General features: G+C 70.4%; 39 protein-coding genes and 2 pseudogenes. 26 read left to right on the top strand and 15 right to left on the bottom strand.

Annotated features, from left to right (window positions below; genetic code table 11):
* Positions 1 to 1,205: 1,205 nt before the first annotated feature.
* A complete protein-coding gene (locus tag ABZ470_RS40830) occupies positions 1,206 to 1,553 on the top strand; it encodes a peptidase inhibitor family I36 protein (RefSeq protein ID WP_352012422.1) in 348 nt (115 codons plus the stop codon).
* A gap of 228 nt (positions 1,554 to 1,781) precedes the next feature.
* Here the strand turns inward: ABZ470_RS40830 and ABZ470_RS40825 are convergent.
* Positions 1,782 to 1,895: pseudogene (locus tag ABZ470_RS40825) on the bottom strand (IS5/IS1182 family transposase); the annotation flags it as partial.
* Between the two features lie 401 nt (positions 1,896 to 2,296).
* Positions 2,297 to 3,205: a LysR family transcriptional regulator gene (locus ABZ470_RS40820; RefSeq protein WP_362918512.1), complete on the bottom strand. Its 909-nt coding sequence runs from the start codon at positions 3,203 to 3,205 to the stop codon at positions 2,297 to 2,299.
* 136 nt (positions 3,206 to 3,341) lie between these two features.
* On the opposite strand from ABZ470_RS40820, the gene ABZ470_RS40815 reads away from it, so the two are divergent.
* The 16 genes from ABZ470_RS40815 (at position 3,342) to ABZ470_RS40740 (ending at position 24,057) form a co-directional block, all read left to right on the top strand.
* Positions 3,342 to 6,245 (top strand): FAD-linked oxidase C-terminal domain-containing protein, encoded by a 2,904-nt coding sequence (locus ABZ470_RS40815; RefSeq protein WP_362918510.1) that lies wholly within the window; start codon positions 3,342 to 3,344, stop codon positions 6,243 to 6,245.
* Positions 6,242 to 7,396 carry a Glu/Leu/Phe/Val dehydrogenase dimerization domain-containing protein gene (locus ABZ470_RS40810; RefSeq protein WP_362918508.1) on the top strand — a complete coding sequence of 385 codons (1,155 nt, stop codon included), beginning with the start codon at positions 6,242 to 6,244 and terminating at the stop codon, positions 7,394 to 7,396. Before ABZ470_RS40815 ends, ABZ470_RS40810 begins: the two co-directional genes overlap by 4 nt.
* A gap of 111 nt (positions 7,397 to 7,507) precedes the next feature.
* The gene (locus tag ABZ470_RS40805) at positions 7,508 to 8,398 is read left to right on the top strand and encodes a MurR/RpiR family transcriptional regulator (RefSeq protein WP_362918506.1); all 891 of its coding nucleotides are present in this window, start codon (positions 7,508 to 7,510) and stop codon (positions 8,396 to 8,398) included.
* Positions 8,399 to 8,783: 385 nt separating this feature from the next.
* Entirely contained in the window at positions 8,784 to 9,836 is a 1,053-nt protein-coding gene (locus ABZ470_RS40800) for an amidohydrolase family protein (RefSeq protein ID WP_362918505.1), read from the top strand.
* Positions 9,833 to 11,209 (top strand): glutamine synthetase family protein, encoded by a 1,377-nt coding sequence (locus ABZ470_RS40795; RefSeq protein ID WP_362918503.1) that lies wholly within the window; start codon positions 9,833 to 9,835, stop codon positions 11,207 to 11,209. The genes ABZ470_RS40800 and ABZ470_RS40795 overlap by 4 nt, the downstream gene beginning before the upstream one ends.
* Before the next feature lie 58 nt (positions 11,210 to 11,267).
* Complete coding sequence (locus tag ABZ470_RS40790) at positions 11,268 to 12,446, top strand: FAD-binding oxidoreductase (RefSeq protein WP_362918501.1); 1,179 nt, start codon at positions 11,268 to 11,270, stop codon at positions 12,444 to 12,446.
* Positions 12,447 to 12,589: 143 nt separating this feature from the next.
* Positions 12,590 to 13,750 carry a M20 family metallopeptidase gene (locus tag ABZ470_RS40785; protein ID WP_362918499.1) on the top strand — a complete coding sequence of 387 codons (1,161 nt, stop codon included), beginning with the start codon at positions 12,590 to 12,592 and terminating at the stop codon, positions 13,748 to 13,750.
* Between the two features lie 51 nt (positions 13,751 to 13,801).
* On the top strand, positions 13,802 to 15,223 hold the full coding sequence (locus ABZ470_RS40780; protein WP_362918497.1) for an APC family permease: 1,422 nt from the start codon (positions 13,802 to 13,804) through the stop codon (positions 15,221 to 15,223).
* A 15-nt stretch (positions 15,224 to 15,238) separates the two neighbouring features.
* Positions 15,239 to 16,534, top strand: coding sequence for an ABC transporter substrate-binding protein (locus tag ABZ470_RS40775; RefSeq protein WP_362918495.1), 1,296 nt, complete (start codon positions 15,239 to 15,241; stop codon positions 16,532 to 16,534).
* 9 nt (positions 16,535 to 16,543) lie between these two features.
* Positions 16,544 to 17,284, top strand: coding sequence for an ABC transporter ATP-binding protein (locus ABZ470_RS40770; RefSeq protein ID WP_362918493.1), 741 nt, complete (start codon positions 16,544 to 16,546; stop codon positions 17,282 to 17,284).
* Positions 17,281 to 18,030 (top strand): ABC transporter ATP-binding protein, encoded by a 750-nt coding sequence (locus ABZ470_RS40765; protein ID WP_362918491.1) that lies wholly within the window; start codon positions 17,281 to 17,283, stop codon positions 18,028 to 18,030. Before ABZ470_RS40770 ends, ABZ470_RS40765 begins: the two co-directional genes overlap by 4 nt.
* Positions 18,023 to 18,892, top strand: coding sequence for a branched-chain amino acid ABC transporter permease (locus ABZ470_RS40760; RefSeq protein ID WP_362918489.1), 870 nt, complete (start codon positions 18,023 to 18,025; stop codon positions 18,890 to 18,892). Before ABZ470_RS40765 ends, ABZ470_RS40760 begins: the two co-directional genes overlap by 8 nt.
* Positions 18,889 to 19,914, top strand: a complete 1,026-nt coding sequence (locus ABZ470_RS40755; protein ID WP_362918487.1) for a branched-chain amino acid ABC transporter permease — start codon at positions 18,889 to 18,891, stop codon at positions 19,912 to 19,914. The genes ABZ470_RS40760 and ABZ470_RS40755 overlap by 4 nt, the downstream gene beginning before the upstream one ends.
* Complete coding sequence (locus tag ABZ470_RS40750) at positions 19,907 to 21,253, top strand: M20/M25/M40 family metallo-hydrolase (RefSeq protein WP_362918485.1); 1,347 nt, start codon at positions 19,907 to 19,909, stop codon at positions 21,251 to 21,253. Before ABZ470_RS40755 ends, ABZ470_RS40750 begins: the two co-directional genes overlap by 8 nt.
* Positions 21,254 to 21,283: 30 nt before the next feature.
* Entirely contained in the window at positions 21,284 to 22,810 is a 1,527-nt protein-coding gene (locus ABZ470_RS40745) for an aldehyde dehydrogenase family protein (protein WP_362918483.1), read from the top strand.
* Between the two features lie 14 nt (positions 22,811 to 22,824).
* Entirely contained in the window at positions 22,825 to 24,057 is a 1,233-nt protein-coding gene (locus tag ABZ470_RS40740; RefSeq protein ID WP_362918481.1) for a VOC family protein, read from the top strand.
* Positions 24,058 to 24,120: 63 nt separating this feature from the next.
* On the opposite strand, the gene ABZ470_RS40735 is transcribed toward ABZ470_RS40740, so the two are convergent.
* From ABZ470_RS40735 to ABZ470_RS40725, 3 genes are all read right to left on the bottom strand, one after another.
* Positions 24,121 to 25,203 (bottom strand): protein kinase family protein, encoded by a 1,083-nt coding sequence (locus tag ABZ470_RS40735; protein ID WP_362918479.1) that lies wholly within the window; start codon positions 25,201 to 25,203, stop codon positions 24,121 to 24,123.
* A gap of 864 nt (positions 25,204 to 26,067) precedes the next feature.
* Positions 26,068 to 26,352 carry a hypothetical protein gene (locus ABZ470_RS40730; RefSeq protein ID WP_362918478.1) on the bottom strand — a complete coding sequence of 95 codons (285 nt, stop codon included), beginning with the start codon at positions 26,350 to 26,352 and terminating at the stop codon, positions 26,068 to 26,070.
* A 10-nt stretch (positions 26,353 to 26,362) separates the two neighbouring features.
* Entirely contained in the window at positions 26,363 to 26,929 is a 567-nt protein-coding gene (locus ABZ470_RS40725; protein ID WP_352012107.1) for a TetR/AcrR family transcriptional regulator, read from the bottom strand.
* 209 nt (positions 26,930 to 27,138) lie between these two features.
* Here ABZ470_RS40725 and ABZ470_RS40720 point away from each other — a divergent pair, with 209 nt between their 5' ends.
* Entirely contained in the window at positions 27,139 to 28,215 is a 1,077-nt protein-coding gene (locus ABZ470_RS40720; RefSeq protein ID WP_362918475.1) for an alkene reductase, read from the top strand.
* A 125-nt stretch (positions 28,216 to 28,340) separates the two neighbouring features.
* Here ABZ470_RS40720 and ABZ470_RS40715 read toward each other — a convergent pair whose 3' ends face one another.
* Positions 28,341 to 29,126 (bottom strand): sulfite exporter TauE/SafE family protein, encoded by a 786-nt coding sequence (locus ABZ470_RS40715; RefSeq protein ID WP_362918473.1) that lies wholly within the window; start codon positions 29,124 to 29,126, stop codon positions 28,341 to 28,343.
* Between the two features lie 395 nt (positions 29,127 to 29,521).
* Here ABZ470_RS40715 and ABZ470_RS40710 point away from each other — a divergent pair, with 395 nt between their 5' ends.
* From ABZ470_RS40710 to ABZ470_RS40700, 3 genes are all read left to right on the top strand, one after another.
* Entirely contained in the window at positions 29,522 to 29,683 is a 162-nt protein-coding gene (locus ABZ470_RS40710) for a hypothetical protein (protein WP_362918471.1), read from the top strand.
* Positions 29,680 to 30,633 (top strand): methyltransferase domain-containing protein, encoded by a 954-nt coding sequence (locus ABZ470_RS40705; RefSeq protein ID WP_362918469.1) that lies wholly within the window; start codon positions 29,680 to 29,682, stop codon positions 30,631 to 30,633. The genes ABZ470_RS40710 and ABZ470_RS40705 overlap by 4 nt, the downstream gene beginning before the upstream one ends.
* A 389-nt stretch (positions 30,634 to 31,022) precedes the next feature.
* Entirely contained in the window at positions 31,023 to 32,750 is a 1,728-nt protein-coding gene (locus ABZ470_RS40700) for an amidase family protein (RefSeq protein WP_362918467.1), read from the top strand.
* 9 nt (positions 32,751 to 32,759) lie between these two features.
* Here ABZ470_RS40700 and ABZ470_RS40695 read toward each other — a convergent pair whose 3' ends face one another.
* Positions 32,760 to 32,930 (bottom strand): hypothetical protein, encoded by a 171-nt coding sequence (locus tag ABZ470_RS40695; protein WP_362918465.1) that lies wholly within the window; start codon positions 32,928 to 32,930, stop codon positions 32,760 to 32,762.
* 205 nt (positions 32,931 to 33,135) lie between these two features.
* Positions 33,136 to 33,375, bottom strand: coding sequence for a hypothetical protein (locus ABZ470_RS40690; RefSeq protein WP_362918463.1), 240 nt, complete (start codon positions 33,373 to 33,375; stop codon positions 33,136 to 33,138).
* Positions 33,376 to 33,519: 144 nt separating this feature from the next.
* Between ABZ470_RS40690 and ABZ470_RS40685 the strand changes: the two genes are divergently transcribed.
* Positions 33,520 to 34,035: a hypothetical protein gene (locus ABZ470_RS40685; RefSeq protein WP_362918514.1), complete on the top strand. Its 516-nt coding sequence runs from the start codon at positions 33,520 to 33,522 to the stop codon at positions 34,033 to 34,035.
* Positions 34,036 to 34,083: 48 nt separating this feature from the next.
* On the opposite strand, the pseudogene ABZ470_RS40680 reads toward ABZ470_RS40685, so the two are convergent.
* Positions 34,084 to 34,654 (bottom strand): annotated as a pseudogene (locus ABZ470_RS40680) (IS5/IS1182 family transposase); the annotation flags it as partial.
* Positions 34,655 to 34,933: 279 nt separating this feature from the next.
* On the opposite strand from ABZ470_RS40680, the gene ABZ470_RS40675 reads away from it, so the two are divergent.
* Positions 34,934 to 35,245, top strand: a complete 312-nt coding sequence (locus ABZ470_RS40675) for a hypothetical protein (RefSeq protein ID WP_362918461.1) — start codon at positions 34,934 to 34,936, stop codon at positions 35,243 to 35,245.
* Between the two features lie 293 nt (positions 35,246 to 35,538).
* Here the strand turns inward: ABZ470_RS40675 and ABZ470_RS40670 are convergent, their stop codons facing one another.
* From ABZ470_RS40670 to ABZ470_RS40660, 3 genes are all read right to left on the bottom strand, one after another.
* The gene (locus ABZ470_RS40670) at positions 35,539 to 36,120 is read right to left on the bottom strand and encodes a dihydrofolate reductase family protein (protein ID WP_362918459.1); all 582 of its coding nucleotides are present in this window, start codon (positions 36,118 to 36,120) and stop codon (positions 35,539 to 35,541) included.
* A gap of 65 nt (positions 36,121 to 36,185) precedes the next feature.
* Positions 36,186 to 37,025 carry a helix-turn-helix domain-containing protein gene (locus ABZ470_RS40665; protein ID WP_362918457.1) on the bottom strand — a complete coding sequence of 280 codons (840 nt, stop codon included), beginning with the start codon at positions 37,023 to 37,025 and terminating at the stop codon, positions 36,186 to 36,188.
* A gap of 61 nt (positions 37,026 to 37,086) precedes the next feature.
* A complete protein-coding gene (locus ABZ470_RS40660; protein ID WP_362785106.1) occupies positions 37,087 to 37,545 on the bottom strand; it encodes a MarR family transcriptional regulator in 459 nt (152 codons plus the stop codon).
* Between the two features lie 762 nt (positions 37,546 to 38,307).
* Between ABZ470_RS40660 and ABZ470_RS40655 the strand changes: the two genes are divergently transcribed.
* The 3 genes from ABZ470_RS40655 to ABZ470_RS40645 all read left to right on the top strand — a co-directional run bounded on the left by ABZ470_RS40655 (position 38,308) and on the right by ABZ470_RS40645 (position 41,277).
* A complete protein-coding gene (locus ABZ470_RS40655; RefSeq protein WP_362918455.1) occupies positions 38,308 to 39,312 on the top strand; it encodes an NAD-dependent epimerase/dehydratase family protein in 1,005 nt (334 codons plus the stop codon).
* 15 nt (positions 39,313 to 39,327) lie between these two features.
* The gene (locus tag ABZ470_RS40650) at positions 39,328 to 40,473 is read left to right on the top strand and encodes an FAD-dependent oxidoreductase (protein ID WP_362918453.1); all 1,146 of its coding nucleotides are present in this window, start codon (positions 39,328 to 39,330) and stop codon (positions 40,471 to 40,473) included.
* A 150-nt stretch (positions 40,474 to 40,623) separates the two neighbouring features.
* Entirely contained in the window at positions 40,624 to 41,277 is a 654-nt protein-coding gene (locus ABZ470_RS40645; RefSeq protein ID WP_362918451.1) for a DUF998 domain-containing protein, read from the top strand.
* Positions 41,278 to 41,476: 199 nt separating this feature from the next.
* On the opposite strand, the gene ABZ470_RS40640 is transcribed toward ABZ470_RS40645, so the two are convergent.
* The 3 genes from ABZ470_RS40640 to ABZ470_RS40630 all read right to left on the bottom strand — a co-directional run bounded on the left by ABZ470_RS40640 (position 41,477) and on the right by ABZ470_RS40630 (position 45,090).
* Positions 41,477 to 42,430, bottom strand: coding sequence for a hypothetical protein (locus ABZ470_RS40640; protein ID WP_362918449.1), 954 nt, complete (start codon positions 42,428 to 42,430; stop codon positions 41,477 to 41,479).
* A gap of 168 nt (positions 42,431 to 42,598) precedes the next feature.
* A complete protein-coding gene (locus tag ABZ470_RS40635) occupies positions 42,599 to 44,197 on the bottom strand; it encodes an ABC transporter permease (protein WP_362918447.1) in 1,599 nt (532 codons plus the stop codon).
* The gene (locus ABZ470_RS40630; protein WP_362918445.1) at positions 44,194 to 45,090 is read right to left on the bottom strand and encodes an ABC transporter ATP-binding protein; all 897 of its coding nucleotides are present in this window, start codon (positions 45,088 to 45,090) and stop codon (positions 44,194 to 44,196) included. Before ABZ470_RS40630 ends, ABZ470_RS40635 begins: the two co-directional genes overlap by 4 nt.
* Positions 45,091 to 45,306 lie beyond the last annotated feature (216 nt).

Here is a 45,306-nt window from a genome sequence, read left to right as displayed (position 1 = left end):
TACGTGTGAGCTGTTCGGGGGTCACATCCGGAGCGAACCATCACACGGTGGCATTGACCAGTCACAACAGGCTGACCTAACAAAGCACTACTAGGCCCTCCGCTCCCGAAGCCGGCTGTATGAGTGATCACGATTGCGGAGCTTCTGCTTGATCGTGTTCGTGTCGCAGAGGGTCAGGTGGAGGGCGGTTTCGGGTGTGTCGGGAAGCGTCCATGACGGCCGGCCCCGACGGACCGCTCCCCCGCTGCTCTTATCTGTTGGGTCCCACCCCGGCTTCCCGGCTGCCGTAGTGACGTTATCCGCCGAGATCGGAGTGGATCTCAGCGGATAACGGGAGCCGTGCACCGGGTTTCGGAAGGGCGATCCCGCGCAGAGATCGACAGCCTGACGCCGCAGGACGTCGTGGCCGACCCCGAGGGGCTGACACCGCCGTTCTGGCAGCACGTCCGGCTCTGCGGCGAAGTACGGCTGGACGTGGTCAAGTGTCTGCCGCCCGGCGGCGCCGTGCGGGCTCCGCGACAGGGTGGCCCGTGGTGGGCCATCGGGATGAAGAACACGAACGGGGTGTTCTCAAGCTCACCCGGGGCGGCGATGGTCATGACGAGCGGTGCCGACATGACGGTCGGCCCGTCCTCGGTGTTGCGTAGCGGTCCTCCGCCGGGGCGCGTGCGATCAGACGCAAGGTAGCCATGAGCGCCCCGGGGTTTCCGGACGACATGAAAGCCGTTGGCGAGCAGTATGACCTGCGGCGACGTCCCGGCCGTCGTTATCGCGACGGCGAGCACCGGACTCGTCCCCGAACGCCAGGACCGAAACTCACGGTCGAGCGCCGCTGTGGCCTGCGGCAACGCTCTGCTCTGGAATTTGTCCATTCATCTCATAGGACGCCCCGGACGGCCCGTCTGACCTGACGCCGTAAGACTCCGGCCAGCCGGGAAGCGCGCGGCGCCGACGTCTCCCGCCTGCCGCGCGGCGGTGCAGAAATAGTCAATAAAAGGTACAGAAGCCATCAATGACATCCTGAGTACGGGTTGAAAAAGTGGCTTATAGCTCACCCGGCAAAGGAGGGAAACGCGTAAGGAGAAATGGATTCACGGAGAGTCATCGGCTCGTCCGGCAGTCGGCGTGAGCGGGAAGTCAACAGTGAAACCGAGACCGACGAGGGAGTGAGGCGAGTGGGAAAGCGAAGGAGTCTGGTGGCCGCCATGCTGGCGGCGTGCGCGACGGCCACCTTGGTCACCGCGGCACCGGCTCAGGCGAAGGCGATGGACTGGGACGCGTGTCCCGCGGGCTATGTATGCCTCTACGGCGACACTTACGGCAGGGGACGTTACAGCAACGCGCCGGGAACCGAGCGTGCCAACGTCGGCTCCCATATCAACGACCTGACGAGTTCCATCTGGAACCGCACCGATACGTATGTGTGTTTCTACGAGCATTCGGACTATGGGGGTAGGCGCCTGATAGGCGTCAACCCGAATTCCTGGGTGGACAACGTCGGGTCGTCCGCCAACGACAAGATCTCCTCATACACCCAGGACTGCCACCTCTGACGATGGGCGGGTAGGCGTCACGGGTTGGTAGAACCGACCGGTCAGAGTGTCATCCCAGGTCAAGGAGGTACGCGGGGCGCGGTGGCCGCAGTCGCCGGTGGCGAGTTCGGCGAGTTGCGCCTCGACGTCGGCGGTCAGGTGGTGCTTGCTGCCTGACCGCCGCGGTCGACCGGGGACGGCCCGGTCTGCGCCCTTTTGGGGCGCTGAGGTGGGAGGAATCCGCCGAGGCCGGGAGAGGTCGACGGCGTTGGCCGCTCGGAGCCCGGCCAGGAACACCTCGTGCAGGACCTGCCGGACGCCTGCCCTGTGCCACTCGTTCAGCCGCCTCCAGCAGGTCATGCCCGGGCCGTACCCCTGGGCCGTTACGATCCTCGGAAAATCCGGATCCCGGTAACGGACGCCCGTTGTTGAACGGCGCCGATCCTCCAATTTATGACGCAGGAAATCATAGAGTGTTTGATTAATTTTTATGGCAAGCGGGAAGGCTTATCCGATCGGCGGGCCGCCATGTCAGGGACGCGTCACCGGATACGCATAATTCCGTGACCGGATCGCGGGCGGCCCTTCCGGAAATCCCGATTCCCAACCGGGCGCAGGGTGACTAAATTCCCTCAGCAGAAGCCCCAGTCCGCAGAAAGCCACTGATTCACTGCGGTCATCTTCTGTACGGGCGATCCCACGGATCCACAGACAGCGCCGGTTCCCGCTGACCGTCGCCCGGCTCGGCGGTCTCCCGGCCGGGGTCACAGCGCGAGCAGGTGGTCGGCGTCCTGGGGAACCGCCTGGCGCAGGGCCGTCAGGAAGTCGCCGAGCACCGGGTTCGCGTTGCCCTCCCGGTGAATCGCCAGCACGGTTCGGTGGGCGGCGGTGTAGGTCCGCAGCGGCACGGCGGATATGCGCTCGTCGGGCACGTGGCCGAGGGCGGGCACGACCGCGACACCGCCCATGTGGGCGACCAGTTCGCGGACGACGTCGTAGTCGTTGCTGCGGAAGGCGATCGCCGGAGTGAAACCGGCGAACGCGCACAGCCGGGCCAGCGATAGGTCCCCGGCCGTGCCCTCCCGGCTGGTGATCCACAGGCGGTCGGCCAGCCGCGCCAGGCTGGAGGGCCCCGCCTCACCGGACGGGCGCAGCAACAGCAGGTCCTCCCTGACCAGGGCGAGCGTCCTGACCCCGGGGGGCCACTGCCGGGGGCTCAGCCCGTACTCGTAGACCAGCGCGACGTCGAGGTCGCCGTCGACGAGTGCGTCGAGCAGCGTGTCCGGCTCGCCGTCGTCCAGGGTGATCTCGACGCCGGGGCGACGGCGCCGGAGGTCGGACAGCGCGGCGGGCACCAGGCGGACGCTCGCCGTGGTGAAACTGCCCACCCTGAGCCGCCCGCTCAGCCCTGTGGCGAGCCGCCGTACCTGGTAGTCGAACTCGTCGACGTCGGCGAGCATCCCCCGGCTCAACTCGGCGAGGCGGTGCGCGACCGTGGTCGCCCTGACGCCGTGTGCCTCACGCTCGAAGAGCGTCAGGCCGGTCTCCTTCTCCAGGGCGGCGATCTGCTGCGACACCGCCGACGTGGTGTATCCGAGCTCCCGCGCGGCCGTCGCGAACGAGCCCGTCCGGTGGACGGTCTGGAAGGTCAGCAGGTGGTGCAGCTTGTACACGTCCCTCCCCTGGGCCCGAGAACAAGAAAAACTATACCTAAGGTTAAAAAACTAGCATTCTACTTACTCTTGGCACGACAACACCGGACCCCGCATGGTTGGCTCTGCACCCCCAGCCAGGCGAAGGAGACCGGACGTGACCATCTCGCAGGAGCCGGCCGAACTCGCCCGTTCGCTGCGCCGGGCGGACTGCGGCGAGGTCGCCGTCGACGCCGGTCGGCTGGCGCAGTATTCGGCGGACGCGTCCAACTACCGGCAGGTACCGCGCGCCGTCGTCTTCCCCCGCACCCGGCAGCAGGTGATCAACGCGGTGGCCGCCTGCCGCGAACTCGGGCTCCCGGTCACCTGCCGTGGCGCGGGCACCAGCACCTCCGGGCAGGCGGTGGGCTCCGGCGTCGTGCTGGACCTCTCCCGCTTCTACAACCGGCTTCTGGAACTGGACCCGTCGGCCGGTGTGGCCACCGTCGAGCCGGGCATCGTCTTGGACGACCTGCAGGCCGCGGCCGCCCCGCACGGACTCCTCTTCGGCCCCGATCCCTCGACGCACAGCCGTTGCACGATCGGCGGGATGATCGGCAACAACGCCTGCGGCTCCCACTCGCTCGCCTGGGGCCGCACGGCGGAGAACGTCGTGGAGCTTGAGGTCCTCACCTACCGCGGCACCGTGCTGACCGTCGGCGAGATGACCCAGGAGGAGATCGACCGGGCCGTCGCCGAGGGGGGCGAACGCGGCGCGCTCATCGGGCGGCTGCATGAGCTCGCCCGAGCCAACCTGGAGACGCTGCGCACCCGGCTCGGCCGCTTCCCGCGACAGGTCTCGGGGTACGCGCTTGAACAGTTGTTGCCGGAGAACCGCTTCAACCTGGCCCGCGCCCTGGTCGGCTCCGAGGGCACCTGCGTGGTCGTGCTGTCGGCGAAACTCCGGCTGGTCCACGCGCCGCAGGACCGTTCGCTGGTGGTCCTCGGCTTCACCGACGCCTGCGACGCGGCCGACGCTGTCCCCGAGCTGCTCCGGCAGCGGGGCCTGGTCGCGCTGGAGTGCGTGGACCAGGCGCTCACCGACATCGTGACCCGGCAGGAGACCCGGGCGACGATCGAGACCCTGCCGGACGGGCGGGCCTGGCTGTTCGCCGAACTCGCCGGGGCCACGGACGATCTGCCCGGCGCCGGGGCCGCGCTGGTCGCCGCCGCCCGCTCGGCCACGGGTTTCACCGGCGCCGAGGTCGTCGCGGAGCCGGGACGGGCCAGGAGCCTGTGGCGGATCCGGGAGGACGGCGTCGGGCTCGCCACCCGGCTGCCCGACGGATCGGAGGCGTGGCCGGGGTGGGAGGACGCCGCCGTCCCGCCCGACCGGCTCGGCTCCTACCTGCGCGGGCTGCGGGCGCTGTTCGAGCGGTACGGCCTCTCCGGCGCCGTCTACGGACACTTCGGCGAGGGCTGCCTGCACACCCGGATCAACTTCGACTTCACCACCCGCACCGGGGTGAGGGCCTTCCGCGCGTTCCTCACCGACGCGGCCAAGCTCGTCACCGCCCACGGCGGCTCACTCTCGGGTGAGCACGGCGACGGCCAGGCCCGCTCCGAACTGCTGCCGGTGATGTACGGGCCCGAGGTCATGCGACTGTTCGAGCACTTCAAGCACGCGTGGGACCCGGACAACGGGCTCAACCCGGGCATGATCGTGCATCCGCTGTCCCTGGACGGGAACCTGCGGGTCAGCCCGGACCGTCCGGCGCTTCCCCTGGTCACCAGGCTTCCCTTCCACGCCGACGGCGGGGACTTCGCCAAGGCGACCCGCCGCTGCGTCGGCGTCGGCAGATGCCGGTCGACCACCCCGCAGGGTGGGGTGATGTGCCCCAGCTACCGGGTCACCCGGGACGAGAAGGACTCCACCCGGGGCCGGGCCCGGGTGCTCTACGAGATGACCCAGGGAGAGGTCATCACCGACGGATGGCGCTCAACCGAGGTGCGCGACGTCCTCGACCTCTGCCTGTCGTGCAAGGGGTGCGGCGTCGACTGCCCGGTCGGCGTCGACGTCGCGAGTTACAAGTCGGAGTTCCTGTACCACCACTACCGGCGCAGGGTACGGCCCGCCTCGCACTACTCGATGGGCTGGCTTCCGCTGCTCTCCCGGATCGCCGCCCTGATGCCCGGGGCGGTCAACGCCGTCACCTCCTCCCGGCTGGCCCCGCTGATCAAACGGGCCGGTGGCATCGCGGCGGAGCGGGAGCTTCCCCGGTTCGCCGGCCGGACGTTCCTGTCCTGGTTCCGCTCCCGCTCCCCCGCCGGGACCGGCGAACGCGGTCCGGTGACGCTCTGGGTCGACTCGTTCAACAACCACTTCAGCCCGCGGGTGTTGCGGGCCGGGGTCCGGGTTCTCGAAGAGGCCGGATACCGCGTGCGGGTGCCCTCGGGAACCCAGTGCTGCGGCCTGACCTGGATCAGCACCGGCCAGTTGGGCGTCGCCCGCCGGGTGGCCCGCCGTACGGCCCGCGCGCTGCGGGCGGGCGTGGCCGAGGGCGTGCCGATCGTCGGGCTTGAGCCCAGCTGTACGGCGGCCCTGAGACAGGACCTGCCCGAGCTGCTGGACGGAGCCCCCCTCGCCCGCGACCTGTCGGCGCTGACCGTGACGTTCGCCGAGCTGCTCATGGAGAGGACGCCGGGCTGGGCCCCTCCGAGGGTCGAGGTTCCCGCCATCTCCCAGACCCACTGCCACCAGCACGCCACCTCCGGGTTCGGCGCGGACGCCGCGCTGCTGTCCGCGCTGGGGGTGGACAACCGGGTCCTCGACTCCGGATGTTGCGGGCTGGCCGGGAACTTCGGCTTCGAGAGGGGCCACTACCGGGTGTCGCGGGAGGTCGGCGAGCAGGTGCTGCTGCCCGCCGTCCGCCGGGCGTCACCGGAGACCGTCATCCTCGCCGACGGCTTCAGCTGTCGCACCCAGATCGGCCAGGCAACCGACAGGACCGGCGTCCACCTGGCCGAACTCGTCGCCCGGGCGCTGCCCGGCCATCCACAAGCGGAGGAGAACACGCCATGACCGACGCCCTTGAGATCGTCGACGACTGGGGCCCCGAGAAGATCGTTGTCGTCTCCCACCGCCGCACGGGCATGAAGGGCGTGCTGGTCGTCGACAACACCGCCCGTGGGATGGGCAAGGGCGGCACCCGGATGGCGCCCACCGTCACCGTGGCGGAGGTCGCCAGGCTCGCCAGGAACATGACGTGGAAGTGGGCCGGCGCCGACCTCTTCTACGGCGGTGCCAAGGCCGGGATCGCGGCCGATCCCGCCTCGCCGGACAAGGAGGCGATCCTGCGGGCGTTCGTCCGCGCGCTGTACAACGAGGTTCCCCGCGAGTACGTGCTCGGCCTCGACATGGGTCTCACCGAGGACGACGCGGCCGTCGTCCAGGACGAGCTCGGTGACCGGGGGGCGGCGGTCGGAACCCCCGCCCACCTCGGCGGAATCGCCTACGACCAGCTCGGCGTCACCGGTTTCGGCGTCGCCGAGGCCGCCGACGCCGCCGCCGCGCACCTCGGGCGGCCCCTCGGCGGTGCCCGCGTCGCCATCCAGGGGTACGGCGCCGTCGGCCGGGCCGCCGCCCGGAGGTTCAGCGCCCTCGGTGCCGCCGTCGTCGCCGTCTCCACCGCGTACGGCGCCGTATACGACCCCGTCGGCCTCGACGTCGCCGCGCTGGAGAGCGCCCGTGACGAGTACGGCGACGCCTTCGTGACGCGGTTCGACGGCGGCGGGTTCCTCCCCGCCGGGCGGGAACTCCTCGTCGACTGCGACGTCCTCGTCCCGGCGGCGGTGCAGGACGTGATCGACGAGGACACCGCCCAGCGGGTCAAGGCGAGCCTCATCGTGGAGGGGGCCAACCTGCCCACCTCGGCGGCGGCCCAGGAGGTCCTCTCCGGACGCGGAGTCACCGTCGTCCCCGACTTCATCGCCAACGCCGGCGGGGTGATCGCGGCCGCGTTCGCGATGGACGCACGTTACTCGGGGTTCCTGCCGGACTCCGGCGCCGTCTTCACCGCGATCTCCGGCAGGCTCCGCGCCAACACCGTCGGTGTGCTGGAGGAGGCCCACCGGCTGGCCCTCACCCCGCACGCCGCCGGGCGCAAGATCTCTCAGGATCGTGTCGCCGCGGCGATGCGGAGCAAGGGCCGGATCCCGGCGAGGGGACGATGAAGGGCTCTGCCGCGGTGGCCCGGCTGTCCCGGGTGGAGGGCCGTCTCCGGCGAACGGGGCGCCGAACGCGCCGCACTAGAATCCGGGTGAGGCACACGAATCGAGGTCCTGGTGGAAGTCCACGAACTGGATGGCTCATCATCACCCGGCGACGCGGCACGGTCCGTCGCAGAGGTGATCCATCGGACCATGAGCGAGGTGTCCGCCGCCGAGCGGCGGGTGGCGCGGACCATCCTGAGCGACTACCCGATGGCGGGGATGGAGCCCGCGGTGAAGCTCGCCGAACGCGCCGGGGTCAGCGCCCCGACCGTGACCCGCTACGTGTCGCGCCTCGGTTTCGGCGGATACAAGGAGTTCCAGCAGATCCTCCGCGACGAGATCAACGCCCGCGGGGCCAACCCGATGACGTTGCCCTCCGTCTACACGGCCGACACCCCGGCGTCGCGGGTGCTCAGCAAGGTCTCGCAGGCCGGTCAGCGGCTTCTCGACGAGGGGTTCGCGGCGCTTCCTTCGAGTGAGTTCGGCCTGGCGATCGACCTGACCGCCGACCCGAGGCTGCGGATCAACGCGATCGGAGGGCGCTGGTCCCGGCTGGTCGCCGAATATCTCATCCTGCACCTGCGGACGATGCGGCCGGACACCCAGCTGCTGAGCGCCCAGCGGGACGAGGCCGGGGTGGCCCTCGTCGAGCTCGGACGTCGTGACGTGGTCTTCGTGCTCGATTTCCGGCGCTACCAGGACGACGTCATCGACCTGGCACGGAAGGCCCACCGGCGGGGCGCGAAGATCGTCCTGATCACCGACGTGTGGCTGTCACCCGTCGCCGAGTTCGCCGACGTCGTCCTTCCGCTGAGCACGGACATCGGGTCTCCGTACGACAGCCTGGTGCCCGCGATCGCGCTGGTCGAGGCGCTGGCGGCGGCGGTCCTCGCCCGTATCGGCGAGGACGCCCAGGCCCGTATGCGGCTGATCGAGCAGGAGTCGACGGAGCCCGCGACGTAGGCCGGCGCGCTGGATCCGTATGCCCTGGTCACGGCGGTCGAAGGGCCGCGTAAGAATTATTTCGTTCTTTCTTGACCCTAGAGCCCTCTAGTGAAATTATTCGTTCACACCTAGACGGTCGCGCACAGTCTGCGAACACGACCGGTCAGAACCATGCGGGGCGTGAATCAACCGCCGAACAATCACCGCGTAGACACCCCGTCGGCCACCAAAGCCCATCGGATCGCGCCGGATCGGACACAAGCGCGACCAGTCTTCAAAGGATGTGCACGTGACGCTGTTGGATGAAGCACGAGTGGTCGATGTCCACTGTCATGGCTTCCGTATGGAAGACATACGTCAACGTGATCAGAACGGTTTCCTAGATCGTATCACGATGCTGGGCATGTGCCTGACGAGCTCGGGCCTGAACCACAGCTCCTTTCCCGACCTCCTGCGGCGGACGACCGACACCTCGCCGATCGCCGTCGCCATGGCACTGCGGCTGAGCAGGGTCCTGAACTGCGACCCCTCACGCGCCGCGCTGGCCGAGGCCCGCTCCGCGGCCCTGAACGACCCCTCCTACCTGCGCGGACTGTGGGAGGAGGCGGGTGTGGAACGCCTGCTCGTCGAGGACGGTTACCCGCAGCCGATGGTCGACCAGGCCGTCATGTCCCAGGAGACGGGCCTGCGGATCAGCCGGGTCGCGCGCCTCGAACCCTGGATCGTCGAACTGCGCGACCAGGTGAACGGCTTCGCCGAACTTGAGGACGCGTTCGCCGCCCGGGCCGAACAGGCGATCGCGGAGGGGGCCGTGGCCTTCAAGTCGATCATCGCGTACCGGAGCGGACTGGACGTCTCGACGTGGAGCGGCTCCGACGTGGAGAGCGCGTTCCAGGCCTGGCGCGCCGCCGGCTGGAGCGAGTCACGGGAACACTCCAAACCGGTGCGGGACATGCTGCTGCGCCGCGCGCTGGCGATCGCCGCGGCGGCCGGGGGCGTCCCCGTCCACGTGCACTGCGGTGGGGGCGACCCGGCGATCGTCCTGTCACACGCGCGCCCTTCCGACATCTTCCCGCTGCTCAGCCAGCATCTGGGGCAGCCGATCGTCCTGATCCACTCGGGGTGGCCGTGGATCGAGGAGGCGGCCTACATCGCCTCGATCCTCCCGCACGTCTACCTGGACACGTCCCTGTCCACGCCGTGGTCCTCGATCGCCGTGGACAACCGCCTGGAGTTGATGCTGGGCATCGCGCCCCCGGCCAAGGTGATGTACGGCTCGGACGAGGCCAGCGAACCGGAGGTGATCTGGTTGTCGTCGATCCTGGCGCGGGAGTCCCTCGAACGCGTGCTACGACGGGCGATCGACCACGGATACCTGGACGAGGCGCACGCCACGCGCATCGGCCTGGACGTCCTCGGCGGGAACGCCAGGCGGCTGCACGGGATCGCGTCGTGAACCCGGCGGACGCGGCACGCGTGTTCGACCCGCGGGACGTGGCCGACGCGTACGCGCGGTTGAAGGACGCGGGAACCCGCCTCATCGTGATGACCATGGTGGACAACGCCGGTGTCACCCGGGTGAAGGTCATCCCCCTGCGACGACTTGAGAGCGCCGCGACGGGCGGTGTCGGCATGTCCACGCTGTGGGCCGTCGCCGGTGGTGACGACCGGTTCGCGGCCGTCCCGCCGTACGACTCGCCCAGCGGCGACCTGCGGCTGTTCCCCGACCTCGCCGCCGCGCGTCCGCTGCCGTCCTCCCCCGGGTACGCCTGGGTGCCCGCCGTCCAGTACGAGCAGAGCCTGGAGATCAGCGCCGGGTGCCAGCGCAGCGTCCTGCGGTCGGTCGTGGAGAACGCCAGGAGCGCGGGCCTGGAGTTCCGCACCGTGTTCGAGTCGGAGATGACGCTGCTGAACCCGGACGGGACCCCGGCACACTCGGGTCCCGCGCACAGTGCGCGGGCGTTGCTCCCGCTGGAGGACTTCACACTCGCGCTCGTCGAGGCGCTCGACGGCGCGGGGATCGACGTCGAGCAGGTGCACCCCGAGTACTCGCCGGGCCAGTTCGAGGTCGCCATCTCGCCGCGTGACCCGCTGACGGCCGCCGACGACGTGGTGCTGCTCCGGTACGTCGCCAGGCAGGTGGCCCGCCGTCACGGACTCGACGTCAGTTTCGCCCCGGTGGTGACCCCGGGCGCCGCCGGGAACGGCGCGCACACTCACGTGAGCGTCTGGCGGGACGGCGAGAACCTCATGCAGGACGAAAGCGCCACCGAACCCGGCATGCGCGCGGACGGTGCCGCGTTCACCGCGGGCATCCTCGACGAACTGCCCCGCCTGCTGGCCGTACTCGCGCCGACCGTCCCCAGCTACGAGCGCCTGAAGCCGAACCACTGGTCGGGGGCCTTCGCCTGCTGGGGCGTGGAGAACCGTGAGGCCGCCCTACGGTTCATCCCGGGGACCGTCAGCGTCCGGAAATCCTCGGCGAACCTGGAGGTCAAGACCGTCGACGGGGCGGCCAACCCCTACCTCGCCACCGCGCTGCTCCTCGCCGCGGGGATGCGGGGCGTCGAACGGCGGCTTGAGCTTCCCGCGCCCGTCCAGGCCGACCCCGCGGGCCTGAGCGAGGTCGAGCGCGACAAGCACCGGGTCGTCAGGCTCCCCGAGGACCTGGCGCGTGCGACCGAGCTGTTCGCAGGCAGCGAGCTGGCGAGGTCCGTGCTGGGCGAGACCCTGCACGACGCGCTGGTCGCCGTCCGGGAGCAGGCCGCCGCGGCGGCGGCCACCCGGGACGTTCACGAGCTGGCCGTCGAGGATCGCTTCCGGTACTGACCGGACCGGTACGGACGAAACGGGCCACGAGGGACTACGACGGAAGGGTACGGACGACATGGCGGTTGGCTGGGACACGGCCGTGGCCGGATGGGAAGGGTTCGCTCCCCTGGCGGGCGACGTCGTCGCCGACGCCTGCGTGGTGGGCCTGGGCGCCTCCGGGCTGGCCGCGATCGAGGCGTTCCTCGACCGTGGGCTCTCGGTCGTCGGGGTCGACGCGGGCCGGGTGGCGGCCGGAGCGGCCGGACGTAACGGGGGTTTCCTGCTGGGCGGACCGGCACTGGCCCTGCACCGGGCCGTCGAGCGCTGGGGCCCGGCCGCCACCGACCTCTACCGTGACACGCTGGAGGAACTCGACCGGCTGTCCGCGCTGCTCGGTCCGTCCGTGATCCGCCGGGTGGGCTCCATCCGGCTGGCCGGACTGCCGGGCGGCCCCGAGGACGAGGCCGAGGAGGCCGACCGGGACGCAGAGGTGGCCGACTGCGCGGCCCAGGCCACGGTGATGCGTGAGCACGGGATCGCGGTCGAGGAGTACGACGGGCCCCTCGGCGTCGGCCTCTACCTCCCCGACGACGCGGCCATGAACCCGGCGGTGCGGGCCACCCGGCTGGCCGAGGGCCTCGGCCGTCGAGCGCCGCTGCACGAGCACACCCCGGTGACGTCCGTCGGCGGCGGCGCGGTGGTGACCGAGCGGGGTGTGATCAGGGCGCGGTTCGTCGTGGTGGCCGTCGACGGGCGGCTGGAGAGGATCGTGCCCGCGCTCCGTCCCCACGTGCGGACGGCCCGGCTCCAGATGCTGAGCTCCGCCCCGGTCCCCTCGCACCGGCTGCCCTGCCCGGTCTACGCCCGCTGGGGTTACGACTACGCGCAGCAACTGCTCGACGGACGGCTCTACGTCGGGGGCGGCCGGGACCGGTTCCGCGACGAGGAGTGGACCCACGACGCCGAACCCACCGAGGCCGTGCAGCGCCACATCGAGGACGTCGCGCGGCGGATGGCGGGCGGTGCCGTACGGGTCGAGCACCGGTGGGCGGCGTCGGTCGGGTGGACCCCGGACGACCGGCCGCTGTGCGCCCGGGTGGAGGAGGGCGTGGTCGCGATCGGCGGCTACAACGGCACGGGAAACCTGGTCGGGCCGGTGACGGCGCGCGCGGCCGTCGAATACCTGCTCGACGGGAAGACCCCTCCGGCGTGGGCCAACGCGCTGGACACGGCGCCGGATACGGCGACGGACTGACCCGGCACCGGTGACCGAGGGCCGGTCGTTCCCACACTCATGCCCTGTGGCTGAATTGAAATTTTCAAAGCAAGGCAAATCTAGCCGGATTGTAAATATCTCTACGGATCATTCCGTTCGACGACCGAAGGTGAGAGACAGACATGAGAGCGCTCGGCCGGCAGCTGGAAGCCGCTCTGCGTGATGAGTTCACCGCCGCGCGCGAGATCCGCCGATACATCCACGCGCGCCCGGACCTGTCCGGACACGAACACGCGACGACGAGAACCGTCATCGAACAGATGCCGCCCGGCTCTCCGGTCGAGGAGGTCGCAGGCTCAGGAGCGATCGTCCGCGTCGGCGACGAGGGCCCCTGCGTCGCGGTCCGCACCGAGCTGGACGCCCTGCCCGTCACCGAGCGGACCCTCGTCGACTGGGCGTCCACGAACGGGGCGATGCACGCCTGCGGCCACGACGTGCACCTGAGCGCCGGTGTCGCGCTGGCCAGGGCGGTCCACCGGGTGGGGGCGCCGGTCCCGCTGCTGCTGGTCCTGCAGCCCAGGGAGGAGACCGCCCCCTCCGGCGCACTGGACGTCCTGGCCTCGGGCGCCCTGGAGCGTCACGGGGTCCGCGCGGTGGTCGGGGCGCACGTGCAGCCGCTCCTCGCCTCGGGTGAGGTGGCCAGCACGCCCGGCACCGTGAACGCCTCGGCCGACGAGTTCACCGTGCGGATGCTGGGCGTCGGAGGGCACGCCGCCTATCCGCACCTCGGGCCCGACCCGATCCTGGCGCTGTCGCTGTTCGTCACCGCGGCCCAGCAGCTGGTGTCCCGCGACATCGACCCGATGACACCGGCCGTGGTGAGCATCGGGGCGATCCAGGCGGGTTCCTCCCCCAACGTCCGGCCGGATCACGCGGTCGCGCGCGGCACCCTGCGGGCGTTCGACCCGGTACAGCGGGAGCTGCTGCACCGCCGCCTGGAGACCGTGGCGTCCGGGGTGGCCGAATCGGTCGGCTGCAAGAGCGAGGTCCACCTCGACCTCGGCGAACCGGCCCTCCGGAACGATCCGAGGCTGGCGAAGGAGACGGCCGTGAACCTCGAAGGGTTCGGGCTGTCCCGCTCGCAGGACCTCCGCTCGTGCGGGGCGGACGACTTCGCCCACTACGCGCAGCGATTCCCCTCCCTGATGATGTTCGTCGGCACCGGCGCGAGCTCGGGAAGGCTGCACGGCGCCGACTTCCTCGCCCCGGACGAAGCCGTCGATCACACGGCCCTGGCGCTGGCCGCCGGCTATCTGGCCGCCTGTACGGCGCTCATCACCTGATCTCCGACCCCGAGAGCACCCACCCCCCACCTCGGACCCGATAGGACAGCAATGGTTGACGTCGATCGTTCACAGAGACCCACCCCCCAGGGCGGAACCCTGCGGCCGGGCATCATGGGCGTCTCCGCCCTGGTCTTCCTGGTCATGGCGTTCCAGGCGCCGCTGACCGCCGTCGCGGGCAACATGCCCTTCATCGTCGGGCTGGGGAACGGGGCCGGGGCGCCGCTCGCCTTCGTCGTCTCCGGGGTCGTCCTGACGCTGTTCGCGGTGCCGTTCGTCGCGATGAGCCACCGGATCACGAACACGGGCGCCTTCTACTCCTACATCTCGGCGGGCCTCGGCAGACCGGCGGGCGTCGCCGCAGGCTGGCTCGCGGTGTGCGCCTACAACGTCATCATGCTCGTCCCGATCGCCTACGCCGGATATTTCGGCAATCAGGTCTTCCGTGATGAGCTCTCGATCGACGTGCCGTGGACGGTGATCAGCGCCGCCATCCTGATCTTCGCGTGGCTGGTGGGCATCCGCGGCATCGAGCTGAACACCGTGATCATGGGCTGTCTCCTCTGCCTTGAGGTCGGCATCCTGGTCCTCGTGGTGGCCGGGGCGCTCCTGGACCCGTCGGCCGACAAGACCCTCGCCGTCTCGGACGCCTTCTCCGGGAACATCGGGGTGGCGTTCACCTTCGCCCTGCTGAGCTTCGTGGGCTTCGAGGCCACCGCCGTGTTCGGCGAGGAGGCCCGCGACCCCGGACGCACCGTCGGGAAGGCGACGTACGCCGCGGTCTGGACCATCGCGATCCTCTACGCGCTGGTCGCCTGGGCGGTCATCGCGGTCTACCCGCGCGGGGACGTCGCGGGTACGGCCATGGACTCACCGGGCACCTTCCTGAGCGGCGCGGCGGTGCGGCTGCTGGGGCCGTGGTCCGAGCACGTGATCAACTGGCTCCTGCTGGCCAGCCTGGTGGCCGTGTCGATGGCGGTGCACAACATGGCCTCGCGCTACCTGTTCGCGTTCGGCCGCGACGGGCTGCTCCCCCGGGCCCTGGGCCGTACGCACCGCAGGTACCAGACCCCGCACCTGGCCTCGACCGTGCAGATGCTGCTCATGGCGGGCGTGATCGTGGTCTGTCTCGTCACCGGCACCGACCCCTACCTCAAGCTGGGCGCGGTCGCGGGAGCGTTCGCGACCATGGCGATCGTGGCGCTGATGGCGACGACCTGCGCCGCCGCCGTGCTGTTCCTCCGCAGGACCGGCGTGTCGGTCTGGGTACGGCTGGCCGCACCCGTGATCGCCCTGGTCGCGCTGCTGACCGCCCTGTGGCTCATCTGGTCCAACTTCGGCCTGCTGGCCGGTGAGACCGTCCTGGCCGACGTCCTGAAGTGGAGCGTCATCCCGCTGGCGGCGGGGGGATTCCTCCACGGCCTGCTGACCACCCGTACGGCCGGGGCCACCGCGCCGGCCGGGCACCCCTGAGTCCCTGGAGACGTGATGTCGATCAAGTTCCCCCCGGCCCGGATCGGAGCCGCCGCGCTCGCGATCGCCGCGGGCCTCGCGCTCGCCGCGTGCTCGGCCCCCCTGCCCGGCGGCACGGAGTCCGCGACGGAGTCCACGAAGGCGGACGGACCGGTCAAGCTCGGCCTGCTCGCCCCCCTCACCGGCGCGTCCGCCGCCGACGGCAAGCTCATGCGGCAGGGCGCAGAACTGGCCCTCAGGGAGCTCAACGCCGCCGGAGGGGTCGCAGGACGTGAGATCACCCTTGAGGCGGCCGACGTCAAGGACCTCAAGTCCGACGCCGTCGCCTCCGCCGTCTCCCGGCTCACCGCCGACGGCGAGGTCGGCGCCGTCATCACCGGCTACGCCAGCACCACGAACTTCGAGATCGACCTGCTCGCCGAGGCCGGCGTGCCGTACCTCATCGGCGGCGGGAGCACGCAGACCGCGGAGATCATCACCAAGGACCCCGGCAGGTATCCGGGGGTCTGGTCCACCGCCCCCCACTTCGAGGCGTACAAGACCGACCTGCCGGAACGGCTTGAGGCGTGGAGCCGGGATGGCACGTTCCAGCCCCGCACCAGGACCGTCTACATCATCTCCAGCGACAACCCCTACTCCAACGACATCTCCGACGGCCTGGTGAGGAACTTCACGGCCAAGGGGTGGAAGGTCGTCGGGCCCGACGTCGTCCCGTACGGAGAGGTCAACGACTGGACCCCGCAGATCGGCAAGATCCACGCCGCCGACCCGTCGGTCATCGTCAACCTCGACTACCTGACCGCCAACGCCGTCAAGTTCCTGACCCAGTTCCGCGACAACCCGACCGACTCGCTGCTGTTCTCCCAGTACGCGCCGAGCGTGCCCGAGTTCAAGAAGCTCGCGGGCAGGGGCGCCGACGGCGTGCTGTACAACCTCCCCGTCGGCGCCGTCGTCTCCGACAGGTACGCGCCGGGCCGTGACTTCGTGAAGAAGTTCAACGACGCCTACGGCACCGACCCCGGCCTGTACGGCGTCATGGGATACGAGCAGGTCAGGCTCTGGGCGAAGGCCGCCGAATCCGTCGGCGACCCGCTCGACAGGGCGGCGGTCGGCAAGGCCGTCGGCGGCGTCGAGATGCGCGAAACGGCGATGGGCACCATCCGGTTCGACCAGGCCACCCACCTCGCGGTCGCCGACGACACCGACGGCCTTCCGCTGCAGTTCTTCCAGATCCAGGACGGCCGCGACGTCCTGCTCGGCCCGGCCAAGTACGCCGACGGCACGTTCGAACTGCCCGACTGGTTCAGGTGAGCGTCCCCCATGACCGTGACGACCGACCAACGAGTGCTGCTGCGCGTCCGGCGGGCCTGCCGGACGTTCGGAAACTACCGGGCCGTGCACGACGTCACCTTCGACCTCACCGAAGGCGAGACACTCGGCATCGCCGGGCCGAACGGCGCGGGTAAGAGCACGCTGTTCAACCTGATCACCGGGGTGCCGTTCAACGCCTCAAGCGGCCGGATCGAGTACGACGGACGGCGCATCGAACGACTCCCCGCGCACCGGATCGCCCGCCTCGGCCTGCGCCGTACCTTCCAGGCCGACCAGGTCTTCCCGGAACTGACGGCCTTCGAGAACGTCCGCCTCGCGGCGCACTACCTCAACGGCCGCCGCGACGCCCGCTCGGCGGCGTTCCACGCGCTCGAACGGGTCGGGCTCCTGCCCAGCGCCCACCTGCGAGGCGGTGACCTGTCCGTCCTGGCCAAGAAGAAACTGATGATCGCCGGCGCCCTGGCCGGGGAGCCGAAGGTCCTCATGCTGGACGAGCCCGCCGGAGGCCTCGACACCGACGACCAGGACGACCTCGCCACCCTGGTCGAGACCCTGAACGCCGACGGGACGACGTTCGTCATCATCGAACACGTCCTGAGCCTGCTGCGGCGGGTGGCGGACCGGATGATCGTCATGGTCGCCGGCGAGATCCTCGTCGTGGGCGGCCCCGACGAGGTGCTGTCCGACCCCCGCGTCATCGACGCCTACCTCGGGGAGTCGAACCGATGAGCACGGACGTCACCCGGCTCTCGGTGCGCGAGGTGACCGCCGGGTACGGCAGGGCCCAGGTCGTCAACGGCATCTCCCTGTCGGTCGGCCGTGGCGAGGCCCTGGCTCTCCTGGGGCCGAACGGGCACGGCAAGACGACGCTCCTGCGCGCGATCACCGGGCTGGCCCCGCTGACGGCGGGCACCGTGGAACTCGACGGCGAACGGATCGACCGGCTCGCCACCCCGGCGATCGTCGAACGGGGCCTCATGCACGTGCCCCAGGGGAGCACGCTGTTCCCGCGGCTCACCGTCGACGAGAGCCTGAACCTCGCCGGCCGGCTCCGACGGGCCAGGCCGGTCAGGGACGCCAACCTCGACCTGGTCCTCGGCCTGTTCCCCAAACTCGCAGAACGCCGCGGCCAGCCCGTCGGCGCGATGTCCGGCGGAGAGCGGCAGATGCTCGCGATCGCGATGGGCATCATGGCCAACCCGAGCGTCCTCATCCTCGACGAGCCGACGCTCGGCCTCGCCCCCAAGGTGCGGCACGAGATCCTGCGGACCCTCCTCGACGTCCGCGCGAGCGGGCTCTCCCTTCTCGTCGCGGACGGTGACGTCGACTTCCTCTTCGGCCTCGCGGACACCTGGCAGGTCGTCGAACTCGGCCGGACCGTCGGGCACGGCACAACGGACCAGAAGCCGACCCAGGAGCAGATGATGGCCATGTTCGTCGGCGGCGAGCCCGGCCGAGGGGGCGGCCATGCTTGACGGACTGATCCCGGTCCTCGTCTCGACGCTCCTGCTCGGGTCGATGTACTCGCTGCTCACCGCGGGGATGTCGCTGATCTGGTCGACGCTGCAGGTGTTCAACTACGCCCACGGCGCCATGCTGATCATCGGCGGATACCTCATCTGGACACTGTCGTCGGAGGCCGGGCTCCCCCTGCCGCTCGCCGTCGTCGTCGCGACCGTCGTCATGGCGGGCCTCGGCGCGCTCGTCGAACTGGTCGTGGTCCGGCCGCTCGCGTCACGCCCCGACGGAACGCTGATGGTGATGGTCGCCACGCTGGCCCTCGCCGGTCTCGCCGAGGGCGCCGCCCAGCTCATCTGGGGGCCGGAGAACAAGCAGGTGCGGCCGGTGACCACCGCGACGTTCGACATCGCCGGTGTCGCGGTCCGCTGGACCACCGTCCTGGCGTTCCTCCTCGCCGTCGGCCTCGTCGGCGGCCTCATGCTCGCGGTGAACCGTACCGGGTGGGGCGCGAGCATCCGCGCCGTCGCGCAGAACCGCGACATGGCGATGCTGCTCGGTATCAAACCCGGCCGGGTCTACCTGTCGGTCTTCGCGGCCTCGGCGGCGCTCGCCACGGCGGGGGCCCTGGTGTTCGCGACCACCACCACGCTGACCCCGGCCAAGGGCAGCGGTCCCCTGCTCATCGCCTTCGTCGTCCTGGTCTTCGGAGGTACGGCCACGCTCATGGGCACCCTGATCGGCGCCTACGCGATCGGGTTCGTCGAGGCCTCGACGAGCTACTGGATCGGCCTGCAGTGGAGCCCGGTGGCCGTCTTCGCGCTGCTGGTCGTCGTGATGCTCGTCCGCCCCGAGGGACTTGTCAGGAGAGGCGCATGACGAAGTACGTTCCCTCCCGCCTCGTCCGCTGGGCCGGGTATCTCGCCGTCGCCTTCGTGATCCCGTACGTCTTCGTCGCCCCGTCGAGCCGGTTGCTCGTCTCCACCGCGCTCATCTACGCACTGCTTGCGGCCGGCTGGAACCTGACCCTGGGGTTCGGCGGGATCTTCAACTTCGCCCACGCCGGGATGTTCGGGATCGGCGGCTACGCCATGGCGATCGCGACGCTCAGATGGCAGTGGGACTCGCTCCCCGCCCTGGCCTTCGCCGTACTGGTCGGGGCGATCGTCGGCGGGCTGACCTACCTGCCCGTCATCCGGATGCGGGGCATCTACATCGCCCTCATCACCTTCGTGTTCGTCCAGATCAGCTACCACCTGGTCCTGGCGCTTCCCGACCTCACCGGCGGCTCCAACGGGCTGCCCGGCGTCCCGGCCATCACGATCGCCGGGCAGAACCTCGCGCGGTTCGGCGGGCTCGGCTACCTCTGGCTGCTCGGGGCCGCCGTCGCCGCCATGCTGATCGTCCTCGAACTCATCATGGCGAGCCCGTTCGGCCACAGCCTCGTGGCGCTGCGCGACAACGAGCAGCTCGCGCGGAGCAGGGGGATCAACCGGATCCGCCAGCAGTTCATCGCCTTCGTGATCTCCGGTGCGATGGCCGGTCTCACCGGCGCGCTGTACGTCGCGTACTTCAGGGTCGCCGACGTCGGCCTCTTCGGCTTCGGGCTCGTGACGCTGGGGCTGAGCATGATCTTCCTCGGCGGCACCAGGCAGATCTGGGGGCCGGTCCTCGGGGCCGTCGTCGTCACCCTGGCCGACCACCGGCTCACCGGTCTCGACGCCTGGAGACCCGTCGTCTTCGCCGCCGGGACCATCGCCGTCCTCATCTTCGCGCCGGGCGGCATCAGCGCCGCGCTCACCCGGGGCGCCTCCGTCTTGCACGAACGTCTCACGAACTCCGGCCGCCGGGAGACCGGCGGCCCGAGCCAGAATCCCGACAGGAGTGTGGAACATGTCTGAGATCCGCCGTGACGTGAAGAAGGCCGTACTGGACGCCGTGGACGAACTCGCGCCGCGCCTGGTGCGATCGGTCTCCGACGCCGTCGCGATCCCGTCGGTCAACCCGAAGTACCCCGGACAGGACTACGACAAGATCGTCGGTGCCGAGTCGGACGTCAGCGCCCTCATCGCCGACCTCTACCGCGAGGCGGGCGCCGAGACCGAACTGGTCGCAGAGGAGGCCAGGCGCGACAACGCCTGCGGCCGGGTTCGCGGGGCGGGCGGCGGGAGGTCGCTCATCCTCAACGGGCACGTCGACGTCGTCCCCGCGCTCCAGCCGGACCTGTGGGACGCGCCGGCGTTCTCCGGGCAGGTCACCGACACCGCCGTCCTCGGACGCGGCGCGACCGACATGAAGGGCGGAACCGTCGCGGCCGCGTACGCGGCACTCGCGCTCGCCAGGGCCGGTGTCACGCTCAAGGGCGACCTCGTCCTCCACGCCGTGGTCGGCGAGGAGGTGGGCGACCACCAGGCGGGGACCACCGCCGCCCTCAACGCCGGGTACACCGGGGACGCCGTCCTGCTCTGCGAGCCGACCAACCCGACCGACGGGCTGCCCAGCCTCGTCTCCAGCACCCCCGGGCTGCTGTGGTTCTCCATCACCATCGTCGGCAGAACCGCCCATCCGGGATGGCGCGGCTCGACCGTCCACCCGACCCTCGACGGTGAGCGCCTGGGCGTCAACACCGTCGACAAGTACTGGGTGATCTACCACGCGCTGCGCGAGTTGGAGAACACCTGGGCGCTGCGCGACCGGCACCCGCTCTTCACCCCGGGGCACTTCAGCCTCCTGCCCGGCGTCCTGAAGGCCAACCCCGTGGGAATCGACGTCCCCTTCCTGCTCGCCGACACCCTCACCGTGGACTACTGCGTGCTCCACCACCCCGACCGCGGCAACGACGAGGTCAGGGCGGAGATCGAGGAGACCGTACGGCTCGCCTGCGCCAACGATCCCTGGCTGCGCGAGCACCGGCCCGAGTTCGCGTGGAAGCTCGACTGGCCGCCGTACACCACCCCGGGCGGCCACGGACTTGAGGCGGCGGTGAGCGACGCCCACGTCGAGGCGCTCGGCGGCGTCGAGTACGCGGCTCCGCCGAAACGCGAAGGGTTCTTCGGCGTGTGCGACATCACCTGGACCGCGGCCCAGGGCATCGACGGCGTCATCTACGGCCCCGGCGCCGCGAAGACGGCACACGCGGAGAACGAGTACGTGCCCATCCACCAGTTGGTCGCCGCGGCGAAGACCTACGCGCTGACCGCGCTGGACTTCTGCGGGATCGCCGACGACCGAAGCGCCTGACAGACCAGGCTCGAAATCACGCCCTCCCCGATGGAAAGGACATTTTCGGTGACAGACATCAGCACGCGGGCTCGCGAGATCCTCGAACGCCTCGGCGTGGCGGACCCCTTCGACGAGGACGGAGAACTGGTCGCCCGTTCGCCCATCGACGGCGGCGTGATCGGCCGGTTGCGTGCCCACACACCGCAGGAGGCCGAGGCCGCGATCGGGCGGGCGCGGGAGGCGTTCGAGCTGTGGCGTACGGTTCCGGCCCCGGTGCGCGGGCGCCTGGTGCGTGAGCTGGGCGAACTGCTGCGCGAGCGTAAACACGACCTCGGGGAACTCGTCACGATCGAGGCGGGGAAGATCGTGTCCGAGGGGCTGGGCGAGGTCCAGGAGATGATCGACATCTGCGACCTCGCGGTCGGCCTGTCCCGTCAGTTGCACGGGCTGACGATCGCGACCGAGCGCCCCGGGCACCGGATGATGGAGCAGTGGCACCCGCTCGGGGTGGTCGGCGTCATCTCGGCGTTCAACTTCCCGGTCGCCGTGTGGTCGTGGAACAGCGCGCTGGCCTTCGTGTGCGGGGACGCGGTGGTGTGGAAGCCGTCGGAGAAGACGCTGCTCACCGCACTGGCGTGTCAGGCGCTGATCGAGGAGGCCGCCCGGCGGGCCGGCGCGCCTGACGGCCTCTCGCAGGTACTGCTCGGCGACCGCGAGATCGGTGAGACCCTCGTCAGGGACCCCCGGGTCCCGCTCGTCTCGGCCACCGGTTCGACCCGGATGGGCAAGGAGGTCGCCCCGCTCGTGGCCGCCAGGCTGGGCCGTACCCTGCTGGAGCTCGGCGGCAACAACGCGGCGATCGTCGCCCCCTCGGCCGACCTCGACCTCACCGTGCGCGGCATCGTGTTCTCGGCCGTCGGCACCGCCGGGCAACGCTGTACGTCGCTGCGGCGGATCATCGTGCACGAGTCGATCCGGGCCGAGCTCCTGGTACGGCTCAAGGCGGCCTACGAGACGTTGCCGATCGGCTCCCCGCTGGAGCCGTCCACGCTCGTCGGACCGCTGATCGACGAGGCAACCACGGACGCCTTCCTGCTGGCGGTCAAGCGGGCGCAGGCCGACGGCGGGACGCTGGTCACCGGAGGCACCCGTGCCGGGGGCGTCGGAGGAGGCGGGCAGTACGTGCGTCCGGCGATCGTCGACATGCCCGAACAGACCGAGATCGTGCGGGAGGAGACGTTCGCCCCGATCCTGTACGTGCTCGGCTACCGCGACCTCGACGAGGCCGTCGCCCTGCACAACGCGGTGCCCCAGGGGCTGTCGTCGTCGATCTTCACCCTCGACGTGCGGGAGGCCGAGACGTTCATGTCGGCGGCCGGGTCGGACTGCGGCATCGCGAACGTCAACATCGGCCCGTCCGGCGCCGAGATCGGCGGGGCGTTCGGCGGCGAGAAGGACACCGGCGGCGGACGCGAGTCGGGTTCCGACGCGTGGCGCTCCTACATGCGACGCGCCACCAACACGATCAACTACTCCACCGAACTGCCGCTCGCCCAGGGCGTCGAATTCGGCTGAGACCAGGAGGAACGATGAACACGGTGACCCCAACCGAGCTGCGGACCCGCTTCGCGTCGAGCCTGTCGGCGCTCTACGGCCGGGAGGTCCCGGCGTACACCACGCTGGTCGAGGTGTCGCAGGAGGTGAACGCCGACGTGATCGCCTCCTCGGGCGCGGAGGCCGAACGCCTCGGCTCGATCGAACGGGTGACCGCCGAACGGCACGGCGCGATCCGGGTCGGAAGTCCGTCGGAGATCGGGCAGGTGGCCCGGATCTTCGGTGCCTGCGGCATGTACCCGGTCGGCTTCTACGACCTCCGCGAGGCGAACCCGCCGATCCCCGTGGTGTCGACGGCGTTCCGGCCGGTCGATCGCGCGGAGCTGGCGCGAAACCCGTTCCGGATCTTCACATCCGTGCTCGTGGCCGACGATCGCCGGTTCTTCGACCGCCGGACGGAGGCTGAGCTGCGGGAGTTCCTGGACGCGAGGACCCTGTTCCCCGACGAGCTGCTCTCGCTGGCGGATCGCATGGAGAGCCGGGGAAGTCTGTCCGCCGCCGACGCCGACCGGTTCCTGTCGCTGGCGACGGCGGCGTTCGAGCTGTCGCCGGAGCCGGTCGACCGGGTCTGGTACCGGCGGCTTGAGGAGATCTCCGGCGTCGCCGCCGACATCGGGGGCGTCCCCTCGACCCACATCAACCACCTGACCCCCCGCGTGCTGGACATCGACGCGCTCTACGAGCGGATGAGCGAACGCGGCATCGAGATGATCGACCGGATCCAGGGCCCGCCGCGTACGGCCCCGGGGCAGCCGGACGTCCTGCTGCGGCAGACGTCCTTCCGCGCCCTGTCAGAGCCGCGCCGGTTCCGCGAGGCGGACGGCGGCGTCACCGAGGGCGCCCTGCGTGTACGGTTCGGCGAGGTCGAACAGCGCGGCGTCGCGCTCACCCCGGCGGGCCGCGAACTCTACGACGCGCACGGGATCGGAGCCCTCCCCGACACGGAAACGGCCCTGCACGAGGCCGGCCTCGCCTATTACGTCCGCGATGAGGAGGGCGGGCTCTCCCCGATCGTCTACGAGGACTTCCTGCCCCGATCGGCCGCGGGGATCTTCGCCTCCAACCTCACCGGCGAGGGCCGGTCCGACGCGTCCCAGCGCGCGTCCGTACGGGACGCCTCCTGGCTACGGGACGCCCTCGGCCGGGAACTGCACGACCCCTACGCCCTGTACGAGGCGGAGCGGGCGGCGGGAGGAGTGAACCGGTGAGTCGGTAGGCGGCGGCCATGGCAGCCGATGCCGTACCGCCGGACGATCGAGGTGAGGGTTGGATCAGCCCGGGGTCGCGGCGTCGGCGTCCAACCGCCGCCCGATCTCCGCGGCCGGGAACGGCGTCCGCTTGCTCTCGGTGAACAGACGACGGAAGAAGGAGTCCAGGACGACGGTAGGACGTGCGTGCCGGTCGATGATGGCCGTGATCTCGGGCGGGATGTCGTCAGGCCGCCGGCCTGCGATCCAGTCGCGCAGGAAGACCTCACGTTCCGCGTCACCGCGCACGCCGTCGAGCAGGTGGTACCGGAGCAGGTGACTCGCGGTGTAGCAGTGGTCGTACGCGAGATGGTCCGAGAGGAAGCCGGACTCGTCCGCCGAAAGGTCGAAGCGGGAGCTCAGAGCAAGTCCGAAGTCGGCGAAGTAGAGCCGGCGGCCATCGGTCAGGATGTTGGCGAAGTGGGCGTCGAAGTGGACGAGCCCGCGAGAGCTCATGAAGGCGGCTCCGCTCGTCAGAGCTTCCTCGACCCAGCGGAAGGGCGAGCCGCCCCCGCCGTCCAGCACGGTGGTTTCGCGGTGGTCGGCCAGCCATCCGGCGAGTGTGTACGGCACGTGCTCCAGGAAGAGCACCAGGCTGTACGAGGACCGGCCGATGGCCTCCAGCCGGTCGCGAACGGCGGGTGATCCCTCCCAGTGCGCGACGGCCCCCTCCAGACCCCCGAACTCGTCGGTGAATCCTTCGGGAGGAGAGTCAGGCAGAACCCGCCAGTGGTACATCAGGGGGAAGCCCGCGTACTCGTCGCCGAGAACCCAGTTCGTGGTCATGGTGTGCACGGCAAGCTCCCGCCAGGCACCGAACCCGGCCGAGCCCACCCCGTACTGGTAGAACATCGGCAGTTCGAAGACGTTCGCCGTGGACCGCACGTTCTCCGGGCGCAATTCGGTGTCCGTCAAAGGGATCCGCTTGACGAAGACGCGCGTTCCGCCGACGTCCAGCTCTGCCGACCTGCCGCCGATGCCCGACCCGATCGGGGCGGCGGCCGCCACGACCTCCCCGAGCCGGCGGTCGCTCAGCAGGGACAGTTGAGTGCTCACGGTCCCGTAGCCGGTCAGACGCGCGGCGCGCGGCGAATCCTGGTCCAGCATCGACGGCTCCTCGGTGCCCGAACCAGGGCATCGGCGATCCCACATACGGCGTCGACCTTACGCCGAAAGAGCCGGCCGCTCTCATGGACGGCCCTTTCTCGGAGCAGGGCCAGGAGCAGCGGGCGGAAGCGGTCAGGAGCACCATCGTCGCGGTCGACTACTTCGTGCTGACGGGCGGCGACGAGGGCACCGATCCCGACGAGGACGAACCGCGTCAGCGCTTCGAGCGGTCTTGTGGTCATATGTGTGAGCCAGTCCAGATTCGGCGCTGTCTCGGGTTCGGCAGACGGCCTGACCCGGTCCAGGAGTTCCGGGGTCAGTTCCGGCTCTATCGTCAGGGCGGCACAGCTCAGACGCCCGTTCGCGTACCCGGCCTGCCCGGGCCTGCCGACTCCCAGGTATACGCGACCTTCCGGCAGCCGGATCAGCAGGTGGACCGGCCCCATCTCCGGGCGTGGGGCCCGGTTCCATCCGGAGGAGTTCGGGGATGTCCGAACAGGCGGACGCCGACGTCGTCGACGAACGGTCCGTGAAGGTGGAACCGGCGGCTGTTCCATACGCCGCTCACGTCGAGCCCGTCCCGCGGATCCGCGATGACCACGGTTGCGGCGTCGCCGAGCAGGACGGAGACGCCGCCGGTCTGACAGTCGACGACGTTGTCGCCGGCCAGGCGTACAGCTGCCCCTCGGTGAGGAACCCATTCGGATTCAGGGGCACGCGACGGACCCTGCCCCTGTCGCGGATCGGCTCTCTGACGAGATCAGCGTGGGGACACCCCGCGCGCGCTCGGCGGACCAGCCGCGAATCAGGTCGGCGAGGCTGCGACGGTGGAGCGGCGGCCGTCCGGACCGAGGAACGGCGTCGTCACAGCAGGAAGCCCAGGCGCTCATCCGCCATGCCTGGTGCGATCTCGATGATCTCCGCGCCGACGACGTTCCCGGCCACGAACGGGTCGTCGTTCACCCGCTTCTCCAGTTCCTCAAGCGAGGTGCCGTGCGCCAGGACCGCGCCGCCGAGACCGGGCTTGATACTGCCGACCAGCAGGAACACGCCGTCGTCCAAGCCACGCCTGATCCACTCCTGGTGGCCGCTCATGTGCGTGCCTGCGGCATCCTTGTTCTCGGCGAAGCGAAGCAGGACCACGAACATCAGATAGCTCTCATTTCCTGTAGGTGCTCAGCCAGTCGCGCATCCGGTCGACTTCGCGCCGGACGAATTCCTCGTCGCGGAAGGTGTGGGACAACACGGCGACGCCTTGGCTGAAGGCGAGCACGTGCATGGCCAGGTCGTCGGCCTGCTCGCCGTACCCCAGGAGCGTGAACTGCTCGCGCAGCCAGTCACGGAACAGTGTGAACAGTCCGCGGGCCTGACCGTGCAGGGTGTGTCCGAGCTTGGCGAGTTCGGTGTTCAAGGTGCCCACCGGGCAGCCGTACTGCTGAATGTCGGTGCCGTTGGTCAGCACGATCTCGACGAACTGCAGGATGCGGCCGTCGGGGGTGGGCTGCTGGCTCTCCCACTGTTCCAGCATGTGCCGGGTGCCGGCGAGCCGGGCCTCGATCACGGCGTCCAAGATCGCGTCCTTGGACTTGAAGTGGTAGTAGAAGTTGCCGCGCGACAGGCCGACCGCTGCGGCGATGTCGGCGAACGAGGTGTGCTCGTAGCCGCGGTGGTAGAACAGCCGGTCCGCGGCATCGACGATCTGTTCACGGGTCGCCGCACCACTCATCGGTTCTCCTTCGGCCACGTCTCTGCTAGGACGTTTGACCTGGCGAACCCTAGGTCACTTGTCCTAGGGCCGTCAAGCCGACCTCCGGCATCGCCGTCACCCCCCCCCGAGCCGCCAGTGCGCCGGGGGTTGACATCTCTAGGACAACCGACCTAGCGTGACCGCCTCGTAGGACAATTGTCCTAGATCGTGAGCGTAACGGAGACCCCATGCCCGCCGACCTGTTCGAATCCTTTTCGCTGGGCGACCTCACCCTGGCCAACCGGATGGTGATGGCGCCGATGACCCGCAACCGAGCCGACAGGGCAGGACGGGTTCCGCCGATGATGGTCACCTACTACCGGCAACGCGCCACCGCCGGGCTGGTCATCACCGAGTCCCCCACAGTCTCGCCGCAGGCCGTGGGCTACCCCTGCACCCCCGGAATCCACACCGATGACCAGGCGGCAAGCTGGCGACGGCTGACCGACGAGATCCACGAACAGGGCGCGCGCGTCTTTGTCCAGCTGCAGCACTGCGGCCGGATCTCACACCCGAGCCTGCTGGACGGCGCCACACCGACAGCCCCCTCCGCGCTGCGTCCCACCGGCCAGGCCGTCACCTACGCGGGCCCGCAGGACTTCGTCGTGCCGCGCGAACTCGCGGCCGATGAGATTCCCGGAGTCGTCGCGCAGTTCAGGAACGCGGCCGAACAGGCGAAGCAGGCGGGCTTCGACGGCGTCGAGGTGCACGGCGGCAACGGATATCTCATCGACCAGTTCCTGCGCGACGGCGCCAACCACCGCACCGACCGCTACGGTGGCGGCACCGAGGGCCGCATGCGCCTGCTGAACGAGGTCCTGGACGCGGTGTGCGCCGTGTGGCCGGCGCGGCGCGTGGGCGTGCGCCTCACCCCGGAGAACAGCTTCAACTCGATGTCGGACACCGATCCGCAGACCCACTTCGAGGACTACCTCCGCCGCTTGAGCCCACGCGGCCTGGCCTACGCGCACATCCTTGAGGGCGACATGATGGCCAAGACCCGCACTCTTGACTACGGCGCCCTGCGCGCCGCCTTCACCGGCGCGTACATCGCCAACAATGGCTACGACCTCGCTCGCGCCCAGGAGGCGGTGCGCACCGGCGGCGCGGACCTCATCGCCTTCGGCACGCCCTTCATCGCCAACCCGGACCTGGTCCGCCGCTACCAGGACAACCTGCCCCTGACCCCGGCCGACCCCGCCACGTTCTACGCCGGCGGCCGGCGCGGCTACACCGACTACGGGACGTGGTCGAGCCGGAGCTGAACAGCGCGGATTCCCCGGCCGGCGCCATCAAGGCAGCGGCGTCTGTCCTCCTGCGGTACCGAGACAGTGCGTCCGACATGGCCGACCATCAGGAGCCGCCCAAGAGCCACTTCCCCGCACGGCCGTCAGATGAGCGCCTGGACCGTGTAGAGGCAGGCCAGGGCGACGGCCAAGGCTCCCAGCAGCAGCCGCAGCCCGGTTTCCGGCAGACGGGGCTGCAGGTGGGCGCCGAGGTAGCCGCCGACCAGCCCGCCCAAGCCGCACAGAAGACCCAGCGCCCAGTCCGGTGCGATGTCGCCAGGGGCGGTCAGCGCCAGGACGGTGTAGGTGAGCGCGCCGGCGATCGAGGTGAGGAACGTCGAGGCCAGCGCGGCGGGGGCGACCGTGGCGACCGGTAGGCCACGCCCGACCAGGATCGGCCCAAGGAGCGATCCTCCGCCGATGCCGTACATCCCGCCGACGGCCCCAACGGCCAGTGCGAGCGCGGTGACGGCGCCCGGCGAGGGGTCGTCCGGCGTGTTGCGGCGGCGGAGGGGGCGTACGGCGCGCACGCACAGCCACAGGCCCAGCGGGAAGAGCAGGCATGCGACCAGAAGACGGAACACCTGAGCGCCGGGCAGCAGGAAAACCCGCACGAGCGCGCCGATGACGACGCCGGGCAGGGTGCCGAGCACCAGCAGGCGGGTCAGCGGGCCGCCCAGACGACCACGCCTGCGGTAACGCAGCAACGCGCCGGGGACGGCCACGATGTTGAACAGCAGGTTGGTGGGCGTCACCGCCGGGTTCGGCACCTGCAGCACGCTGAGCTGGACCGGGAGCAGGAACACCGCCCCCGAAACCCCGACGGGGGTGGTCACCACCGCGATCAGCAAGCCCGCGGTGAACCCGAGCAGACCCTGCCACCAGCTCATGGGCTCACCGCTTCTGCTCTGTCTCAAAGGTCCGTTCACAGGATGACATGGCGGACAGATGATGGCTCGCCGGCCTTCACCGCCCGCCAGGGGTCCACTGCTGGGCGGCCGGCGCGGTGGGAGGTGGCGACCCCTGTTCACCACGGTGCGCGCCCACCACCCCGAGGCGACCGCCGCCCTGCCATCGGAAACCCACCGGCAGGTGCTGCGAAGACGCATCCACGCCTTCGTCCAGCACAACCTCCACGATCCGGGCTACGCCCCGAGGTCATCGCCGCCGCCCACCAGGTCTCCATCCGTCACCTGTACCAGCTCTTCCGGGACCAGGACCTGACCGTGGCCGCCTGGAAAACTGCCACCGTGACCTGGCCGATCCCGCCCTGCGCTCCCAGCCGATGCATCTCATCGCCGTCCGCTGGGGCCTTACCGACAACGCTCGTTTCAGCCGCGCCTTCCGCGCCGCCTACGGCCTTTCCCCCGCTGAATACCGCTCGTCGGCGGACCCTGGCGAGACCCTGGCCTGCCGCTGGACGGTGCGAGGTTCGCCTGCTGTGTGAGATATCCCTCCCCCGTCGTCGTGGCGCCGGTGATCCGGGGAGGTGACCATGTGGTGATGACCTCCTCGCCCGGCTCGCCGCACGTCGGTGGCCGACCGGATCCGGCGGACGGGACCACCGCGCTCGGTGGAGAGCCCGCTCCCGCCCGCGGGTACCTGCTGGACAACGCGCGCGCCGAGGCGGGCGAGCGATTCGTCTGGCTGGCCGAGCTGTTCGACGGTGTGACGCGGGGGCACCTCGATCGGCTGGGGGTCGGGGCCGGTTCGCGCTGCTGGGAGGTGGGAGCCGGTGGCCGCAGTATCCCGGAGGCACTCGCGGCGGCCGTCGGTCCGGCCGGGTACGTGCTGGCCACGGACATCGACCCGTCGTGGCTGGAGGCGGGCGGCGGGTACGAGGTGCGCCGGCACGACGTCGCCGCTGATCCGCCCCCGGAGCCGGGGACGTTCGATCTGGTGCACGCCCGGCTCGTGCTGGTCCACGTACCCGACCGGGCTCGGGCGTTGGCCACGATGGTGGCGGCGCTGCGGCCCGGTGGCTGGCTGCTGGTCGAGGACGCCGACACCGCTCTGCAGCCACTGGCATGCCTGGACGACGACGGCCCGGCGCAGCGGCGGGCCAACCGGCTGCGCGACGCGGTCCGGGAGCTGCTGAAGCGCCGCGGCGCGGACCTGCGCTACGGACGGACACTGCCACGGGCACTGCGTGAGGCCGGCTTGGTGGATGTCGCCGCGGCGGGCTCCTTCCCGGTCGGCGGCCCGGCCTGCGACCGGCTGGAGGCGGCGACCATCAGGCACGTGCGCGGCGAACTACTCGCGGCCGGCCTGGCCGATGACGCCGAGATCGACGCGCACCTGGCCGCCGTCCACGCGGGCGAACTCGATCTGACACTCGCGCCGCTGATCTCGGCCTGGGGACGCCGCCCAGCCGAGCACCCGCCGGCACTCGGTTAGGTCCTGTTCCGAAGTCCGGCGGCAGGCCCGCGATCAGCGGTTCTCCCGGATGATCGTCCGTCCGAGCGTTCCCACCGCGTCTGACCAACGGGCCAAGACCTCAGAGGCCATGGCTCATCATGCACGAGGCCGTACGACCTGGATCCGTTGGATCTCCGCCGCTTGCTCCGGCCCTGGTAGAGGTTGGAGGGCGGCGAAACGGTGTGTCGGGATGGCGCCGACGTTTGCCGTGGGCGGAGCCGAGGGGCCTGGATTGGGGGGTGGTCGCTACAGCACTCCTGAACCATAATCGGGACGGCACAGCCAGCGGCTGTTCACGGTCGGCGGGGCCGAACGCTCATCTCCCGTGCTTGCACCTCAAGGCGCCAATCGGTGACGAGGAGGCCGATGTGGCACGACGAAGGCGAAACCGGCACACCCGAGCAGCGGCCCTGGCGGCCGGTGTCCTTCTCCTGGCGGCGCCCGCGGTCGCAGCCGGCGCCGCGACAGGCGACGGTGCGGCACCTGGCGGCGCGGGCAGCCGGACGGCACCGGGCGACATCGCCGAGTGGGTGGTGGACATGGACGCCACCAGGTTGCGTGAACTACTGGCGAGCGGTCAGGTCACCTCGGTCCGGTTGGTCAAGGCATACCAGGCACGCGTCGACGCCTACGAGCAGGCGTACGCCGACCAGCCCGGTGTCAACGCGGTCATCCGCATGGACCCGACGGCGATCGCCGACGCCGCCCGGCTCGACGCCGAACGCCGGCTGGGGCGCGTCCGCGGCCCGCTGCACGGCATCCCGATCCTGGTCAAGGACAACTACGACACAGGAGACCTGCCCACGTCCAACGGTTCGCTGGCGCTGAGGAACTGGCGTCCCGCCGACGACGCCGAACAGGTCGCGCGGCTGCGCGCGGCCGGCGCGATCGTCGTCGCCAAGACCAACCTGCACGAGTTCGCCTCCGGCATCGAGACCATCAGCTCGCTCGGCGGGCAGACCCGCAACCCCTACGACCAGACTCGTAACCCGGGTGGTTCCAGCGGCGGCACGGGCGCCGGCGTCGCCGCCGGCTTCGGCACGGCCGGCCTGGGCTCGGACACCTGCGGCTCCATCCGCAGCCCGGCGGCGCACAACAGCCTGGTCGGCCTGCGGCCGAGCCAGGGCCTGTCCAGCCGTGACGGCATCGCGCCTCTCTCCGACACGCAGGACGTCGGCGGCCCCATCGCCAAGTCGGTCAGCGACATCGCACTGATCCTGGACGCCACCGCCGGATACGACCCGGACGACCCGTCCACCAAGGCGTCCATCGGACGGATCCCCCGCACCTACACCGCCACGCTGGACGACACCGCCCTGGTCGGCGCCCGCATCGGCGTGTTCACCGACTACCTGAGCACGTCGGGGCCCGCGCAGGTCACGACGGCGCTGGTCCGGGCGGCCGCCGGGGACATGGCCTCGCAGGGTGCGACCGTCGTCGATCTGCCGGCCCAACCCGCGCTGATTTCGGCGGTGGACGGCTCCAGCGTGTTCACCGACGAGACCGAACGCGATCTCAATCGCTACCTGGCGGCGCCGGGCACACGGTTCCCCCGTTCACTGGCCCGGCTGGAGCCACCGGCCGACATCGTGACCCTGGCCGACATCGTCGCCTCCGGCCAGGTCACGCCCACGGTCCTGAAGCGGCTCAAGGAACGGCTGGGCACCTCGACCGGCCCGCAGGACGCCTACCGCCAACGGCTGGCCCGGCGCGCGCAGGCGCAGCAGCTGCTCCACAAGCTGTTCGAGGACAACGACCTGGACGCACTGGTCTACCCGGCGGTCTCACAGCAGGCCGCGCCGATCGGGCGGTCTCAGGAGGGGCTCAGGGTCTGCGCCCTCGCCGCCAACACCGGGTTCCCCGCCCTGACGATCCCGGCCGGCTTCACACCCGACGGCATGCCGGTGGGAGTCGAACTACTGGGACGGCCGTTCAGCGAACCGGCACTGCTGGGGCTCGGGTTCGACTACGAGCAGGCCACGCGTCACCGCCGCCCACCGGCGAGCACCCCGCCCCTGAACCGGCTCCGCCTCATGTCGCCCCGGACTCCGGCCGGAACGGACGGCGAATCGGTGCCGGATCCGGCCCGCGGGTGACGGGCGGCGTCAAGGGGCGGCCGGGGCCGACGGGAGAGGGCTCAGATCGCGGATGATCCCGGCCAGTGCCCGGATGGGCTCGCTCTCCGCCTCACTTCGCCACACCAGCGCGTACGGCAGCGGCCCCATGTCGGTGACCGGCAGGCCGCGGCAAGAGGCCGAACAATGGTACGGGGACATAGAAGAAGGGGAATGAGTCGGCGGAGGAGAAAGCGCCGCGCCCTTCACCTGCGCTTCGGTCTCTCGCGGTAGCCGAGCGGGAAGCACGGGCGGTCAAGAGGCCCGGCGCTCAAGTCGGCGTCACCGGCTCAAGCGCCGACCGAGGGACGGCCGGGTGCGTGTGGCACCACACCGACACCCGTGCCTCCGTGCCTGCCCGACGGCGTCAGCCGCCGCACGGTCCGGCAATGTCACCGGTTGCGCTGGTCGCACCGGCGCATCCGGCCGCCCCCTTCTCCGCTCCGAGCCGTCGGTCAGTCTCAGTCGTCGTCTTCGTCGCGGTAGGAGATGCCGCCCTCCGGCGGTTGGGGTCGAGGCTGCCGAAGGTCGTGACGGCGAACGCGCCGACCTCCGCCACCAGTGGCGACTCGTACACCTTCACCGGCTCCGTACGCGTGTCCTGCATCTGATTCGCCTCCTTTCCTGAACAGTCGACGACACCATTACGGCTAACAGACCGCGCGAATAGGGCTTGGGTCGGAGGGCACAAGTGGCTACGCGCCTCGGCTGTCGATCATCATCATGACCAGGCTTGACCTACGCTGAGCCGATGACCGACAACGGCGCACCCACGAGAAGCTCGGGCGCTGAAGAGCCTGGCGTTGACGCGAGACTGCCCGAGACCGTGCGTATCGCCGGGGTCGTGTTGAGAAGGATGGAGAGCCCTCCATCGCTGGCCTGCTGGACCGGTTACTTCCCGGAGCCGAAAGGCGCGGTCGAGACCGGGATGAGTCTGGTGATCGAGCCGGCCGCCCCGCCGGAAGAGGCCACCCTTCATTTCGCTCACGACGTCGTGAGCCACTTCGATGTCTTCGTCGACCAAGCTTTGGAGTACTGCCGCACCCGACTCCGGGAATCGCACTTCGAACTCACAACTGAGGAACTGAGCTGGCTCGACCTTCCGGAGTTGCCACTGGCAGTCCCCGAAGCAACCGTGTGGGCCGACCGAACCTGGGCAATCCGTTTCACGGAGAGCAGGCTTCGGCTGGCGGACCCCTACGGAATCCTCGTGACGTTCAACGGAAGGCAGCCTGTCGACGTTGAGGGCCTCGACGACGAGCGATGAACCACTCGACGCGCCATCGGGCGTGTGTTCACGGGTGGCAGTTGAGTCGGTTGTCCAGGCCCGGCGGATCAGGCTGCGTACGGTGATGACGGTGTCGGCGAGATCGAAGAACGCGTTAATGACCGTTGCGTGGTGTTCGTGGCAGCGGGCGAGGCGCTGGAAGGCGTTCTGCCAGGCATGGGTACGCTCCACATGCCACCTGTCGCTTGCCTGGACCGGTGCCTTCTCGCCCTTGTGCGCGATCCGGCCGTCCGGGCCGCGTTCGGCAAGCAGGGCGCGGGTCTTGCCGGAGTCGTAGCCGGCGTCCAGGCGCCTTGGCGATGCCGCCGTCCACAGCAATCCGGTCCAGGACCAGGCCGACGATCCGGTCCTAGGACTCCAGCGCGATCCGCTTGAACTGCGCGAAGGCGCCCAGAGGTATCCACTCGTCACGACGGCTGCGGATCGTCGTGGCCGAGCACGTCGCATCCGCGATCGCCTCGCAGGAACAGCCGAAACGCAGCAGCTTGTCGAAGACGACCCGGTCACCGACACGCCTGCGATGACAGCCCGACGGATGACCCGAGTGGAACTCCGGCCGCATTGGCAACAGGTCCGCCAACTGCCCGACTCTCCCTATCCGCTGAGACCCCCTTCGATCTCAGCGAGCCGCCCGCCCCCCGGGGAGCGAGAAGCCAGAAGAAGACTCAGCGGATAAGGCGGGCTCGGCTCTCGCGCGGAAGGTGTCCTTTGCTCGCTGAGTGACTGATGTTGCAGGAGTGACACCATCCTGTCGATGCGGATAGTAGTTGACCGATCACTGTAAGGAAATCCTTGGGGTCGGACACACCCCCAAGAGCCACTTCGCCGAGGCTCTTCATCCCGGGCGCACCCAGCCCCGACCCTCAAGGACGTGAGCATGTCCCGAACCCTCACCAGGTTCCTGCCCGTCGGCGCCGCCGCCGCGCTGCTCGTTCTCGGAGCCCTGGCCCTGCCCGCCGCGGCTACCGCCGACCCCGACGACGACGGGCCCGACACCGCCCAGATCGAGGCCGACGCCCGGGCCCGTGGCATCGGCTGTCAGGGCCGCGACGGCAGAACCAAGCCCATCGGCACCGTGCGCGAGACCAACACCGCCAGCGGAATGCGCGTGCGCCAGCGCTGCGGCGCCGGCCTCTACGGCGGCATCGACTGGATCGACACCCAGGTCCTGGACTGGGGCCGACACTGACCGGCCGGTGAAACCAGCCCTGCCCGGGCTTGCGCTACGGCGCACCGCAAGCCTGGGCAGGGCTTTTCGCATCCAAGGAACGAGCAAGGCGAGGAGGCATCTCCTCGACACCGGCGCGCGGCGCAGCCCGGCCTTCATGTGGGCCTTGTGGTCGCGGTTGCGGGCGTCGATGAGCGGGTCGCCGTCGAGGTCGCCGGTCTCCAGCCAGGCGGGGAAGGCCCGGACCCGGGAGTCGTGGGCGCGGCAGGTGTCACCGTTCGCAGTTGGTTTCTTCGCGTACCCGCCCAGATCGGTCAACGGCGCACCCGATAGCGCAGGTGAAGCACCCGGTTGCCCTGAATCACCACGTCAGGGTCCTCCAGCAGGTGCTGCGCGTGGACCGACCCGAAGTAACGCTTGCCGGACCCGAACACGACGGGTACGACGTCCATGCGCACCTCGTCGATCAGGCCCGCGGCAAGCACCTGGCCCCCGACGTCACCGGCGGCGACCTCGACCATGCGGTCACCCGCAAGCTCCTGCGCCTTGGCCATGGCTGCCTCGACGCCGTCGACGAAGTGAAACGGCGCCTCGGGGTCCCAGCCCTCGGGCATCGGCCGGTGCGACACGACGACCACGTGGTCGATGCCGCCCGGAGGCTTCCCGTCCCAGCCGTCCGTCAGGTCGAAGACGTGGCGGCCGACGATCGTGACTCCGATCTGGTCCCAGTACGGCCGGGTGTGGTCGTAGGACGTCTGCGACACCTGCAGCACGCCGCTCTCGTCCAACGGGACGTCACCGCTGGACAACCAGTCGAACAGCGGTCCGGGCTGGTCGTTCTCATCCGCGACGAAGCCGTCCACCGACACCGAGCTGTACATGACCACCTTGCCCATCGGGCTCTCCTCTGCTTTGGGGTGCCCCAAATTAGCGTGTCGTGGGCCGTCGCTCTTGTAAGAAATCAATCGGCCGGCAGCGGCCAACCGTCCAGCGTGTGGCCGGGATGTTCGCGCAGGAACCGCCGCCGGACTTCGACGTAACGGGTCGGCGTGAGCCCGGTGAACGCCCGGAACTCGTGACCGAAGTGGGCCTGGTCGAAGTAGCCTGCGCCACCGGCGAGGTCGCCCCAGTCGATCGGCCCGGCGGGGTCGATCGCGAACACGGTGGCGGCGAAGCGGTAGGTGCGGGCCAGCCGCTTCGGCGTGACGCCGATGAGCCTCTTGAACCTCTGTGCCAGATGAGTGCTGCTGACACCGGCTGCCACGCTCAGGTCGCCGATCGACACCGCCCCGCCGGTAGCCGCGATGACGCTGCTCGCATGGCGGACCAGCCCCAGACCGGCGGTCTCGCGCAGCCGTCGCGTCAGCTCCTTCTCAAGCAGCGTCAGCATCTCGTGCGGTCCGTTCGCCGTGGCCAGCCGGTCGCGCAGCTCAGCGATGGCGGGCCGACCCCAAACCTGTTCCACCGTCACCGGCCGGTCACACAGCTCGGCTGCGGGCATCGGCAGGAACGGTGCCAGCCCCCACGGCTTGAAGTGCACGCCGACGGATCGGGTCCGAAGTGGGTAGCCGAACTCCAACGCGCGGGTGGGTGTGGTGACCACGCAGCCGTCGGCGTACTCGGTCGTTTCGATGTCGGTGCCGGCGCGGATGCGGAACGGCGCCCCGAGGTTGACGATGAGCAACGCCGCCGGCATCGGCGGCAACGTCAGCCGGGCGTACGGCGGCGCGCCCTCCAGGTAGTAAAGGTCGTCGATCAGCCCGTCCAGCGGCGGTCGCGGCACTCTGGACACGTACTCCACGCCCACAGTATCGCCGATGCCCGCGGCATCGAGCGCTGGGCGCGGCCGGCCGAGGCCGGGATCAGCCGGACTGCCGGTGCCAGCGGTGCAGCAGGGCGGGGAGTTCGCCGAGCAGGAACTCGTAGAAGGCGCGCATCTGCGTCAGGCGCCGCCGGGCGGGATCGTCCTCGTCGGTGGCGGCGATGCCGGCTGACGCGGCCTGGAGCATGGCCTGGATGACGGTGTTCTGGCTGGTGAACAGGGTGGCCCAGGCATCGTCGCGGAGCCGGTAGTGCTCGCGGCGGCTGCCGGGCGAGGGCAGGCGTTCGATCAGGCCGACCGTCGTCAGGGATTTGATCGCGCCGGACACCGAACCGGCGCTGGCTTCCAACTGGTCGGCGATCTCGCCGGCGGTGATGCTCTCCTGGTCGGTGAACAGGAAGGCTGCCAAGGTGCGCGCGGCCATGCGCTGTAATCCACCTTCGGTCAGGGTGAGGGCCAGTCGTTCCGCCGCCTGCCGCTGCTCATACCGGTCGTTCACGTGTTCGCCTCCTTGGGAGAAACAGAGTACCGAACGCTACGGATATTCAGAAATTTCTGAAACTTCGGTATTGTCCTCTCATCGGCCTCTCGTGAGGGGTTCGATGGTGTGCCGGGAAGCCTGGTCGGCGGCGTGATCTCTCATCAGCGACGAGACAAGAAGGTGACCGGCCATGACCCTGTTCAGCCGTTCGTACGGTGTGCGCTCCGCCCTACGCCGCCCAGCCCGCGTCCGGCGTAACGTGGGGATCCCGGCCGCCGGGCCGGCCGTGCGGCTGCTGGTCGGCCCGTGGCCCCATGGCGGCAGGCTCCACGCCCGCGAAGGACAATCGCGTCATCGAGGCCAGAGCCGACGTGCCGACCTTCACCACCTCACCCCTCACCGAGGACGTCCAGGCCATCGGCCCGGTCCCCGTCCGGCCGCCCGAGCGCTCGGACAACCCGCACGTCGACTACTTCACCCGCGTCTGCGACGTTGACCCGCGGGCCGGTCGGTCAACGTGTGCGACGGCCGCATCCGCCCGCGGAGCCGGGCGACATCCGGACCGCCGACATCACCCTGTGGCCGACGGCCCACACCGCTTCCCGCGCGGCCACCGCATCCGGCTGCAGGCCTCCAGCGGCGCCCACCCGCGCTTCGGCCGCGGCCCCGGAACCGGCGAACCCCGCGCGCCCGGGAGCGAGCCGCCTCTCCGGAACACGGGATCCTCCATGACCGCCGCAACCCGTCAGCCCTCTGGCTGCCACTCACTTCAGGAGCATCGTGAAGCTACTCGTACTCGGCGGCACCCATCACGTCGGCCGCGCCGTCGTCGAAACCGCGCTGGAGCGCGGCGACGAGGTGACCACCCTCAACCGCGGTCTCAGCCGCGACCCCGCTCCCGGAGTCCGCGCCCTGATCGCCGACCGCACGGATTCCGAGTCCGTACGGCAGGCACTCGGCGACGCCGAATGGGACGCGGTCATCGACACCTGGGCCTGGGCTCCCAGGGAGGTGCGAGAGGCCGCCCGCCTGCTGGCGCACAGGACAGGACACTACGGATACGTCTCCAGCCGCGGCGTGCACCGCTGGCCCTGGCCCTCCGGCGCCGACGAGTCGGCGCCCCTGGTCGACGGCGACCCCGGCAGTACCGACGACGCCGACTACGCCGCCGCCAAGCGCGGCGGCGAACTCGCCGTCCTGGAATCCTTCGCGGGGCGCGCGTTACTGGCCAGAGCCGGGATGATCCTCGGCCCGTACGAGGACGTCGGCCGCGTCCCGTGGTGGCTGCGCCGCCTGGAGAAGGGCGGCCGGGTCCTGGCCCCCTCCCCCGCCGACGCGCCCCTGCAGTACCTCGACGCCCGCGACCTGGCCATCTGGATGCTCTCCTGCGCCGAACGCGGTCTCAGCGGCGCCTTCACCGTGACCGGTCCACCCGGCGCGACCACCCTCGGCGAACTCCTCGCCACGGCCCTGGAGGTCACCGGCTTCGACACCGAACTGGTGTGGGCCGAACCGGATCTCCTCCGGAGGTACGGCCTGCCGCTCGGCATGGAGTTCGGGCTACGCCTGCCCGACGGCGGTGTCCCGAGCGGCATGCACGACGCCGACGTCAGCGCCGCCCTCACCGAAGGCCTCACCACGCGCCCGCTGCGCGCGACCCTCGCCGACACCTGGGCCTGGCTCCAGGCCGAAGGCGACCCCACACCCCGCACGGACGCGCCCTCTCCCGACACCTGGCTGGACGCCACCGCCGAACAACGCCTGCTCGACCAGCTCTCCCACTAAGGACAACCGACTTTCATGCGTGCCGTCATCATCGGAGCCGGTATCGCCGGCCTGGCCACCGCCCTGCGCCTGCACCAGATCGGCTGGGACACCCTCATCGTCGAACGCGCCCCGGCCCGCCGCGGCGGCGGCTACGCCGTCACCTTCGGCGGCATCGGCTACGACGCCGCCGAACGCCTCGGCATCCTGGACGACCTGCGAGCCAAGGCGTTCGACACCACCGAACTCATCTACCACAAGAGGGACGGATCCCGCCGCTTCGCCCTCGACCGCGCCACCATCGCCGCCACCACGGGCCCGCGCTCGATCACCATCCTGCGCGGCGACCTCGAATCCGTCCTGTACGAGAAGGTCCACGACCGGACCGAGATCCGCTTCGGCACGACCATCACCGCCGTCGACCAGAACGACCACGCCGTCCGCGTCGCCCTGGACGACGGCAGCACCGAGGAGGCCGACCTGCTGATCGGCGCCGACGGCCTGCACTCGGCCACCCGTGCCCTGTTGTTCGGGCCGGAGGAGGACTTCCTGCTCGACCTGGGGCACAAGGTCGCCGTCTTCATGCTGGACCGGCGGCCCGCCGGTATCGCACCCGGCGCGACCGGCACCCTGTCGTCCAACGGCCGTACCGCGGCGGTCATCAGTGTCGGCGACGGCCGCAACGTCGCCTTCTTCGGCTACCGCGCCGACCACGCCCGTCCCGGCGAGGACGTCGCCACCCAGCTGGGACGCGTCTACGGTGACCTCGGCTGGGTCATCCCCGAAACGCTCGCCGGGCTGGCTCGGGCCGACTCGGTCTATTTCGACACCATCAGCCAGGTCGTGGCACCGACCTGGAGCAGAGGCAGGGTGGTGCTGCTCGGCGACGCCGCCTGGTGTGTCACCCTGTTCGCCGGGTACGGCTCCTCACTGGCCGTCGGAGGCGCCGACCGCCTGGGCACCGAACTGGCCGCCCACCCAGGAGATGTCTCCGCCGCGCTGACCGCGTGGGAGGCCGCCATCCGGCCCGAAGCCGAACGCAAACAGAGGCTCGGCCGCCGGGTCAAAGGCGTCTACGCCCCCGCCAGCCCGCTGCTGCTGTGGCTGAGCCTGCTCCCGCTGAGGCTGGCCTCCCTGCCTCCGGTACGCCGGTACATGACGCGCCGCTTCATCAAGGGCTGAGAGCCGTGAACACCTGGCCGGGTCGGCGGCCAGGTGTTACATTCCAGGCGTCTACAGGAACGCGCCCCACGGTGGGGCGCGAACGTCGGTGAGCCGGGAAGCCTGGTCGGCCCGCGATCTTTCGATCGTGGAGCTAGGAGGCTGTTCCCGATGCGCCCGACCGCACCCCTTCTCACATGCGGCACCGCCGCCGGTGTCCTCGTCCCAGTGTTGCTCCTGCTCGACGGCGCCACCCGGCCCGGCTACAGCCTCTGGCATCACGGCGCCAGCCAGCTCGGCACCGGCGAGCGGGGCTGGCTGCAAACGGCCAACTTCGTGATCGGCGGGCTCCTGCTGTTCGCCTTCGCCGCCGGGATGCGCCGTGCTCTTCCTGCCGGCCGGGCCGCGGTCTGGGCGCCGTTCCTTGTGGCGGCCGCCGCTCTGGCGATGGTCGTGGCGGGGGTCGTGCCCACTGATCCCGCCCTCGGCTACCCGCCCGGCCTGCCTGAGGTGGTCACCACCGCGGGCCGCATTCACGGGTTGGCCGGTCTGGTGCTGTTCGCCGCTCTGGCGGTCACGCCGTTGGTGCCGGCCCGAGGCCCGCACGCCGGTGGTCGAGGCTGGGCGCTCTACTCGCGCTGGTCAGGTGCGCTGGTCATCGCCTTCGCCGTCGCCGCAGGCGTCGCCTTCCGACTGGACCTTCAGGGCGTGGTCCGGCCCGCACCCGCCGGGCTGCTCGAACACGCCGCCCTGCTGGTCGGCTTCACCTGGATCGTCACCGCCGCAGCCCACCTGCGCCGCCGTTACACCCATGCGGAGGCGTGAGGTGGAGACCGCGTTGGAAACCTGCCCGGCCGTTACAGCCCACAGGCCCTGGTCGGTTCGTCGCCCTGTTCACCCTGGTGAACAGACCTCCGCCAAGGCCACCGCCGACGCTGACCCCGCAGCTCGCCGAGCCACCCGCTGACTCGTCGGCCTCGTCTTCCTGTCGCCGCCGGCCGTTCCGATCCTCCTCGCGGGCCGACTAGGGACCCGCTGAAACGATCAGCGGGAGCAGCGCACCGTAGAGGACGAGCAGGAGGACCGACTCCCGACGGCTGAGCCTGCTGCCCCGGGCGAGCAGGCCCCAGCTGATTCCGCTGATGCCGACCATGGCCACGACCAGCGCCGGAGCCACAGCGGACGGCACACCGCCGGAGGAGAAGGCGACCACCGCTCCTCCCACCAGACTGTTGACCAGATTGCTGCCCAGCAGGTTGCCGATGACCAGGTCACCGTCGCCACGGCGTTGCGCCTGGACCGAGGTGACCAGCTCGGGCAGCGAGGTGCCGAGCGCCACCAGGGTGAACCCTACGACCTGGGAGGACACTCCAGCCCGGATGGCGAGCTCGGAGACGTTGGCGACGAGCAATTGCGCCCCCAGCAGTGTTCCGCCCAGCCCGACGATCGTCCGGGCTGCCTCGACCACCAGGCGGGGCCGTATCGCGGCCCCGAGGTGATCCGTGGTCTCGGCGACCAGGGCGTCTCGCGGGTCCGCACGGGCGAACCTCAGGAGCATGACCACCGAGGCGACCATCGCCAGGGTGAGAAGGACACCCGTCACCGGGCCGAGGCCGTACGTCAGGGCCACCGCGAACGCCGTCACCGCGGCCAGGGACAGCGGAGCCTCACGCCGCAGGATCGACGACCGTACGGCGAGTGCGGCCGTCAGCCCGCCGACGCCGAGGATCAGCGTCATGTTGACGATGTTGGAGCCGACCAGGCTCGCGGCGGCCAGATCCGTGTGTCCCCGGGCGGCCGCCGTGGCGGCCACGACCAGCTCCGGGGCACTGGTGCCGAATCCGATGACCACGACGCCGACGACGACCGGCTGGACACCGAGCCGCCCGGCCAGCCGCCCGGCGCCGATGACCAGATGGTCGGCGGCCAGCGCGAGCACAACGAGACCGATCACACTGAGGATGGCGAGTACGAGCATTCGTTCCGCCTTTCCAGGGATGAAAGCGACATCGAAGGTGGAGCCGTCAGAAGGGGCTGTGGCGAACCGGGGCCGCTGTGACCGCTCCCGGCCACAGGGCGTCCCCGGGTTGCCGGCGGCGCGGCGAACCCGCAGGGACCCGGCCTGCCCGCGACCGGTGCGGACCGGTCAGCCGCCCGTCAGATCTCGCCGCCGGAAACCGGCCAGACCCGCCAGGACCAGCGCCGCGGCGACCACGACCAGCCAGGCGAGAGGACCGAACGTCGCCTCGCCTCCGGGAACCCGCGGCAGATGGGCGAAGGGCGACAGGTCCTGGATCCGTTCGTCGATCCCGAGCAACCTGCCCAGCTGGCCGAGCAGGACGAACGCCCCCAGCACCGCCCACGCGAGGCTGGTCAGCCGGGGCACGAACCCGAACAACAGCACCGCGACCCCGGCCATCACCCACACCGCGGGCGCCTGCGCCAGCGCCGCACCGGTGATACGAAGGGCCTGACCCGCGGGATCACCGACACGAATACCGTGTGCGAGACCGGCGGCCAGCCCCGCCACGGCGAGGACCGTCGTGGCGCCCCCAAGTGCCCACACCAGATGACCGGCCGGCCACCGCCAGCGGGACACGGCCGCCGCCAGGACCGGCTCGGCGCGCGCCGCGACCTCCTCGGCCCGTGGCCGCAATGCGGCCTGCACCGCGTAACCCGCGGCCACCATGCCCAGCAGGCTCATCACGGTGGCGAGGAAGGCGTCGACAACGGCCCCCGCGCCGCCGAACCCCGCCATCAGGGCGGCGAGCTGCGGATTGTCGTCCACGATGTCGCCCACGCTCAGGGCCAGCGCGCCGAACACCGCTCCCACGACGGCGAACGCGAGCACCCAGCCCAGCAGCACGCCTCGGTGCAGTCTCCAGGCCAGGGCCGTCGGGCCGCTCAGACGTGGTGCCGCCGTCGCGGGCCCCCGCCTGGACGACAGCAGACCCGTTCCGACATCACGACGCCCGGCCAGCAGGTGGGCGACGGCCGACAGCGCCGCCGCGGCCACGGCGAACAGGGCGAACACCGTCCATCGCTCGTCGGCGAAGGCCCGCACCCGCTGCGCCCAGCCGAGGGGGGACAGCCAGGACAGCGTGTCACCGTCGGCCGCGTCTCCCGCCGCCCGCAGGAGGAAGGCCAGACCGAGGACGGCGAGGGCGATGGCGTTGGCGGCGCGGGCAGTCTCGGTCAGTTGCGCGGTCAGCGCCGCGACGCCGGTGAACACCCAGCCCGTCCCCGCCACCGACAGGCCGAAGGCCAGCGCCCCGGAGACGGGCAGTCCCCGCGTGGCCAGACCGAGCGCGCTGAGCAGGGCGACGGCGAGGTTCGCCGCACCGGCCACGAGTACGGCGGCCGCCGGAAGCGCGTGACGGCCGACCGTCCCGGCGCCGATCAGCTCGGCTCGGCCGGTCTCCTCCTCGGCGCGGGTGTGCCGGGTGACGAACAGGACGCTCAACAGGCTGGTGAGGACGGCGGCGACGCCGGTCACCCGCCAGGCGGTCAGACCTCCGGCGGAGGACGGATCGAAGATCGGCCCGGTGAGCGCCCGCAGAGCCGGGTTGGCGCCGATGGCGAGCCCCAGCGCGAGCCTCTCCCCCATGGTCGGGTACAGCTCGACGATCGCCGAAGCGGTGGCCGTCACCAGCCCGGGGATGACGACGACCCAGATGGGCAGTCGCAGCCGATCGCGGCGGAGGGCGAGCCGAACCAGTGCGCCGGTGCCGGTGAGGGCGCTCATGCCGCGTTCACCCGGTAGTGCCGCAGGAACAGCTCCTCCAGGGACGGCGGCCGGCAGGCGAGGCTTCGCACGCCCGCTTCGCTGAGCAGACGCAGGACGCCGTCGAGCCCGTCAGGGTCGGCCTCGAACCGCACATGCGGGCCGTCGACGACCAGGTCGTGCACGCCGGGGAGCGCGGCCAGCCCGTCCGGTGTACGGGCGAGTTCGGCGGTGACGGACGTGCGGCTCAGGTGGCGCAGCTGGGTCAGCGTCCCGCTCTCGACGACCCTGCCCTCACGGACGATGGTCACCCGGTCGCACAGTGCCTCGACCTCCGACAGGATGTGGCTGGACAGCAGTACGGTACGGCCGTTGTCCCGCTCTTCGGCTATGCAGTCGCGGAACACCGCCTCCATGAGCGGGTCGAGACCGGAGGTGGGTTCGTCCAGCAACAGCAGTTCGACGTTGGAGGCCAGCGCGGCGACGAGGGCGACCTTCTGCCGGTTCCCCTTGGAGTAGGCGCCGCCCTTCTTCGTCGGGTCGAGGTCGAAGCGCTCCAGCAGCTCCGCCCTGCGCCGCAGGTCGAGTCCGCCGCGTAGCCGCCCGAGCAGGTCGATGGCCTCCCCGCCGGACAGCGTCGGCCAGAGCACGACATCGCCCGGCACATAGGCCAGCCGCCGGTGCAGTTCGACGGCGTCACGCCACGGGTGTCCGCCGAGGAGTTCGGCGTGACCGGAGTCGGCGCGCATCAACCCCAGCAGGACGCGTAGGGCCGTGGTCTTACCGGCCCCGTTCGGGCCGAGGAAGCCGTGCACCTCGCCCGTTCGCACACTGAGGTTCAGGCCGTTCAACGCGTGGACGCCACCGAAACGCTTGGTCAGGTCACTGATGAGCACGGCAGGGCTGCCCGGCATGGGCGCCTCCTCGAAGCCGGTCCGATATGACGTTGCCGACCAGACTTCCCGGCGCTCCGACGTTGACGGTAACAGCGGCGAGGAACGTTGACCAGAGCCTTTTCGCGGGAGTTCGTGCCCTTTCAGGGAAGGTCGGTGAACCGCTCGATCTGCTTGGTCTTGCCGGAGACGATGATGACGTCGCCGTAGGCCAGCACGGTCTCGGCGGTGGCGTAG

The organism is Streptosporangium sp. NPDC020072 (genome assembly GCF_040631445.1).
Taxonomy (GTDB): Bacteria; Actinomycetota; Actinomycetes; order Streptosporangiales; family Streptosporangiaceae; genus Streptosporangium.
The sequence above is the reverse complement of the archived record's forward strand: the minus strand, read 5'-3'. Positions and strand labels throughout refer to the sequence as shown.

Excerpts from the sequence above, each read along its gene's own strand:
- ABZ470_RS40640 (WP_362918449.1), bottom strand. The coding sequence starts at position 42,430 with ATGCTCGTACTCGCCATCCTCAGTGTGATCGGTCTCGTTGTGCTCGCG.
- ABZ470_RS40785 (WP_362918499.1), top strand. The coding sequence starts at position 12,590 with ATGAGAGCGCTCGGCCGGCAGCTGGAAGCCGCTCTGCGTGATGAGTTC.
- ABZ470_RS40735 (WP_362918479.1), bottom strand. The coding sequence starts at position 25,203 with ATGCTGGACCAGGATTCGCCGCGCGCCGCGCGTCTGACCGGCTACGGG.
- ABZ470_RS40725 (WP_352012107.1), bottom strand. The coding sequence starts at position 26,929 with ATGAGTGGTGCGGCGACCCGTGAACAGATCGTCGATGCCGCGGACCGG.
- ABZ470_RS40645 (WP_362918451.1), top strand. The coding sequence starts at position 40,624 with ATGCGCCCGACCGCACCCCTTCTCACATGCGGCACCGCCGCCGGTGTC.
- ABZ470_RS40630 (WP_362918445.1), bottom strand. The coding sequence starts at position 45,090 with ATGCCGGGCAGCCCTGCCGTGCTCATCAGTGACCTGACCAAGCGTTTC.
- ABZ470_RS40800 (WP_362918505.1), top strand. The coding sequence starts at position 8,784 with ATGTGCCTGACGAGCTCGGGCCTGAACCACAGCTCCTTTCCCGACCTC.
- ABZ470_RS40770 (WP_362918493.1), top strand. The coding sequence starts at position 16,544 with ATGACCGTGACGACCGACCAACGAGTGCTGCTGCGCGTCCGGCGGGCC.
- ABZ470_RS40675 (WP_362918461.1), top strand. The coding sequence starts at position 34,934 with ATGTCCCGAACCCTCACCAGGTTCCTGCCCGTCGGCGCCGCCGCCGCG.
- ABZ470_RS40740 (WP_362918481.1), top strand. The coding sequence starts at position 22,825 with ATGAACACGGTGACCCCAACCGAGCTGCGGACCCGCTTCGCGTCGAGC.
- ABZ470_RS40730 (WP_362918478.1), bottom strand. The coding sequence starts at position 26,352 with ATGTTCGTGGTCCTGCTTCGCTTCGCCGAGAACAAGGATGCCGCAGGC.
- ABZ470_RS40780 (WP_362918497.1), top strand. The coding sequence starts at position 13,802 with ATGGTTGACGTCGATCGTTCACAGAGACCCACCCCCCAGGGCGGAACC.
- ABZ470_RS40830 (WP_352012422.1), top strand. The coding sequence starts at position 1,206 with ATGCTGGCGGCGTGCGCGACGGCCACCTTGGTCACCGCGGCACCGGCT.
- ABZ470_RS40775 (WP_362918495.1), top strand. The coding sequence starts at position 15,239 with ATGTCGATCAAGTTCCCCCCGGCCCGGATCGGAGCCGCCGCGCTCGCG.
- ABZ470_RS40765 (WP_362918491.1), top strand. The coding sequence starts at position 17,281 with ATGAGCACGGACGTCACCCGGCTCTCGGTGCGCGAGGTGACCGCCGGG.
- ABZ470_RS40790 (WP_362918501.1), top strand. The coding sequence starts at position 11,268 with ATGGCGGTTGGCTGGGACACGGCCGTGGCCGGATGGGAAGGGTTCGCT.
- ABZ470_RS40715 (WP_362918473.1), bottom strand. The coding sequence starts at position 29,126 with ATGAGCTGGTGGCAGGGTCTGCTCGGGTTCACCGCGGGCTTGCTGATC.
- ABZ470_RS40810 (WP_362918508.1), top strand. The coding sequence starts at position 6,242 with ATGACCGACGCCCTTGAGATCGTCGACGACTGGGGCCCCGAGAAGATC.
- ABZ470_RS40710 (WP_362918471.1), top strand. The coding sequence starts at position 29,522 with ATGCATCTCATCGCCGTCCGCTGGGGCCTTACCGACAACGCTCGTTTC.
- ABZ470_RS40695 (WP_362918465.1), bottom strand. The coding sequence starts at position 32,930 with ATGTCCCCGTACCATTGTTCGGCCTCTTGCCGCGGCCTGCCGGTCACC.
- ABZ470_RS40745 (WP_362918483.1), top strand. The coding sequence starts at position 21,284 with ATGGAAAGGACATTTTCGGTGACAGACATCAGCACGCGGGCTCGCGAG.
- ABZ470_RS40670 (WP_362918459.1), bottom strand. The coding sequence starts at position 36,120 with ATGGGCAAGGTGGTCATGTACAGCTCGGTGTCGGTGGACGGCTTCGTC.
- ABZ470_RS40685 (WP_362918514.1), top strand. The coding sequence starts at position 33,520 with ATGACCGACAACGGCGCACCCACGAGAAGCTCGGGCGCTGAAGAGCCT.
- ABZ470_RS40690 (WP_362918463.1), bottom strand. The coding sequence starts at position 33,375 with ATGCAGGACACGCGTACGGAGCCGGTGAAGGTGTACGAGTCGCCACTG.
- ABZ470_RS40760 (WP_362918489.1), top strand. The coding sequence starts at position 18,023 with ATGCTTGACGGACTGATCCCGGTCCTCGTCTCGACGCTCCTGCTCGGG.
- ABZ470_RS40755 (WP_362918487.1), top strand. The coding sequence starts at position 18,889 with ATGACGAAGTACGTTCCCTCCCGCCTCGTCCGCTGGGCCGGGTATCTC.
- ABZ470_RS40720 (WP_362918475.1), top strand. The coding sequence starts at position 27,139 with ATGCCCGCCGACCTGTTCGAATCCTTTTCGCTGGGCGACCTCACCCTG.
- ABZ470_RS40750 (WP_362918485.1), top strand. The coding sequence starts at position 19,907 with ATGTCTGAGATCCGCCGTGACGTGAAGAAGGCCGTACTGGACGCCGTG.
- ABZ470_RS40650 (WP_362918453.1), top strand. The coding sequence starts at position 39,328 with ATGCGTGCCGTCATCATCGGAGCCGGTATCGCCGGCCTGGCCACCGCC.
- ABZ470_RS40635 (WP_362918447.1), bottom strand. The coding sequence starts at position 44,197 with ATGAGCGCCCTCACCGGCACCGGCGCACTGGTTCGGCTCGCCCTCCGC.